This is a genomic window from Sulfitobacter sp. LC.270.F.C4 (genome assembly GCF_032922545.1).
GTDB lineage: Bacteria > Pseudomonadota > Alphaproteobacteria > Rhodobacterales > Rhodobacteraceae > Sulfitobacter > Sulfitobacter profundi.
This window is the reverse complement of record NZ_CP136692.1, coordinates 1,226,226-1,281,526: the sequence shown is the minus strand read 5'-3', so window position 1 is coordinate 1,281,526 and position 55,301 is coordinate 1,226,226. Positions and strand designations below refer to the sequence as shown.

Genomic DNA, 55,301 nt, shown 5'->3' with positions numbered 1-55,301 from the left:
CTCGGCCCGGTCCAGCGGGGCGCAGGCCCCCAGCGTCAGCAACAAGATCACGGCAGTCGTTTTGGCAAACATGGCATTTCCCCGGTGGTTCATTCAGGTATCCCCCGTTCCGCCTTGGCGCGCAAGGCGGTCGGGGCAGTTGGTCAGACGGTGATCGGCTGCATCACCTGCGGCTCCACCACATCGACGCCGGGCAGGCCATCGGTCAACGCCTGCGCCGATTGCTCCAGCGCGTCGAAGGTGCGGTAGTGGCAGGGGATAACCGTCTTGAAATTAAAATAGCGTTTCGCGGCATAGGCGGCCTGCGCCATGTCCATCGTGAAATGCCCGCCCGCGGATAGAATGCCAATGTCGGGTTTGTGATAGTCGCCCATCCAATCCATATCCGCCATGATCGCTGTGTCGCCGGAATGATAGATCGTATGCCCCTCGCCCGAGATCATGAACCCCGTCTCCATCCCGGTGTAGATCGGCCCGTTGTCGCCTTCCACGGATGAGGAATGCGAGGCCGGAACCATGGTGATCGCCACTTCGCCCGTGCGGATCGTGCCGCCTTTGTTAAAGCCCGTGGTTTGTGCGACGCCTTTGCTTTCGAGCCAGCCCATCAGTTCGACCATCCCCGCCACCGGCGCATTGGTCCGGCTTGCGATATCGGCGATGTCAGCCGTGTGGTCGAAATGGCCGTGGGTGACGAGGATTTGAGTCGCGCCTTTGATCGCCTCGGCATGGTGTTCCTCAGGCAGCATCGGGTTGTCTTTGAGCCAAGGGTCGATCAGCAGCACTTGATCTTCGATCTCGATGCGGAATGAGCCGTGGCCGAGCCAGATGATGTTCATGAGGGTCTCCTGAGTGATGTGGGTTTTACGTCAGATTTGACCCTCCGAAGCGCGGAATCAAGTAAACGCCTCCGCATGCCACCAGCCCGGAATCAAGGGCGCATGCCCGCCGGGCAGCGCCAGACCGGCCCAACGGGCTGGCGCTTCTGCAAGCCGGACGCCATCCCGCCATCGCGCAATACCCCAGCAAACATAAATTGCCCAACTGCTTCGAAGCAGGCGCCATCCCCCGGTCTGGCGCTGCCCGGCTCCGCTTCGCCCCTCTCAAACCCTTGCGAGGCCCGCCCCCAAACGGTAGAGGAGCCTCAAAGAGATGGAGATGTTCATGTCGATCGACGAAAACACCGCCGCACGGGTGGCGAAACTGGCCCGGATCAAGGTTGAACCCGAGGCGCTTCCGGCGCTGGCGGAAGAGTTCAACAACATCCTCGGCTTTATCGAGCAGCTGTCCGAGGTGGATGTCGACGGCGTCGAGCCGATGACCTCCGTGACCCCGCAACGCCTGAAGCGGCGCGAGGATGTGGTCACCGATGGCGACCAGCAGGACCGCGTGCTGGCCAATGCCCCCGATGCCCGTGAAGGGTTCTTTGCCGTGCCGAAGGTGGTGGAATAATGACCGATCTGAACAAACTGAGCCTTGCCGAAGCCCGCGATGCCCTGCGCAAGGGTGAGACCACCTCCCGCGATCTGACCGAAGCCTGCCTCAAAGCCATCGACGGCGCAGGCGCGCTGAACGCCTTTGTGCACCGCACCCCCGAGATCGCGATGGAACAAGCCGCCGAGGCTGACGCCCGCATCAAACAGGGCGACGCGCCTGCCATGTGCGGCCTGCCCATCGGCATCAAAGACCTCTTCTGCACCAAAGGCGTGCCAAGCCAAGCGGGCAGCCGCATCCTCGAAGGGTTCCTGCCCGAATATGAAAGCACCGTCAGCCAAAAGCTGAAAGACAGCGGCGCGGTCATGCTAGGCAAGCTCAACATGGACGAATTCGCCATGGGCTCGTCGAACGAGACTTCCGTCTATGGCAACGCGGTGAATCCGTGGCGCCGCGCGGGTGACACGGCGGACCTGACACCGGGCGGCTCCTCGGGCGGTTCCGCCGCCGCCGTGGCGGCTGATCTGTGCCTCGCCGCGACCGGCACCGACACCGGCGGCTCGATCCGCCAGCCTGCGGCCTTTACCGGCACCGTGGGCATCAAGCCGACCTATGGCCGCTGCTCGCGTTGGGGCATCGTCGCATTCGCCTCAAGCCTCGACCAAGCCGGGCCGATGACCAAGACCGTGCGCGACGCCGCGATCATGCTGGAAGCCATGTGCGGCCATGACGCCAAGGACAGCACCAGCGCCGATCTGGCCGTGCCGGACTTTGAGGCGGCCCTCACTGGCGACATCCGTGGCAAGAAAATCGGCATCCCGCGCGAATACCGCATGGATGGCATGCCCGAAGAGATCGACAAGCTCTGGCAAGACGGCATCGCCATGATGAAGGACGCAGGCGCCGAGATCGTCGACATTTCGCTGCCGCACACGAAATACGCCCTGCCCGCTTATTATGTCATCGCGCCTGCCGAAGCCTCCTCGAACCTCGCGCGCTATGACGGGGTGCGCTTTGGCCACCGCGCCAAGCTCGACCACGGCGACGGCATCACCGAGATGTACGAGAAAACCCGCGCCGAGGGCTTCGGCCACGAGGTGCAGCGCCGCGTCATGGTTGGCACCTATGTGCTCTCCGCAGGCTTCTACGACGCCTATTACAACCGCGCCCGCAAGGTCCGCACCCTGATCAAGAAAGACTTCGAAGACGTCTTTGCCCAAGGCATCGACAGCATCCTGACCCCAGCCACGCCTTCGGCCGCCTTTGGTCTGGGCGAGATGAAGGATGCCGATCCGGTGGCGATGTATCTCAACGACGTGTTCACCGTAACGGTGAACCTTGCCGGTCTGCCCGGTGTCGCGCTGCCGACGGGGCAAAGCGCCACAGGCTTGCCGTTGGGTCTGCAACTGATCGGGCGCCCGTGGGAAGAGGCCGAGTTGCTGTCCTCCGCCTATGCGCTGGAGAAGGCGGCCGGTTTTGTGGCCAAGCCCGAGAAATGGTGGTAAGCCGCAGGGCGGTGAATAAGAGGCGAGAGCGGGTCAGATGATCACACGGACACTTCTAGCGATGACAGCAGGCGGTCTTTTGGCAGCCTGCCAACCGGCTATCCCCGATTCCGGGAACATCAACAGCGGGCGCGGCGTCGGCTTTGGCGACAGCAATTTCGAAGCCGAGCAGCGCGCACGCGATGCGGCGCTGGCGGGCGACGGCAGCTTCACCTCTGACGTGACCGCCCAGCCGTTAGATGACGGCTCCCCCGAAGCGACGGCGGCGGAAACTGCCCGCGTTCTGGCGGCGACCCGTCCGGGCGGGGCAAGCAACGGTCTGGGCAATGACGCCACGACCAACTCGGGCGTTTCCCCGGTGAACGCCAGCCCGTCGAACCCGCCCCCCGCCGCGGTCAACGCCGTTGGCATCTCGAACGAGAACAACTTTGACGCGGTATCGGGCCAGCGCAGCATTCAAGACGACGCGGCCCGTGTGGCCGCCAACCGCGCCCAATATCAGGTGGTTCAGCCCGAAGCACTGCCAGAGCGTCGGAACGTCGGCCCGAACATCGTCGCCTATGCGCTGCAATCCAACCAATCGGTCGGTCAGCAGGTCTATAGCCGTATCGGCTTTAACAAGGCCCGCAAGTTTGAACGTGCCTGCGCGCAGTACAGCCACGCCGACCAAGCGCAGATTGCTTTCCTTGAGGCCGGTGGCCCCGAAAAGGACCGCGAGGGCATGGACCCCGATGGCGATGGCTTCGCCTGCAACTGGGATCCCACTCCCTTCCGCCGGGCTGCGCAGGGCTGATAGATGCCTGTCGCGCCTGACGTGACGGCGCATCCCTCGCCGAATTGCGGCCCGCGACGCGGCGGGCTGCGGCCCCGGCTTATCGTCCTCCACCACACGGCCATGACCAGCGCCCAATCGGCGCTGGATCGCCTCTGCGACCCCTCTGCGGCTGTCTCTGCGCATTATCTGATCTGTGGCAACGGGCGCATCCTGCAATTGGTTAAAGAAGACCAGCGCGCTTGGCACGCGGGCGTCGGCGAATGGGCGGGTCAGGACGACATCAACTCCCGCTCCATCGGGATCGAGTTGGACAACCGCGGCGATCACCCCTTCTCAGAACCACAGATGCGCGCGCTCGAAACCCTCCTGCCCGGCATCATGGAGCGTCACGGCATCCCGCCCGAAGGGATAATCGGCCACTCCTGCATGGCACCGGGCCGAAAGGTCGACCCCGGCCCCCGATTCGATTGGGCACGGCTGGCGCGGCGGGGGCTGGCCTTGTCTGCGGGCGACGGCGTTGCGCCAAAGACCTCCACAGCCGACACCTTCCGCGACGCCGCGCAAGCTGCAGGCTTCACCGCGCCCTGTGACGATGCCACGCTGCTAGAGACCGTGCGGATGCGTTTCAGGCCCCACGGGCGCGGCCCTCTCACCCCCGCAGACCTTGCCGCCCTGCCCGCCCCCATTGACGCGCCACGCGGCGGCGTCTAGGGCGGGGATGCGCGGAAGGCTGGATGGCCGCTGCGTCGACTCGCGTCGCATGACCGACGACCACTCCCGTCACACGCATGTGTGACATCCGTGGCGTCGCTTTTGCGGGGCAAAAGCGACGTAGAGGAAAGTCCGGACTCCAAGAAGAAACGGTGCCGGGTAACGCCCGGGCGGGGCAACCCGACGGAAAGCGCCACAGAAATGAAACCGCCCCTTGGTCCGGCTTGCCGGAACCCCCAAGGGGTAAGGGTGAAACGGTGGGGTAAGAGCCCACCGCGGGGCTGGCAACAGCTCTGGCACGGCAAGCCCCACCGGGAGCAATGCCAAATAGGGACCGCGCGCCGTTGATCTTCGGGTCAAAGGCGGGGCACTTCTGCCCCAGCAGGTCCGGGTTGGCAGCTATAGCTGCATCGGCAACGGTGCAGTCAGAGGAATGGTCATCGCCTGTTTTCGGACAGGTACAAAATCCGGCTTATAGGCCTTCCGCGCATATTCCTGCCCTTTCAGGTCCGAAAGGCAGGTTTTTCGACGAAACCGGCGTCTTTCGGCATCGGACGGGCAAATAGCGGTTGACTCGGGCGCGGGTCTGACTAGAACCCGAAATTCAGAATTCACGCACGCCTGCGCGGCCGTGCAGCAGGAGAAGACACATGGCGAAGCCAACCACGATCAAGATCCGCCTGAACTCGTCCGCGGGCACAGGCCATTTCTACGTGACCAAGAAGAACGCACGCACCATGACCGAGAAGATGGTCATCAAAAAGTACGACCCCGTTGCGCGCAAGCACGTCGAATACAAAGAAGGCAAGATCAAGTAAGATCGCCTGCTTTGAACGGTTTCAAAAGGCCACGCGGTTTGCGCGTGGCCTTTTGCGTTGTGGAGCCGGGTAAGGCGAGCTTAGCGCAGCTTTAACCGACCTAAGCCGCCGGGCAGCGGCAGGCCGTCAATCGCACCCCTCTCCCGCTCAGGGCGCCTGCACCACCCATTGTCGCGAAGATGGGACGCGCCGATAGCGCAGGCACCCCACCGCCCCGTCGAAATGCAGCCGCTCCCGCCCAGAGGCGACCGTTTTCTCTTGAGGCACCTCAAAAGTCGCGCAGACAGCGAGGCTCTCAGCCCCTCGCGCCACCTCATAGCCGGCGCCGGTCAGCGGATCGTGGAGGCTCTGCTCTGTGCTGCGACAGGCGCGAGAGAACGCCGCCTGCTCTGCAGTCTCGCAAATAAGCGCATCGGCGAGGTGCCGCAGGTCTGCCAGACGGGTCTGGTCACGGCTTTCGGCCCGCGCATGACCCGGCCCGCCGACCACGGCGAAACCGGCAAGGAGCGCGGCCAAGACCACAGCCACGGCACCGCCAAAGAACAGCCGGTTCACCCGGTCGCCCCCTGCCGCCCATCGCGGCGGTAATAGCCAAAGATGCCCCCGGCGATTCCCGCCACCACCAGCGCCTTCAACGCGAATTGCACTGTCAGGTCGCCACTGAGGAAGGCATAGATCACCGCTACCAGATCGCCCAACAGGACCGCAGCGGCGAAAAGCAGGGTCACGTAGGTCATCCAACTGCGAATGGCCGAGCGCGCCAGCGCCGGATCAGCGGCCAACCGCCTGTTTTCGCGGGTGGCCAGCCACAGGTACAGCGGCAACGTCACGATCAGCACCGCCATGGCCCAGCGGATGCGATAGGTCGCCCCGCCGCCCTCTGAGGAGATGAAGTGGTCGATCAAAGCATGCAGCAGCCCCACCAGATACCCCGCGCCAAAAAGCAGCGCCCCGAACATCAGCGCATAGACAAAAAAATCCCGCGCCGTGACCACGGGTCGCGGACGTGGCACCGGCGGGGCAAAAGGCACATCCGCCCAGCCTTCCAATGCGTCGCTGACCTCTTGCGCTGACCAGCCCGCTTGGCCCAACACTGCGGCGATCTCAACGCGGCTTTTGCCTGCGCTGAGCGCATCCCGCACGAATTGCGCCAAATCCCTATTGCCTGCCATGGGTTACCCCCCTCTTTTGGCTTGGAAAAATGCAGTTAAAAGCTGCTCTGAGTCCCGCGCGGCGATGCCGTCAAAGACCTGCGGTGCGTGATGGCACTGGGGATGCGAGAACACCCGCGCGCCCTGCGCTACGCCGCCTGATTTGGGGTCTGCCGCACCATAAAACAAGCGCTCCAGCCGCGCGGCGGCGATGGCCCCGGCGCACATTGCGCAGGGCTCCAACGTGACGTAGAGCGCGTGACCGATCAGCCGTTCTGAGCCAACAGCCGCACAGGCCGCACGCAGGGCCAGCATCTCGGCATGGGCGGTGGGATCGTTGCGCGCGCGGGTTTCGTTGCCTGCCGTCGCGACGATCTGCCCTTCGGGTGAGACGACAACCGCCCCCACCGGCACCTCGCCACGCGCGGCAGCGGCGCGGGCCTCGGCCAGCGCCTGACCCATATATGAGCGAAACTCCATTCCGTCACATGGCCGCAAACGCCACCCTTTCGCAAGCCCGTGAAACAGGGTAAGCGCAGTGTATGAACGCAAAAACGCCCCCCTCCGGCTCCGGCCAGCAAAACACCGACACCGATGCTGACGCCAGCACATCCAAGGGCGACCGCATCGCCAAGGTGCTGTCGCGCGCCGGTATTGCCTCGCGCCGCGAGGCCGAGCGCATGATCGAAGCGGGCCGCGTGCGCGTGAACGGAGAGCAGATCACCTCGCCCGCGCTGAACGTCACACCTGAGGATAAGATCACCGTCGACAACACCCCCGTCGGCGCGCCCGAGCCGCCGCGCATCTGGCTTTATCACAAGCCCACCGGGCTGGTGACGACAAACTCTGACGAGAAGGGCCGCGAAACGATCTTTGATGCCCTGCCCGAGGACATGCCCCGCGTGATGACCGTAGGCCGGCTTGACCTCAATTCCGAAGGGCTTTTGCTGCTGACCAACGATGGCGGCGTGAAACGCAAACTGGAACTGCCCAGCACCGGCTGGCTGCGCCGCTACCGCGCGCGGGTGAATGGCCGCCCCACGGATGAAATGCTGGAGCCTCTGCGCCGCGGCATCACCGTGGAGGGCGAAAATTTTCAGCCGATGGATGTGACGCTGGACCGCCAGCAAGGCGCGAACGCTTGGCTGACCATCGGCCTGCGCGAAGGCCGCAACCGCGAGATTCGCCGCGCGATGGAGGCCGTGGGCCTGACTGTGAACCGACTGATCCGCATCTCTTACGGCCCGTTCCAATTGGGCGAGCTGAAGATCGGCGAGGTGGAAGAACTGCGTCGCAAGGTCGTGCGCGATCAATTGGGCCTTGAGTTGGAAGACCCCAGCGGCACCGCTGTCAAAAAGCCCACGGGTCTGCGCCGCCCGCCACGCCGCAAACCCGGCGGCTTCGGGGGCGCGGGCCAGCCCGGTCTGCCCGTACAACCCGGCGAAGATGACGAACCGCCGCCCCGCCGTGGTGGCGGCAAGGCGAAGAATGCACCGCGTGGCAAGGCAACCCAAGGCAGGCCCAGTGGTAAACCGGGGGCGCGTCCCGCAGGGCGCCCCAATGCGAAGCCGGGCGGTAAACCGGGGCCAAAGCCCGGTGGCCGGGGGCCAAAACCCCGCCGCTGACCGGCGCTGCCCCAAGTTGCCCTGCGCGTTTCCGGAACGCTGCCGACCTGCGTGCGTTGAATAGAGAACGGCAGGGCAAGATCAGCGCGAAACCGCTGGCAGAAAAGGGCAATATGTTGCGAATAGTGATGTTTTTGGTGGCCTTGGCCGCGCTCGTGGTTATCATCCTCGGCGCGGCCTCGCTCTTGGGGCGCGCGGCTGACAGTGCCGGCACGGCGCTGCGCCCGATCTGGGGCGGCGAGAGGGGAAACATGATGGCGCCAACGACCTTTCAGAAAATCGCCTTTGGGGCGTTGCTGGTTTTGCTGCTTGGACTGACCAGCGGTTTTCTCGGGGGGCTTTGATCCATGGCGCAGCGCTTTGGCGGCAAATATAGCCCCGACACGGACGCCACCCCCGGCAGCACACCGCGCAAGACCCGCCGCCTGCGGGTCGATCCTGTGGGCGGGCGGGTGAACCTGATGTTCTTGCCCCCGGTCCTGCTGGCTGGAACCTCGCTTATCGGTGGCGCGGGCACGCTGGTCCTTGGCCTTGGCGGGGCGTTTTTGTTGGCTTCGGGCGTCTGGCTACTGCGCGACGGACTGCTGGCCGAGGCGGAATACCACGAACGCAAAGTTGCCCGCCGCCCGGTCCTGCCGCGCAAAATTTTGGCTGCAGTATTGGCGGGCGCTGGCGCGGCCCTTGCTGCATACAGCAATGACCCGAGCCTGATCGCAGCCCTGCTCTACGGCCTCGCGGCCACGGCCTTGCACCTTGCGGCATTTGGCATTGATCCCCTGCAGAACAAAGGCATGGAGGGGATCGACACCTTCCAGCAAGACCGCGTCGCCCGCGTGGTAGATGAGGCCGAAAAGCTGCTCTCGGGCATGAGCCAAGCGATCTTGCGTGCAGGCGACCGGCGCGCCGAAGCCCGGCTGGCCGAGTTCCAAGAAACCGCCCGCCATTTGATCCGCACCGTCGAAGAAGACCCCCGCGACCTGACCGCCGCCCGCAAATACCTTGTCGTCTATCTGCGCGGCGCGCATGATGCGACGGTGAAATTCGCCGACCTCTATGCCCGCAACCAAGACGCGCAAGCCCGCGACGACTACCTCGCTTTGCTCGACGATCTGGATCAGAACTTTGCCGCCCGCACAGCGAAGTCCCTGCTGGACGACCGCAGCGATCTGAACGTGGAAATCGACGTGCTGCGTGAACGCCTCTCCCGCGAGGGGGTCCGACTGGAACAGCCCGCCCCTGCAAATACCAAGGAAGATCAGTGATGACCGATGCCCTCCGTGAAAAAGCTGCCCAATCGCAAGGGTTGGTGGAAGAAGTGAACGCAACCGTTTTGCCCGAACCGGCGGATGCCAATGCCATCGTGCCATTGGCCAAAGCCGATGCAGCACAGAGCACGGAAATCCAAAAGCGTATGGCCGAGATTGACGTGACCGATACGCAGTCCATCGTCAGTTTCGGCTCTGCCGCGCAGGCCGAGTTGCAAGAAATCAGCCAATCCATGCTGGCCGATGTGCGCAACAAGGATGTCGGCCCCGCGGGCGATAGCCTGCGCACCATGGTCAGCGCGATCCGCGGCTTCTCGGTCTCTGAGCTGGACGTGCGGCGCAAACAAAGCTGGTGGGAAAAACTGCTGGGCCGCGCCACCCCATTCGCCAAATTCACCGCGCGCTTCGAAGAGGTGCAAGGCCAGATCGACCGGATCACCGACAACCTGCTGGCGCATGAGCATACGCTGTTGAAAGACATCAAATCGCTCGACCTGCTTTATGAAAAGACGCTGCAATTCTACGACGAACTGGCGCTTTATATCTCGGCCGGTGAGGCCAAGATCGAAGAGTTGGATCACAAGACCATCCCCGCCAAACAGACCGCGCTGGATAAGGCGAACGAAGACGATCAGGTGATGCGGGCGCAGGAACTCCGTGATCTGCGTGCCGCCCGCGATGATCTGGAGCGTCGGGTGCATGATCTGAAACTGACACGTCAGGTCACCATGCAATCCCTGCCTTCGATCCGTCTGGTGCAGGAGAACGACAAAAGCCTCGTGACCAAGATCAACTCGACCTTGGTGAACACCGTACCGCTGTGGGAAACGCAACTGGCCCAAGCCGTCACCATCCAGCGCAGCGGTGACGCGGCCAATGCGGTGCGCGAGGCGAATGACCTGACCAACGAATTGCTCACCTCCAACGCCAAGAACCTGCGTGACAGCAACAAGGTGATCCGTCAGGAAATGGAGCGCGGCGTCTTCGACATCGAAGCGGTGAAACAGGCCAACGAAGACCTGATCGGCACCATCGAAGAATCCCTGCAAATCGCCGATGAAGGCAAGGCAAAACGCGCCAATGCCGAGAAGGAGTTGCAGGAAATGGAAGGCCGTCTGCGCGACACACTGGCCGCCGCCAAGGCCCGCGAAACGGGCTTGGGCGACACCACAGGCAACGCGGTGCCAAGCTAAGACCGACGTGAGGGAACAGGTAATGCAAGAACGTCTGCGCAGAAAACTGCGCGCCGGGGGGGCGCTGGCGCTGGGCATGCTATTGCTGGCCTGCGCCGAACCCGCGCCCGTCTTGCAACAGGTCGCCAAGCCGCAGGCCCGCCCTGCGGCAAAGCCCCCCTCTCCGGCTGTGGTGGCCAAACCCACTTCACAAAAAAGCGCCATGCTGCGCAGCTATTTGCATCAGGTCGAGAAGGCGCAGTTGAGCCAGGATTTGCTGCGCCAAGACGGCGGCGGTGATGACACGCCCTTTACCAGCGAAATGCTGGTCCGCAACTTTGAGCAGATCGCCCTTTATAACGAATATGACGGCAATTTTTCCGGCCACGGTGGGGCCAGCCCGCTGCGCCGCTGGGAAGGGCCTGTTCACATGCAGATCATCTTTGGTGATAGCATCCCCCCGTCGCAACGCCGCTCTGACACCACCAACATCAAGGCTTTCGCGCGACGCCTTGCCCGGGTTACGGGGCATCCGATCTCAACGACAGGCACGCCTAATTTCATAGTGGTTGTGGCTTCTGAAGATGACCGGGTCGATGCTTTGACCCATGCTGCGGAAAAGGTCGCGGGCGTAAGCCCATCGTCGCTCCGTGCGATGCGCAACATGCGCCGCGACACCTATTGCGCCGTGGCCGCCTATGCCGCAGGCGACAACCCGAATGTCTATACCGCCGCCGTGGCGGTGATCCGCTCGGAAAACCCCGGGTTGCTGCGGCTGTCGTGCATCCACGAAGAACTGGCCCAAGGCTTGGGTCTGGCCAATGACAGCCCCGCCGCGCGCCCGTCGATCTTTAACGATGACGACGAATTCGCCTTGCTGACCAAACACGACGAACTCCTGCTCAAGATGCTCTATGACAAGCGTCTGCGCCCCGGCATGACAGCGGAGCAGGTCAACCCGATCACCCGGATCATCGCACGCGAGTTGACGGACGGGCCGGTGTAACGCAGCTTTACGACGAAAGAATAAGGACCATCCCCATGGGCATTTTCGATTTCCTCTCCGGCCAGTTCATCGACGTCATTCACTGGACCGACGACACCCGCGACACCATGGTTTGGCGGTTCGAGCGTGAGGGCCATGAGATCAAATACGGCGCCAAGCTGACGGTGCGCGAGGGGCAAGCGGCGGTCTTTGTGCATGAGGGGCAGTTGGCGGATGTCTTCACCCCCGGTCTCTATATGCTTGAGACCAACAACATGCCGATCATGACCTCGCTTCAGCATTGGGACCATGGCTTCAAAAGCCCGTTCAAGTCCGAGATCTATTTCGTCAACACCATCCGGTTCAATGATCTGAAATGGGGCACCAAGAACCCGATCATCGCCCGCGATCCTGAGTTCGGCCCCGTGCGCCTGCGCGCCTATGGCACCTACTCGGTCCGCGTGAGCGACCCAGCGAAGTTCCTGACCGAGATTGTCGGCACCGATGGTGAATTCACCATGGATGAAATCTCTTACCAAATCCGCAACATCATCGTGCAGGCCTTTTCCCGCACGCTGGCCTCCTCTGGTATCCCGGTGCTCGACATGGCCGCCAACACGCGCGAACTGGGCCAATTGGTCGGCAAGGATATCGCCGCCCAGATCGCCGAATACGGGCTGGCGATGCCCGAGCTCTACATCGAGAACATTTCCCTCCCGCCCGCGGTAGAGGCGGTGATGGACAAACGCACCTCCATGGGCGTGGTCGGAAATCTAAACGAATACATGCAGTTCCAAGCGGCTGAGGCGCTTGGCCGCGATGGCGCGGGCGGGGCGGCGATGCAAACCGGCCTTGGCGCGGGTCTGGGCATGAGCATGGCGCAGGCGGCCAGCGCACAGGCCGGCCCTTGGGGCGCGCGCCCTGCCCCCACCGCCGCGCCGGTTCCGCCGCCCCCGCCGCCGGTCGAAAAGGTCTGGCATATCGCCAAAGATGGCGCGACCTCCGGGCCCTTTTCCAAGGCCGCGATGGGCCGCAAAGTGACCGAAGGCAGCCTCGGGCGCGATGCTCTGGTCTGGACGCCGGGCCAAGATGGTTGGCAGCGGGCCGAGGATGTGGCCGAGCTGGCGCAGCTCTTTACGGTGATGCCACCGCCGCCGCCTCCGGCCTGATCCGCTGGCGCGAGGGATAACACCTTTGCGCGCAGACGGCCTGCCCCCCGTGGCCCCCTCTAGGGCTGCGGCCCCCCCATCCGCACCGCCGCGATTGACCTTGCAAAGCACCCCTGATGTCCGCCACCGATCTGCCCCCCGCCGCCCCGCTAGAAGAGCACCGTTTCCCCTGTGACACCTGCGGCTCTGACATGCGCTTTGATCCGGCGCAGTCGCTGCTGATCTGCGATCACTGCGGCAATGTGGAGCCTATCGACGGCACGGGCCGCCACGCCCATGCCATCGCCGAGCAAGATTTCCGCGCAGGCTTGCAATCCGCCCTGCCCGCTGCCGAAATGGAAGAGACCCGCGTCACCACCTGCCCCAATTGCGCGGCGCAGGTGGAATTCGAGCCCGGCAAACACGCCGCCGAATGCCCCTTCTGCGCCACGCCCGTGGTGATCGACACCGGCACCAACCGACATATCAAACCCCGCGCCGTGCTGCCCTTTGCCCTGCCCGAAGAAAGCGCCCGCGATGCCATGAAAGACTGGCTCGGCGGTCTTTGGTTCGCGCCCAATGGCCTGCAGCAATATGCCCGCAAGGGCCGCCGGATGCAGGGTATTTACGTGCCGTTCTGGACCTATGACGCGCAGACCGCCTCCAGCTATCGCGGGGAGCGGGGCACGGTCTATTACGTCACGCGCACCGTTATGCGCGATGGAAAACGGGTGCAGCAACAGGTGCCGAAAATCCGCTGGCGGGCGGCGTCGGGCCGGGTTGCGCGGTTCTTTGACGATGTGTTGGTGCTTGCCTCGCGTTCTTTGCCCAAGAAACACACCGATGCGCTGCACCCTTGGGACCTCTCGGCGCTGGAGCCCTATGCGCCGGAATACCTCGCCGGTTTCCGGGCCGAGGCTTACGGCGTCACGCTGGAGGAAGGCTTTGTTCAGGCCCGCGCCCATATGGACCGGGTGATTGAACGGGACGTGAAATTCGACATCGGCGGGGACCGCCAGCGGGTGCATGACATCAACACGCAGATCAGCGATGTGACCTTCAAACATATCCTGCTGCCGGTCTGGCTGGCCGCGTATAAATACCGCGGCAAGACCTATCGCTTTGTGGTGAATGGCCACTCCGGCAAGGTGCAGGGCGAACGGCCCTATTCCGCGATCAAAATCACTTTCGCCGTGGTGCTGGGGCTGATCGCCGCCGCCATCGTCGGCTATTTCATGGCCCAGCAATGACCCAGACCTATGACCAATTCACCGACCTCTTGCAGGCCCGCTACTCCTGTCGCGCCTTTCTCTCTGACCCACTGCCCGAGGAGACCATCACCCAGATTGTCAGCGCCGCGCGTCACGTGCCCTCATGGTGCAATGCGCAGCCATGGCAGGTGACCGTAACGCGCGGCGCGGGCACCGACGCCTTTCGCGCCGCACTGCTTGAGGCCGCAAGCGCAAATACCCCGGTGGAGCCGGACCTGCCGTGGCCCACAGGCTATTCAGGCGCCTATGCCGAGCGTCGCCGCACCTGTGGCTTCCAACTCTACGACGCGGTGGGCATCGCGAAATCCGACCGCGACGCGCGCAAGGCACAGATGCTGCGCAACTACGCGCTTTTTGACGCGCCGCATGTGGCCATCGTGACCGCCCCGAGCGAGCTTGGCCCCTATGGTGCGATGGACTGCGGCGGCTTCGTCACGGCCTTCACCCTCGCCGCGACGGCGCTTGGCGTGGCCAGCATCCCGCAGGCCGCCATCGCCGCCTATGCGCCTTTGGTGCGTGAGGTGCTTGATCTGCCCGAGGATCGGCTGGTGCTCTGCGCGATCTCATTCGGCTATGCCGATGCCAAGCATCCGGCCAATGGCTTTCGCACCGAACGGGCGGCCCCCTCAGAGATTATCGATTGGAAAGACTGACATGCGCGCATTGCTGCAACGGGTGACCGAGGCGTCGGTCACGGTCGAGGGTGACATCATCGGAGAGATCGGCCCCGGCCTGCTGATCCTTGTTTGTGCCATGCCCGAAGACACCGAAGAAACCGCCGAGAAACTCGCCCTGAAAATCTCTAAACTCCGGCTTTTCAAGGATGAAGGCGGCAAGATGAACCTGAGCCTTGCGCAAACCGGCGGCGCGGCCTTGGTGGTGAGCCAATTCACCCTCGCCGCCGATACCTCGCGCGGTAATCGCCCCGGCTTTTCCGGCGCGGCAAAGCCGGACATGGCAGAGGCGCTTTACGCGCATTTCGCCCGCAGCCTCGCCGCTCTGGACATTCCAGTTCAGATGGGACGGTTCGGCGCCGACATGTCGGTGGCGCTGGTCAATGACGGGCCGGTGACCCTCTGGCTCGACAGCGCAGCGCCTTGATATTGGGGTAGAAAGCATGGACCGGCAAGCTTGGGAGGAGGTAAGCTTGCCGGTCGGTATAACGGGTCCGGGAGGAGGAGGACCGTTAATATGCGGTGTCAGATCAACCCGGGAAGGAGGAGCGGGGTCCGGCACCTGACAATGCAGCGCGCAGGGCGCGACATTGATTGCTGAAGGTCATAAGCGCTGCGGCTTACAGACCGTCGTATTCTTCTGTCACCAGCGCTTGGGCGTGCTGCGGGATCTGGTTGCGGTCGATGCCCGCGCGCTCAAGCTGTGCGTCGCTCATGCTGTTGAGGACGGACTGCATACGCGAAATCTGCATTTGGGTGACGCCACGCGCCAGCAGGGTGCCGACTTTGCCAGCAGCGGTGCCAAGCGCACCGAATACCGGAGCGGTCGCGTCACGCAGGGAGAAACCGTGAGGGGCGGATAGGGTGTTGTCATACTTCATAGGTCTGTTCCTTCGAAAGTTCTTCCGACGCAACACGCCGGATGTCGTACCGCGCGATGCCGATGTCCGACAGTTCGCGATCACTCAGTACGTTAAGTTCTGTGAAAGTTCGGTTGTAAGCTGCGCGCCGGGCCTTGATCTGGGCCACACGACGGCGCATGCCGTCAAAGGTGTGATGAAGCCCATCGAGCGCGGAGCTCAGGGTGGTGCCACGTGAGATTGCCATCGTCATAAGCGCAACTCCTTTCAGAATGCTGCAAGTGCATTATCAATGCTGCAATGCAGAAGTAGTACGCTCTGACCCTATTTTGAACCCGCAGAATTTGCATAGGCGCTATGCCTGTCGCGAAAGGCCGGGGGCTAACTAAAAGTAAACAGCCTAAAATTTTTGCGCCGATACACAGGAAATGTGCATCGGCGCAACGCAGCGGGGCTGCAATCGGGGAATTTGGGGAATGGGGGCGATCTAGGCCGCCCTACCCGTTTGAGTCGTTTAGCTCACAGGTTCCCAAGGGCGCGTATAGACGCTGAGCACTTTCGACACGTCGTCATGCGTGGCGTCATGCATGGTGACCTGAGCCACCAACCCGCGCTTTTTGTCGTCTATCACGTCGGTCACCCGCGCAGCACAGCCCGCCTTCTCAAGGCTGCCATTATAGACCCGCGTGATCGCATCCTTGCGCAGGTCGGGCTTGAAGATCTTGCCCACGGCGGTCTTGGGCAACTCATCCATGATCTTGAGGTGCTTTGGCTGGGCAGCACGTTCGGCGACATGCTCGCGCGCAAAGGCGAGCAGTTCCTCTTCGGTGACCTTGGCGCCCTCCACCAGTTCGACGAAGGCACAGGGCACCTCGCCCGCATGGGGGTCGGGCTGGCCGATGGCGCCCGCAAAGGCGACGGCCTCATGGCCCAGCAGCGCCTCTTCGATCTCGGCGGGGTCGATGTTGTGACCGCCGCGAATGATCAGGTCTTTGGCGCGGCCCGTGATCCAGATGTAGCCATCTGCGTCAATCCGGCCCAGATCGCCAGTGCGCAGGTATTTGCCGTGGTAGAAGAGGTCTTTGTTCTTGTCTTCCTCGACATAGGTATGGCCCGCAAAGACACCGGGGTTCGACACGCAGATCTCGCCGATCTCATCCGTTTCCGCGTCAATCGGCCCGTCTGCCGTGCCCTTGATGATGCGCACATCCGAATAGGGGAATGCGATGCCGATGGAGCCGACCTTTTTGGGGCCATCCGTCGGGTTACAGGACACAAGGCAGGTCGCCTCGGTCAGGCCGTAGCCTTCGACCAGCGTGACGCCTGTGGCCTTTTCAAAGCGGCGGAAGAGTTCCAGCGGCAGCGGGGCCGAGCCGGAGAAGGCGGTCTTTACGGTGCTGACATCCGCATCGATTGGGCGCTGCATCTTGGCCGAAATCGCCGTGGGCACGGTGATGATAAAGGTGATCTTCCACCGCTCGACCAGCTTCCAGAAGTTGTCAAAGACCCCGTCCCCGCGATAGCCCTGCGGCGTCGGAAAGACCACATGCGCGCCCGAAGACACGGCGGCCATCAGGATGACGTGGCAGGCAAAGACGTGGAACAGCGGCAGCGGACACATGATATTGTCCTGCTCGCTGAACAGCAGGCGATGGCCCAGCCAACCGTTGTAGATCAGCCCGGAATACTTGTGCTGCGCGACTTTGGGCATGCCGGTGGTGCCGCCGGTGTGGAAATAGCAGGCAACGCGGTCTTCTTGCACATCCTCAAAGTTGAGCGAAGTGTTCTGTTTGGCGATTTCGGCGTTGAAGTTAAGGTATTTCGCCTGATTGTTCACCATCCCCTTGGGCCGCACCAGCGGGACGATCCAGCTTTTCGGTGGGGTCAGATAGCGGACCAGATCAACTTCGAGCACCGTATGCACCTTGGGCGCAAGACGCACCGCCTCGGCGGTCTTTTGGGCCACATCCGTTTTGGGGAAAGGCCGCAGGGTAACGACGACCGATGCGCCGACCTCGCGCAGGATCGCGCCGATTTGTTCGGCATCCAGCAGCGGATTGATCGGGCTGACGATCCCGGCCACGGCGCCGCCCAGCAGGGTAATCGTCGTCTCGTTACAGTTCGGCAGCACATAGGCCACCACGTCTTTCTCGCCCACGCCGAGGCTGCGGAACAGGTTCGCGGCCTGCGTCACACGGCCATGCAACTCTTTCCAGCTCAGCGTTTCGGCCTTGTCTTTGGGGCCTGAGAATATCTGATAGCTGACGGCGTTGTGGTTGGGGAATTTCGCGGTCGTATTGCTCAGCATTCCGTAGAGCGTCTTGGCCACGTCGCGGTCTTCCCACGGCATTTCCGCCGCGATGGCATTGCGGTCTTCGATCCCGGCGAATGTCATGGTGTCTCCTCCCCTATGCCGGTGTTCCGGCTTATTCTCCTCGCGCCAGATTGCGGTGAAACGCGCCGTTTCGCAAGCAATCGGCGGCAACAAACGCAACGTCACACTAGGGTGACGTAACGCCGGGGTTGCGTGGTTCAAGCTTGCCTTAGGCTGCGGCGACGGCCCCATCGGTGAATTGCAGCCGCGCCAGACGCGCATATAGCCCGTCGCTGGCCACCAGTTCGTCATGGGTGCCGATGGCGGCGATGCGCCCCGACTCCATCACCACGATGCGGTCTGCCTTTTTCACAGTGGCCAGACGGTGCGCCACGATCAACGTGGTGCGGTCGGCACTCAGACGGTCCACAGCAGCCTGCACAAGCCCTTCGCTTTCTGAATCCAGCGCAGAGGTCGCCTCATCCAGCAACAGAACCGGCGCGTCGCGCAGGATGGCGCGGGCGATGGCGATGCGCTGTTTCTGCCCGCCAGACAGCATCACGCCACGCTCGCCCAGATAGCTGTCATAGCCCTCGGGCAATGCGGTGATGAAATCATGCGCCGCCGCGGCGCGGGCGGCCTCCTCAACCTCTGCGTCACTGGCATCGGGCCGTCCAAAGCGGATATTCTCGGCCGCCGTGGCGGCAAAGATCACCGGGTCTTGCGGCACCAGCGCAATAGCACGGCGGAAGTGATCCCGCGCCACATCGCGCAGGTCCACACCATCCAGCGTGATCCGCCCCGACTGCGGGTCATAAAAGCGCAAGATCATCTGAATGATTGTCGTCTTCCCCGCGCCCGAGGGGCCGACAAAGGCCACCGTCTCACCCGGATTGATCTCGAGATCGATGCCATCCAACGCCGCCACATCGGGCCGGGCGGGATAGGTGAATTGCACGTTCTCAAAGGCGATTTTGCCCGCCACGGGCTGCGGCAGGGTGGTCTGCCCCTCGGGCGACGGGTCTTGCACCGTGTCCTCGGTCTGGAGCAGATCAACCAGCCGTTCCGTGGCACCCGCTGCGCGCTGCAACTCGCCCCAGATCTCGGACAGGGCGGCGACCGCGCCCGCGACCATGACCGCATAGATCACGAATTGCACCAGCGCGCCCGCGCTCATCACATCGGCGCGCACATCCCGCGCGCCGATCCACAGCACGCCCACCACGCCCGCGAAGACCAGAAAAATCACGATCATCGTCATCGCGGCGCGGGTCTTGATCCGGCGCTGCGCGGCATCGAAAGAGGCTTCGGTCATCTGCGCGAATTGGCCCCGGCTTGCGGCCTCATGGGTGAAAGCCTGCACCGTTTGCACCGCGCCCAGCGTTTCAGAGGCATTGCCCGAACTCGCCGCGATCCAGTCTTGGTTCTCTCGGCTCAGCACCCGCAGGCGGCGGCCCAGCGTCAGGATCGGGATCACCACCGCAGGCACGATCAGCAGCACAAGCCCAGTGAGCTTGGCCGAAGTCAGCAGCATCAGCCCCAAGCCCCCGACAAAGATCAACAGGTTCCGCAGTGCGATTGAGACCGAAGAGCCGATCACCGACAAGATCAGCGTGGTGTCGGTCGTGATCCGGCTCAGCACTTCGCCGGTCATGATGCGCTCATAAAACGAAGGGCTCATGCCCACCACGCGGTCAAAAACCGCGCGCCGGATATCGGCCACCACCCGTTCGCCCAACCGGGTAACCAGCGCATAGCGCAGCCCGGTGCCCACGGCGAGCAGCGCCGCGATCAGCAGGGCGGCAACGAAATAAAGGTCGAGCAATTCGCTCTCCCCGGTGCCGAAATTGTCGATCACCCGGCGCACGGCCAAGGGCAGCGTCAGTGAGATCATCGCGGTCAGCACCAGCGCTGCCCCGGCGGCGGCCATGAGCACGCGGTAAGGGGCCATGAAAGGCATCAACGCCGCCAGAGCGCCGATCCGCCGCGACTTTTCGCGTTCATCTTTGGCGGACTGTGCGGGGGCTGGGGTGCGGGCCATGGGCTTTCCTTTGTCTTTCCACATCGGTCATGGCGCGGGGGCTGGGCAGGGTCAAGCAGGACCGCCGTCATAAGGACAATCTGCCGCCCCTGATGAGCGCAGCAGGCGCAACTATCCCGCGCGGTGGCGGCGGTCAAAACAGGTCTGGGGAAAGAGTGGAGCGGGCGGCGGGAATCGAACCCGCATCATCAGCTTGGAAGGCTGAGGTCTTACCATTACACAACGCCCGCGCTACGGCCTCTCTCCTATTTTATCGCTCTGCGAGCGTCAAGTGGAGCGATCACCCTTTGGCAAGATCAATCGCATGAGCCTGCTCTTGCCAGTGGCCCGTCATCAAGGTGGCAGCCCGGGCCATCGGGCACTAGCTTAGCCTCATGGGATGAAAACGAGGCATTGGCATGGACGCCAGATCGGCTCAGGACCAAAAGCGCGAAGTCGTGTTGACCCACGGTGTTCTCAGCGAGAACCCCGAGGACCTGTTTCACGGCACCGGGCTGCGGGTCGCGCGCGCAGTTCTGTACGAAGCGGTGCTGCGCCTGTGGAGCGATGACGCCTTTGGTATGGCCGGAAACGTGGCCTTTCGCGCGTTGCTGGCGATTTTTCCGTTCCTGATCTTCACCAGTTCGCTCACCGCCTTTGTCGGCGATCGGTCGATGGCCGATGACTTGATCCACTTCCTGATCGCCATTGTCCCCCCTGCCCTGATCGAACCCATCGTGTCAGAGGTGGAAAAGGTCATGACCGTGCCGCGCGGCGATCTGCTGAGCGTGGGTATCTTGCTGACCGTCTGGTTTGCTGTGGGCGGGGTCGATGGGGTCCGCATCGGCCTGAACCGCGCCTATGGGCTGCGCGAGACGCGCTCGGTCTTCACGATCTATGCGGTGCAGGTGGCCATGGTGCTGCTGGCAAGCCTGATCCTTGTGATCGTGGGATACCTTTTGGTGCTGGCCCCGCGTGCCGGGTCTTGGCTACATATGCTGATGCCGGGGTTTGATCCGGGGTCGGTGACTGTCGGCCTTGTCCGCTTTCCGGCCTCGGCCACGATCCTGTTGGTCGCGCTTTTTGCCGCCCATGTGATCCTGCCCGCCCGGCGCACCAAGTTTAACAACATCTGGCCCGGGGTGGTGGCAACCGCCGTTGCATGGACCCTGCTGGCGATGCTCTTTTCGTCCTACCTGCGCAGCTTTGGCACCTATGCCAGCTATTACGCGGGCATGGCGGGGATCATCGCGGCGCTCTATTTCATGTATCTCGCCGCACTGGTGCTGATCTTTGGCGGTGAGTTAAACCGCGCGCTGCGCATTCGCAGACTGGCCCGCGCGATGAGCGATTAACCCTCAATCCCCTTCGCAGGGCGTGCCCGCAGCGCCCCAGACCGTCACATCATGCACCAGCGCATCAAGCGACCCTTTGGGCACCGACCGTCCCGCACCGGGGGCGAAACCCCAGTTCACGAAAGCCGAGTTTTGCAGGTGATCGACCAATGAGGCGATGTCATGCCCGTCGTTGGTTTCAGGGTCGCGCAACTGGGTGCAGACCTCTGCCGAGGTCTTGCCGAGCCACGCCAATTCCACCGGAGGCAGCCGCCATGCATCGTCGATATGCGGCGGGGCGTGGGGCACGGTATTGGCGGCGGCAGAGGTGACGTGGCAGGCGTCGCAAGGAATGCTCTCGGCCCCGATCCGGCTCTCGCCCGCGCGCACGTTCATGCCATGCACCGCCTCTGGCCCATAGCCCAATGCCTGCCACATCGGCTTCCCCTCTTCGCCCACATGGCAGTTGGTGCAGCGCGGATGCGCGGTAACGGTAAAAATCCGGTCCCACGCGGCCAGCCCCTCCGCCCGGTCTGGCGCATCCTGCGCTACTGCGGGGGCGGCCAGCATCAGCGCGGCACAGGTCAGGAGGTACTTCATGCGAAATCCACGGATTTGGAGAGGGGGAGTTCACGAATACGCTGACCCGTGGCGGCAAAGATCGCATTGGCCAGCGCAGGCGCGGCAGGTGGCACACCCGGCTCACCGATGCCGCGCAGTTTGCCGCCATTCTCTAGCCCGCGCACCTCGATCTTGGGCGTCTGGTACAGCCGCAGCCCTTCGTAGAGGTGATAGTTATCCTGCTGCGGCACCCCGTCGCGATAGGTAAGCTCGCAGTTCATCGCATGGCCCAAGCCCCAAATCACCGCCCCGGAAAGCTGCGCCTCAAAGTTCACCGGGTCCAACACGCGGCCCACTTCCGCGGCCACGAAAACGCGGTCGATCTTGAGACCCGCATCGGTCTGGCTGACCTCAACCACCTCGGCCACCGGCACGCCGAAGGACAGGCAAAACGCCAGCCCCCGGCCCCGCCCCGGCCCAAGGTCCGCGCCCCAATCCGACATCTCGCCCACGGCCTCCAACACCCCGCGGGAGGGCGCATGGGTGCAAAGCCGCAACCGTTCCTCCAACGGATCGACGCCTGCGACATGGCACATCTCATCCATGAAGCTTTCGTGCAGAAACCCATTGCTCGACGCCCCGACCGACCGCCACGAACTGACCGGCACCATCGCCGGCACCCGGTGGCCGGTGACGCGGTAATCGGGGATCGCGAAGGGCTGATCCCACGCGCCCGCCACGATGGCGATGTCGGGGCCAAAAACCGGCTGGTTCAACCGCGCCATTTGCGATTCCGCCGTCGAAGGTGCCGCGATGGCCAGATCATAGGCCGCGATCTGCCCATCCGAGACCTTGCCACGCGCCCGAGCCATAGCCAGCGGGCGGGGGAAGTCATGGGTGAAATCCTCTTCGCGCGACCAGACCATCTTGATCGGCGTGCCGGGCATTTGCATCGCCACTTCGGCGGCGCGCAGGGTATAGTCATCCTCCAACCGCCGCCCGAAACTGCCGCCTGACATCAGCACATGGATATGCACGTTCTCGGCGTCGATCCCGGTTAGCGCGGCGACATTGGCCTGCATGAAACGCGGAATCTGCGTGCCGGTCCAAATGTCGACGCGGCTTTTCTCAAGCTTCACCACGACGCTCATCGGCTCTAGCGGGGCGTGGGCGAGGTAGGGAATGCGGTACTCGGCCTCCAGCACATCGCCGTCGGCAAGGGCGGCGGGCACGTCGCCGTCATCGCGGAACCGGCTGTCTTGGCGGTCTTCGGTAAAGGAGGCCGCGACCGCTTTGAACTGCTCTGCCGTATCGCCGGTATAGGGCGACGGCCCCCAATCGCATTCCACCGCCTGCGCGGCTTGAAAGGCCCGCCAAGTATTGTCGGCAACCACCGCGACGCCGCCGGTGATCGGCAACACCGCCTTCACACCGCGCATCTTTTCGGCGTGGCCCGCATCAAACCCCATGATCTTTCCGCCCTGCGCCGGGTTGGTGCGGGTCGTAGCATGGAGCATCCCTTCCATCGCCATGTCGATGCCATAGGTCTGGGTGCCGGTGGATTTCGGCACGATATCGGTGCGCATTTGCGCCTTGCCCAAATGCCGCCAGTCGCCGGGATCGCGCAGCGCGACCTCGGTCACCGGATCAATTTCTGCTGCTGCGGCGGCAAGGTCCTGATAGGCCAAGCGCATCCCATCGGGCAGCACCACGGCGCCCGCTTCGGTCTTAAGCTGGCTCCGCTCTAGACCTGTCTGCGCCACGGCGGCGGCCAAGAGCGTTTCACGTGCCACAGCCCCGGCCATGCGCAAGCGGTCATACATATCCGGCACGGTAGAGCTGCCGCCGGTCAGTTGCAGGCCCAGCAGTTTCCCCGCCACATCCGACGCCCCGCGCCCGGTCCGCGCGAGCAGCGTCTCTGAGGTCGCGGCAATCGGCATCGCCTCAACCCCTACGACACCATTGTAATAAACCGGCGAAGGTGGCCCGGGCGTGATCTGCACCGCGTCAAGATCGACATCCAATTCTTCAGCGATCATATGCGCTTGGACGGAGTAAGCCCCCTGCCCCACATCGGCGCGCGGGGTGATCAAGGTGACACCGCCCGCATCGATCTTAACATACGGCGTGATTGCCGCCGCGCCGGGGGCAAGCCCCTCAAGCAGCGGGTTCTTCAGGTCACGTTTATAAAGATAGGTGCCAAAGGCGACGCCCCCGACGATAGCCGCAGAACCGACGATGAAACTGCGGCGGGTGATGGTGCGCAAACGCGACATGCTCAGGCCCCCCGCAAACGCGCGGCGGCGCTGTGGACCGCGGCGCGGATGCGCGGGTAGGTGCCACACCGGCAGAGGTTCCCGCTCATCGCGGCGTCGATCTGATCGTCCGTCGGCTCGGGATTCAACTCAAGAAACGAGGCTGCTTGCATGATCTGTCCGGATTGGCAGTAGCCACATTGCGCGACCTGATGCTCCACCCATGCCGCCTGCACCACATGCAGCGCTTCCGGCGTGCCCAAGCCTTCGATGGTGGTGACATTGCCGTTCACATCCGCCGCCCGCAATTGGCAAGACCGCACGGCCAGCCCATCGACGTGCACGGTGCAAGCACCGCATTGCGCGATGCCGCAGCCGTATTTCGGCCCGGTGATTCCCAACTCGTCGCGCAAGACCCACAGGAGCGGCATGTCGTCTTCCACGTCCACTTCGTGGACCGTGCCGTTAACCGTCAATTCCATCGGTGATCCTTCCGCCCTGTTGGCCTTAATGTAAACGGCGGCGCATATCGCGCAAGGCCGCGCGCGGCGGGTCGCGCAGCGTCATCTTGTCAGGGGATGGCCAGCAGGTGCCGCCCCTTGGCCTATTCGAGGTCTTGTGCCGTGAGGGCGCGGTGGATCTCGCGGCGCACCAGTTTGCGCACATTGCGGGTGATCCGTTCGCCCAAAGCGCCTTGCAACTCGGCGCGGACGATCTCTGTCACCAGATCGCGCAGCGCCTCTTCGTCAAGGAACTGGTCATCGCCCGCCACGGCTTCATCTTGCGCAGAGACGGTATAGCCGAATTCCGGTGCGGTCGCCGCCGGATCGGCGACACGCGGGCCGCTGTCGGCAAAACGGCGCACCTGTTCTTCGACCTGCGGTGTCGAGGGCTGCGGGCGGCGCGGGGCCGGTTTTTCGGCCTCTACCGTTGCCGTGTCGGCGATCGGTGCCTCTGGCGCCTCTAGCTCCGCATCGTCTTTCCACTCCATCGCCGGGGGCTCTGTACCGGAATAGTCGTTGTCGCCGGGGGCGTCGGGGTCCCAATCGTCAGAGATCTTGCCGATGGCTGTCTCCAACGCGGCCAGCTTGTCGCTGCGGCTGGCGCCCGTGGCCTTGGCCACCGCCTCGGAGACGGTCCGCGCCTTGGCCTCAACCTCCGCCGCGGCGTCTGACACGGGTTCAGAAGCGGGGGTGCCGTAGTCTTCGGCATGCAGATCACTGGGATCGTCATGCAGCATGTCATAGTCCAAAGGCGAGACCTTGGCGGGATCAACGGCGGCGGGCTGCGGGCGGTCTTTGCCATCCGAGGTGGCCACCCTGAGCGCCGGGGTCAGCACCAAACGGTCGCTCGACGCGCTTAGCGTTTTGTCGGCTGGGGGGGTGGCAGGATGGCGGGCGGAAACGAAGGGACGCTCTGTCTCGTCGGCACTGTCATCCTCTTCGGTCTGCATGGCTTGGGTAAGGCTCAGCGGCTGCGGCGTGGTCTTGGGCAGCTCGCTGGTCTCATCATCGGAATCAGGGCGTGCTGGGCTGGCAGTGGTGGCACGCAGCGACAGATGCGGGGTGAAGTCCTCCGACGTGATCTTATCCGCCGCGGTCGAGCGCATGCTTTTGAACTCTGCCCCCTCGTCCTGCTGCTGGGGGGCAGCAGCCTGAGCCTCGGCGTCAGTTACAGGACCGGGCGCCTCAACGGGGCTGGGCACCGGCGTAGGGTTGGACGTTTGCAGGGGACGTTTGTCTTCAGACACCAATCGGCGAATCGACGACAGCACGTCTTCCACCTCCGCGTTTGTGACGGGTTCGGACATATTTCTCTACCACTCTTGCCTCGCGGATAGCTTAACCGCGCGGGAGGATTCTCACAATGGGGCGGTGCAAAATGCCAAACGACCGTGCGGAATGTCAGTCTTTTTGCAACGCGCGCAGCACGCGATCCAGCGCTTGGCCCTCTTTGGAGTATTTAGCAGGGGCGTCCTTAACAAGGTTGTAATAGGCCCCCGCGTCATAGATCTGCACCGGCAGCTTTAAGTCCTGCGCGGTCAGACGCCCCGTGGCCGCCAGCACGGAATAGGCCGCCACATAAAGGTTGGCGCGGGCCGACACGCGGGTCGATTCCGCATCCAGCAGCGATTGTTCGGCATCCAGCACATCCAATGTGGTGCGCGCGCCGAGGGTGGCTTCTTCGCGGATGCCGCGGAAAGCGATACGCGCCGCACGAATCTGCCTGTCAGAGGCCTCCAACTGCGCACGCGCCGAGGCCAGCGTGGCATAGGCGTTGCCCACTTCCTGCTCTACATCATGGCGGACGACATGCAGGTTCGCGCGCTGTGCGTCACGCTGCGCCATCGAACTGCGCACGGCCGAGGACAACGCCCCGCCCTGATAGATGGTCTGCCCAACCTGCACCCCGACGCTGCCGCTGCGGGTATAGGCCTCACTGTCGAAGGTCTCGTTCAGGCCATATTGACCGTTCAACGTGATCCGAGGGGCCATGGCCGCCTCATTGGCTTCGACGCCAAGATCGGCAGCCGCCACCTGATGCTGTGCGGCGATGATCGACGGATGGGTGCGCACGGCCAAGGCCTTGGCCGAAGCGAGATCACCCCCGATATTCGGCAGGCTCGGCGGTTGGCTGAGGTTGCCGGGCGCATGGCCCACCGCGTTGCGATATTCCTCGACCGCGCGCAGCAGGGTGCCTTCGGCCCCGGCCAGCCCGCTGCGGGCATCGGCAAGCTGCGCTTCGGCCAAGGCCACATCGGTGCGGGTAACCTCGCCCACGTCGAAACGATCCCGCGCGGCGCGCAGTTCTTGGGTCAGCAGCCGCAAGTTGTTGTTGCGCAGCTCAACCGTTTCCGAGGCTTCGATCACGCCCATATAGGCCGCTACCGCGCGCAAAAGCACCTGCTGCTCTAGGTTCACCAAGGCCTGACGGGTGGCCAGCACGGTCTCTTTCGCGCCTTCGATCCGATAGGCACTTGCGCCGAAATCATAGAGCAACAGCTCACCAATCAGGCTGATCGACGCCTGGAGGCTTTCCGTCGACTGGGCCGGCAGCAGCGAAGAGCTGCGCGCGGTGCCGAAGCTTTGTGTAAGCCCCGCCGCCCACTGTAGCACAGGTTTCAGCGCCGACTTCGCCGTGGCCACATCCTCATCGGCGGCGCGCAGCAGCGCGCGGTTCTGGTTAAGCAGACCTGAATGCTCATAGGCCCCCACCAGCGCGTCGGCCAATGTTTCCGCCGAGGCCAGCCGCGGCAGGGCAGCGCCGCTCGCCAAAACAAGGCTCACCGGCACTGCGATGGCAAAACGTTTAAGGGATTTCGTGAAACTACTTGCGCTCATGGCTCAATGCCCCTGAATGGCTTTTTTAGACCTTTTAGACCGGCCCATGGGCCGATCGGGACGGGTGCCCCTACCCTGAAAGCGATGCGGCGCGCGATCCGGATCAGCGCGCCATCATCCCGCTTACAGCTGGAATTCTGCCTGACGTTCAAAGCCACGCAGCACCGGCGCACCGGCGTTAAATTCGGGCCGCCAGGACACCTGACCACCGCGTTTATAGCCCACGCGTACTTCGCCCAGACCCCGATCCATAAAGAGACAAGCAATACGCCCGCCCTCTTTCACCTGCTCCAACAAGGCTTCGGGCACGTCGCCCACCGCCCCTTGAATGATCACAACGTCATAGGGACCATGCTGCGGCGCGCCTTCGGTCAGCGGGGCGACATGCACGATCACATTGTCCGCTCCGGCCTGCGCAAGCGCCTCCTGCGCCTCGGCGGCCATCGCCTCATCTTCTTCGACGGCGACGACGGCCTCGGCCATATGGGCGATCACGGCGCTGGAGTAGCCCATGGCGCAGCCGATATCGAGCACCAGTTCGTCGTTCGTGATGTCGAGGTGATCGAGCATCTTGGCCAATGTTCGCGGATCAAGCAGCACCCGGTCCTGACCGAGATCGAGGTTCTCACCCAGATAGGCGGCCTCGCGCTGCGCGGCTGGCACGAAGTCTTCGCGCTGCACGGTCAACATCGCGTCGATGATTGGAAACTTGGTCACATCCGAAGGGCGGACCTGCGTATCTACCATGGTTACGCGGCGGGCGGCGAAATCACTCATCAGCTAAACTCATTCGTTCAGGGTGTCTGAAGAGTGATGTGCCACATTGCCGGGCCAGCGGCAACGCCCTGACCGCATTTTCACACGCATATGGGTCTTGCGGCCTTCCTCGTGATCCGTTAGCAGTGCGCCAACCACCGGTCGGCGAGTTGGCGGAGTGGTTACGCAGCGGATTGCAAATCCGTCCACACCGGTTCGATTCCGGTACTCGCCTCCACCTTATTTTTCTCGAGTTTAAGGCCTTTTAACTCCATTCGGATGAGTAAAAATCGCTCGGTTTACACCTCAGTTTACAAACCGCCACCGAAGGTAGCGTTCGTACGTGCCCGAAAAAGGTCTTCAGGGTGAACGTTAACCATGTCCCAAATCTCATCACTGCTTACTAAACCGGCGAATGGCGTGCGCTGCTGGCAAACCCAGCCAAGCAGTGGTTTCAAGGAGTTTCGGCCATGGCGGGCGTGCGATTTTTGGAAGCGGCGAACGGTTTACCCGACTGATATCTTATCACAGTTCAGGCAGGGTGCAGAGTAGCTGCTGGCGTTATCTGAGCATCAAGTGCCCCTGCCCCGCCATGGAGCCGCGGGTCAGTGAGACCTCTTTGCACTGACCTAAGGGGCGACGCATCGGGATCTCCATGGTGTTGGGGCCCAAGGTCGCCGAAACTTTTGTCCCGACCTTGGATAAATGGCTACGCAAAGCCTTCGAAGAGAAACTACAGCTGCTGGGCGCGCATTGCGACCTCCTGGGCTGTGCCGTGCCCCACCGGGGCACCTGCCGACCAGCCGCACGGGCGCAGCTTTGATTGAAGCACACTGCTTCCGAACTGACGCTATGGCGATAATCGTCCAGTCGGTCCTGCGGGAACTCCGCTGGTTCGAAGACTTCGCAAACTTCTTTGAAGCCATTCCAGAACGCAATACGGCCAGACAGATCATGGCTCCCGCGGAAGAAGTCGTTGATACTTGCCTGGGCGACAGATGATGAACGGTATTTTTCGCAACGTCGCGTGAGATCAACGGCGCTTATTCGGAGCGATTTTTGCGGAACTCGTCGAGCTTTTTGAGAACCTCGTCTGCGACCTCTGGGACCACCGCTGCGTATTTCTCGATGATGTTGGCCGCGTGTCGCAGCCCCCAACCCATCGTGACAGCGATCTCGTTTAGGCTGCAGCCTGCCCGAAGCAGTTCCGTCGCCGCTGTGCCGCGCATATCATAGAGGCGAAGTTCATCGCGAATATGCATAAGGCTGGAATCCTTGGCAGCCGCTGCATTCGCGCGCTTCTTGAGATCCCGAATAATGCCTGAGGCTCGCTCGGGTGTCAGCATGTGGCCTTCCAGCGAAACGACGAGATATTCCTGCCCGGCAGGCGTCGTTTCGATTAGAGTCGACAAAGCCGGGGTCACCGGAATACTGACAGGCTTGCCGCTTTTGGTCCTGCGGAAGAAGAGGCGCCTTCCATTAGGGGTCTTTTGCACGTGCTCATTCCTCAAAATACCGATGTCCTGAGGGGTTAGACCGCCTTCGGAAGCGGCGATAAGCACACGCTTCTCTCGGTCATTCGCAACTGCTCGTAAGGCTCGGAGTTCCTCTGGAAGCCACACGATGTCAGACCGATCCGATCGATATAGGCGCGCGATGTTCGCGTGATGGTGCACGAGTATCGAAGCGTCATCATTCATTGCCCAATTCAAAAAGCGGGTGACGACGCTTGTCGCGTAATCGTACTGTTTTGGCGAGTGGGCCCAGCGGTCCTTCCATTCGCGAATTTCCGCGACGGCCTCCTTTTCCTCGAACATCTTGATCGGATCATCGCCGAACGCCTCGTCAAACGATGTCAGGTATTTGCCGTAGTCGCTCCGTGTTCGCTCGCTTAGATTGACGAAGTGCGCGGACCGCCGGTAACGATCGATAACTGACCGGGTGATTTTCCTGCCCGCGGTTGACACAGACGGCTTATGCTGGCGCAGGATCGCCGCGTAGGCCAAGGCATATTCCGTGGATCCCTCTTCGAAACTACAGTCCGAAGACCAGAACTTTGGGCCGCCGCGAAAAGCGTAGTGGTACTTTTTTATGACACCGCCCGAAAGGCGCTTTTTTACGCGATGCACACCTTGCAGGGGCTTTGATTTACTTTTGGCCACGACGCGCCCTCCGTTGCTCGACCAAGCTGACCGGCTGGGTCTCTACCGCGGCGACGCCGGCGTCGGACAGACCTTGGACGCTGTTTAGACGAGCGCGCACATGCTGCGGGTCGAAATACCCACGACGGTGCGGAACGGGCGAAATGCCGACGTTCTTCAAATACGCTCGGAAGGATTCGTTCACGCCCGCGAAGCCCTGGGCTAAAGCGAGTTCTTCCGCGCTCAAAAGAGTAATCTCAGCAAGAAGAGATTGCACAGCAATGTCACGCCTTTGGCGACCGCTGGATGCAAGTGATGCATTCGTCGTCATAGTCAGTCCGTTATTTGGGAGCGTGGTTCGGGGAAGGCTTTGAACCAAACTGGTTATAACCAGAAAGGCGGTTCGATTTCCTCACGGCGGAAGCAATCTCTGGAAAAAAACCACAAACCGCGGAATTTTAATGATATTTTACACAAAACGGTCTGGTGTACCGCCGGGCATATATTCAGGTTGATCCGAGAGAATTGCAGTCCACCCCCACGAGAAGCGCGGCATGCCAGCGCAGAGCGCTGCGAATTCCGTTGGTAGCCCTCTGCAACGAGTTCCCGACACCGTTCAGAAACTCATAGACAGGCCTCTCAAAATGCGTGTGTGGTTTGTTTAATGCGGTGGCTCTGAGCGCAAATGCCGGCGATGCTTGCCTGCCTGTGTCTACGCGAAGATAGCTAAAGGCTTGATCCGAGGGTTCACTGCTCTTCTCGCTATGCTCGCGCACGCACTTGACAAGTGCCTGAGCGTCAATGCGAACATCCGCGTCGAATACGGAGGCGCTTCGTCTTTTTGAAAGTGCGCCTCCGCAAAGCGTCAGAAAAAGAGCGGTTTTATTCCATCTCGATGGGACGGCGAAAAACGGACAAGACCCCCTCGAGACTGTCCCGGAGGCGCTGCGCTCTTGCCCCCAGACTATTATGACCTTCCGCCTCCTTTGAGCAAGGCGAGGCGCCGTACCCGTCGGGCAAGTCATCGAGGATCAGCATTTTTAGCATTTTCTCACCCAGCGAAATGGTTGCAGATGGTGGCTGCGGAAACCGAGCCAAAGAGATTTCCATTGCCCACGCGACGGAACTGCCGAGCTCCCCGTGCAGTAGCACGAGCACTCGGGTCAGTTCTTCTCGGTAAGCAAACCAGTAGCGGTGCAACTCTGTATTGAAGTCCGGACCTGGACGTCGTTCGGCAGGCGCCAAATGGCTCTCACTCGATGGGAAAATTCGGTCGGCCGAAACGCCAAATGTAGCATTTGTAGCAAAGGGCGCTACTGATGCACTCGTAGCAGGTGTAGCATTACTTGCTACCTTGTTGGCAGTAGTACGGTGATTTGACGACATATCAGATATTCCTGGCTTCAGCGCCGGGCATTCGTGCCCGGTCAAGTCTTTCAAGCGCGCGGGCCACCCGTCTCATTCCGTGTCTCACGAGGAGGGCACGGAATGAGACGGGTGGTCCAGCACCAGCGAACCCGCATGGGTCGAACTTCATGACTGGGGCACGGCTCAGTCACAAAAGAGTGTTTGGCCAGCGTCCTTGCCATCGTCCTCTCGATGCCAAGGGTCCAAGGGGAATGTAGCAAACCCATTGGCTGGCGGCGGAAAAGCGAGCAGGTGGGGGGCCTTGGGGGGAGGAGTGCGGAACGACGCTCCCCCCAAGCCGTCGGAGACGCCACGCGGCGAGCGAGCCCCCGGCAAGGCGAACGGGGGGGTGAAGGGGCGGAGCCCCGGGGAAAGGCCTGGCCATTTCGCACCCCCCGTAGTGAGTTACCATTCCCGCGAAATCCTTTCGTGGGCTCCATCTCCCCTCCGTCACCAAAACGGAGAACGATAATGACACAATCCGCGAATAGACTGATCACCCGCGTCATGCGGCGGACGCTTGAAGAGTTGGAGAAGCTTACGCATCATCTGCTGCGAACGGGCGGCGAGCTCAGCCACATCGATCCCAATCGGACACAGCTCAACCGCGCCATCGTGGGGACAGGCAACTTTTCCCAAGACGTCCACGCCGCATACGCCAAGATCGCCGCGAAAAACCTGGCGAATGAATTGCCTGCCCTGAGGAAATCGCGTGGTAAGAAAGCAGCCGAGAAACGCGCAGGTGTAGGCCCCAAAGTCCCCTATCATCATCTCAATCAGAAGCCATGGACCGAAATACTGATAACCGCTTCACCGGATTATTTCCGGCCCAACGGCGAAGGGCCAGGCCAGTGGGACCGAGAGCGCGTAGAGGCCTTCGCCAAGCGTACACACAAGGTACTAAAGGAGAAATTTGGACGTGGCCTCGTGAGCCTGCTGCTCGAACTCGACGAAGAGACCCCGCACTTGACGGCCGCGGTACTACCGCTTGTTGCAAAACGCTCGAAAAGACGCGGCCGCCAAGAAGAAGTGAACCACCGCGCTCATCGGGAATTCTTTATCCCAGACGTGCCGGATGAAGATCTTCTTGATGCTTCCGGAGCCCCTCTGAAAGGCCAGGATCGACGAACCAAGCGCCTCGAGCTTCAAGAAGACCTTGTCAAAGGATATGAGACCTTCCAAGACAGCATGGCTCGGCGTTTCAAGGGCCTGGGTTTGGTTCGCGGCGAAAGACACGCAGAGCGACAACGTTTGGACCGTTTCCTTGGCGAACGCCCTGAACCCACGCCTGTACACCGCGGCACCCAGGAATGGCGTCAGGAACAAGGGGCGGAACTGGACCAGCAAAAAGCCGCAACCCAACAACTGCGGACCGAGCTTCGCGCAGCAAAGGCTGCAACCCGGCGCGCGGAGCAAAGCCAGGCGGCAGCGGCAAAAGCCGAGGCCAAGGCAGTGCAGCACGCCGAGGCTGCCAAGACAAGACTGGCCGAAGCCGCGGCATTGAAGACCGGGTTCGAGGCCGTGATGGCCGAGGAACTCCTATACGCCCCTGGCCAAACTGAAGACATGGACGGCGTCAAGGCAGCTAAAGTGCTGCCGCATGAGAAGGGGCAGGATCTTCTTAAAGCCATTCGGCCTGCTGTCGCGGGGGTCACCATCTTTGCGAAGCGGGTTGCTGAACTTACGGGTGGGTTGCAAAGCAGAATTTTGGCGACCTTTGCAGCCCGTGATGCGGCGGCCACGCGACGTGATGAAGATATTCTGCTCCGAGAGGCTGCCGTGCGCGACGCTGAGACGCGGGTGCTCACTGCCGCTGCCGGTGTCGAGCACGAGCGAGCCGAACTGGAGCAACGTGAACCCAAGGAACTCACCATGTCGGACATTGCACGCCAGGTTGCCTCAGGCCTCTGGCGTGCCCCGAGCGAAGCGGAGCAATCTGAGCGGTTGCGCGAATTACCCGACGTGTTTGTCGCAACAGCCCTGCGCTCAAAAGAGGAATGCGCCGCCCAAGACGACCGCCTCGCGAAGCTCACGAACCGTAAGCGTCCGGTGTCGCCGCGGTTTTAGGCTTTTTCGGGCTGCCAATTCCAGGGCATGAGTTCGTCGATGCGATTGATCTTGTGATCTGGTAAACGTTGGAGGACCCATGTGAGCCATGCCTCGGGATCGACGCTGTTCAGCTTACAGGTTTCCATGAGCGTATAGGCGATTGCGGCGGCGCTTCCGCCCCCAATAGACCCCATGAACAAGTAGTTTTTTCTTCCCAATGCAACGGGTCGCATTGTCCTCTCGCAAGTGTTGTTGTCCAGCTCGAGGTGCCCGTCGGTCAGGTAGCTGCGGGCTTTGGGCATGCGGTTCAGGGCATACCGAATGGCTTCGGCCAGCTTGGTTTTGCCAGAGATCTTGCGCAGCTGAGCCTGCAGCCAAAGCTCCAGGTTGTCGAAGACAGGCTTGGCCTTGGCCTGCCGCAGGGCGACGCGCTCTTCCGGCGTTTTCCTTCGGGCCTCCTTCTCGACAGCGTAAAGCTGTGCAATCTGCTTGATTGCCTGTTGGGCAATGGGAGAGCCAGTGCGCTCGGCCTCGTCGACGAACTTGCGGCGCACATGGACCATGCAAGCCTGTTCGTCAGCTTTGTCCTTGCCAAACAGACCATTGAAGCCGGCGAAGCCATCAGCATGTACCGTGCCGGTATACCCGGTAAGGTGATTGACGGGGTGCTCGCCCTTCCGATCGACGCTGAACTGATACCAAGCGCAGGGCGGCGCTACTCCGCACCACGGTCGTTCATCCCGAACATAACTCCAGAGCCGGGCGGTTTTGGTCTTTGTCGTGTTTGCGCGCACCTGCAGTTTAACGGGGGTATCGTCCGCAAACAGGGCTGGCCCAGCCCGGACCAACTTGCCAATGTGTTCCGCCAAGGGTTCCAGCAGAGCTGTGGTACGCCCGACCCAGTCGCTTAGTGTGGAGCGATGTAGATCGACCCCTTCGCGAGCGTATATCTTGGACTGCCGCTCAAGCGGCAGATGATTGCAAAATTTGCCGACCAGCATGTGCGACACAAGGCCGGGTCCGGGTCGCCCACGTTCGATCAGGCGGGACGGCAACGGGGCCTGGGCGAAGGCTTCACAGCAGGTGCAGGCCATACGCGGACGGATAAATCGGCGCACCATGAAGCGGCCGGGGATATAATCCAGCTCTTCGGTCACGTCCTCGCCCACTTGGCGCAGGGCACCGCCGCAGTCGTGGCATGCCTCGCCCGGCGACAGAACCTCATCTTCCCGATCCAGGTGGTTGGGTAGTGGCTTGCGGCTGTGCTGGCGCTTGTTGGTTGGGGTCTCTTCATCAATGGGCGGCTGCTCGGTGTGGTGATCCTCTGCGGCCTGCGCGATCTCTTCGTCTTCCAGCAAATCGAGAGCCAGTTGATCCATACCCTCTGACTTCGAACCGAAGCGCGCCTTGCGGTGACCATGAAGCTCTGCCTTCAGCTTCTCGATCTGGTAGGCCTGAGACTGGATATGCTGGAGCATTTGCGCGCTGACAGAGCGCAGCTCGTCAGGATCTTTTGGCAAGGATTTGAAGGCGTCCAGCATGGTGTAATCCATACCAGACCGCCCTATGGGAGGGAATGCAAAACAGCGCCAAACCCTATGTTTTGCTGAGTTTTACCCTATCCAGCAACCAGCGGTCGCCAAGTCTTCTGCGGCGTCCGCCAGTCGATCCCTTCGAGCAGCATCGACAGCTGTGAGGGGCTCAGGCTGACCTTGCCCTCTTTGGCTGCGGGCCAGACAAAACGACCCCGTTCCAAGCGTTTGGTAAACAGGCAGGCTCCCTGGCTATCCCACCAGATGATCTTCAAAAGGTCACCCCGGCGACCCCGGAAGACGAACATGTGACCGGAATACGGATCTGCGGCCAAAACCTGTTCGGCCTGTGCCGCCAGCGTGTTGAAGCCACGCCGCATGTCCGTCACGCCGGCAGCCAGCCATACCCGCGTGTTGCTCGGCACCGGGATCATTGCGTCAGTCCCTCGACCATCGCCACAATCGCCGACAGCGCGGTTGGTCCCTCCACCAGAATGCGCCGACCATTTGACAACGTGATATCCACGCGCTGCGCGGTGGCGGGACCTGTTGGGGAAGAGCGCGGAATGTGTGGCGCTGGCGCTGACGTCACGCCCGAGACCTCAATTGGGAGAAACACTGCCTCCTCGGGCTCGGGCAACTCCGCGGTTTGACCTTCCGATGTAAACCGTGGATCGCGAAGCCACGTATGGATCAGGTTGGTGTTCATTGCGTAGCGACGCGCAACCTGCGCAACAGAAACCCCGGTCACCCGCGCCTGCGCGCAGATCGACCGCTTTTCATCATCCGACCAGACCCGCTTCTTCTGACCCTTCTTACCCGCCATCGCTCACCTCAAGATGTACACCATCGATAGTGGACATCTACCAGACACTTTATCGCGCGGTCAGAGCAGGGACACCGGACGGATACCACGAACCGGAGCCTGCGGCAGCACTATTGCGCAACCGAGAGCGCATCATCACTGCTTGACGACGCGCCCGCGGACTTCGTTCGGGGCATCCGCCTTCTGGAGAAAGAGGCAGCGCGGCGTGGTGTAGACCTCGCGACCGGACGCCATGATCCATCAGCGGGCACGGATCCAGCAAGGGCAGCCTTGCACATTGATCAGGACGATCGTCCGTTTCAAGTGCTCAGGCGTGCAACGCGTGAGCGCCAGCTCGTTCGCGCTTAATCCGAAAGCAATCGGAGAAATGACAATCGGGCCAGGGTGCATACCACCCCGACCCTATCATAACTGCCCGCCGGTCCCCTGATTACATGGACTGCGCTTGAGCGCCGTCATCCATAGCTGCGTTGAACGGCAACTCCAAAGTAGTATCACCATCACCCTCATCCTCCTGCCCCGATGGAGCCTTCGCCTTGGCTCCTTTCGGCCGGGACGCCTTTCCGGTGACCCCCAGTTGATCAATTACCCTCTGACTTTCTTCAAGGCGAGCTTCAGTCCGAAGCAGCGTCCGTTCATGAGCGGCCGCATTAGCACGCTCCGTTGCAAGCTCCTGGACCACACGATCGAGTTCAAACGTAAGCGAAGCAACATCACTCGCCGTCTTCGACAACTCCTCCACCTGCTGTTGGGCTTCGTCCAATTTCGCCCGCGAAATGGACAGCTCCGCCTTCACTGTGTCCAAACCGGCGGCGACTTTCTTACGGTCATTTTCCGCAGTCTTGACAGCCGTCTCGAGGTCAGCATTCCGCTCAGCCGACGTCTTCACTTCCCACTTAGCGTCTCGAAGCTGTTTATGAAGCATACTCTCCCGCTCTTCGAGCCGGGCCTGCGCAGTCGACAGCTTGACCTCCGTTTCGGCCAGTTTTGCTTTGACCTCATCGAATTCGGCCTGCGTTGCCCCGTTTATATCAGCGACCGCCTTAAGCTCCGACAGCGCATGGTCCCGTTCCCCTTCCATTTGACAAAGCGCATCGAAGTTACCTTCGGCTTCGGCTTTAGCTTCCATCAACTTCCTTGAAAGGTCCTCTCGATGCGCATCAAACGAAGCGTCGGCCGCTTGAAAGGCAGCATGCCAAAGGCGCGCGAACCCCTCCGAGACTGCTGCAGGTGCATCAGGTATCGCAGCACGGGCCCTATGCTCCTCGCGTACGGCCTCGACGATCCTTGGCAATTTACCCTTAAGGCCACTGTTCGATACACCAGCCAGCGTTGTCACCTGCCTTGTTGTCGGCGGCTTTCCCTGTTTCAAGAAATAATCGACTACTGCCGCAATTCTCTCCTCGGGCAAGGCGCTCATATCCACTGTAAGGTCTTGGATTGCGGCGTTCGGGTGTTGGTCAGTCATTCTTGCAAATTCTCCATTTGAGTAAGAGCCGGACGAATATCGTCGTGCTTGTAGCGGCGAGGGCTACTCGTTAGCGGGTAGCATTAAGGAGATGGGGTCATTTCCAGTCAGGGAAAAACGAGCAATCAATAAATCTGCACCTGAGCGTGTTTTCTTTTCCATTTATTGCGAAGGAGAGAGGCTCGGCCTCTCGGAGTGATTTCGTAGACCTTCCGAACACCCGGACGCGCACAATATAGCGCCCCTGCAGACCACTGTGTATCCGCATGCTGAAGCTTGACTGAAACTGACGCCACATGATCGAATATTGGATGATATCTCGGCATCACCAACATCGACACGTCCCAGCTTCTTGAGATTTCTTCAAGCACCTTCAACCAAGCGTTCCTGGACTTGGACCATTCAACAATTCGAAGCCTGTCGCGGCGACCCTCCTCTTGTTCAATCGCCTCTTCTATGGGTTGTAGTTTTTCCGAGCATTTCAGCATGTCCCGAAATTCACGTACTGCAGCCTCAGCAGTGTTTTCCGCAATATAAGGCAATCGAAACATAGGGTACTTCTTATTCACATGAAGGCGCATCAGTAGATTTGCCTGCACCCGATAGCCTGAAGAAAACTGAAAATCCGCCGGTGCCACCCTCGCAAACTGCGGTTTTTCTTTTTCGGCCTTTGACATAGCGATAGCGTCAGAGAAGCTCCGAGCAGTTCGGAAGACCAGAGTGGTCGAGTTTTCAATTCGGATCTCTTGGAAAAGACCCTCGCATTGCGTTAGTTCTTCTACGGCCTTTGCGAGCCAGCGATTGTCACGCACACCGTCAGTACCAATAAACTCTGTCAGAAAAGCGCACCGAATTTTAACTGACTTGTTCTTGGCAGCATCCTGCACGAACTTTTCCGCATCGCTATAGCCCGCACTGATTGCGTACAGTATCAGGCCATAGAGAAGGCGCATGGTTCGCGGGGACAGCGGGCAGTGCAACGCAACGTAGTTCAACAGTTTTTCGGGCAGGTTCGCAGCATTGGGCAAGGTATTAGAGAACGCGTATGGCTTTGTATTTTTGGCGGTCAAGACTATCTCCTAATTGAAAGTTGGGCTTAGAACAGAGAAATGGTTCCGTTCTTACTGCGCTCAAAACTCTTTTCCCCCCGTCTGCGCAGATAAGCCTCCCGTCCCTGCAGATAAGCCTCCCGTTTCCGCACACATGCCTCCCGCTTTTTCCACCAACAAGTCCGCTTAAACGGCGCGGACGTAAGCTATTTAAGGCCTATGATCCGCCAAAACCTGCTGCAAAATCCGCCGCACCACTACGGCTGGAGCGACAAGCCACTGAAAAGTTTTGCTAAATACAGTACTGAATATGAAGAATAGTTAGAAGATTATAGAACCCAATAGAAAGTCAAACTCTGCAGGTTAAAAGTCAGCACTGTTGTCGCTCGAATATGATGTAGACCGTGCTCTTGACGAGAACGACATCCTTGTCGCTTTTCTGTTTCATGGCGTGGCAGTGACCTTCTTTTGCCTCAATGCACGGTAACAACACATGATTTCCCCCTCAGTGTCCGAGCGGTCCCATAGGACGGCTCGTCTCACGTCACCGAACATTGTTCACAGGGAACAAACATCGTTCCGATTCTTGTGCACATTGCAACCTGCTTCAGGGATACCCTGCAGGAAACGGCTCTGGCAGAGAAACGACGCACCCATCCCTTCATGCCCAAGGCCGCAAACGGCCCCAAACCGGACGTTTGGTACACCGACAGATGCCGCACCGCAGTTCACCGAAGCAGACTTTCGTCGCAACTCACAGTATTGACTGGCAGGTCGAGGTCTGTGGTGTGGACGAAGCTGCACCTTAGGTAGCATGGTCTTTGGGACAAAAATTGAGGCTGCCCGACGCACGACATTGATGTCTCCATATTCTCGGGCGATGATAATGGCGTTCTAAATTCAAAAGGCCTGAAAAATGTCCACGAAAATTCACCCCGAATTGCTCCGCATGGTGGAGAGCGAGATGGCATTGTGGGTGCGGGCCAGAATTGGCGATTTGCCAGATGAAGCTAAGTTCCGTGCAAACAATGCTTTGAGTGCGTTGTATTGGGCGGGCGGCATTTCAACGCTCCACTCATCGTTGGATAGACGATACAGATTCAGCGTTCCGGCCACGTTCTGCCTGACACATGCTCTCGAAGAGGCGGTGGTGGCATTCGTCGGCTGCGCATCCGTCGGCCAATACGCAGACCTTACAGATCAATTCAACATCGGTAATCACAGTTACAAGTCGGCGCTAAGCTGGGTCTTAACGGAGGTGACTAATCGAGTTAGTAAGGACTACAAGCTCGCACTGGCATATTCTAAAGACAAAGACCGGATCATTGTCCGATTTAACGATGAAGGCAAAGCCAGTTATGCACCTGCTTCCTTGAAAATTCTTAATATGAACGATGCTGATGGCGAACTGGTTTATTCATTCGCGCAAGAAATCTATGCAATGTATTCTGAAGAAGCCGCCGCTCTAAGGTATCTTCACGATATGGCAAACGGGCGGAATGTACTGATGTATGCGACCGATAATAGCTACATGGCCGGTCCCGATGACATGAAGTATAATTTACGCGAGCTGTCCAAGACAACGCTCGGGGTGCTTTGGGCCACCATTGATCTCTGGGAAAACAAAGAAGACCGGCTTCAGCTGGTTGAGATCTTTCTTCAAACAGCTGTGGAGTTGGCAAAGAACGCCAGTCGCTTGCGGAACAAAGAAGCGCAAGAACACAGGAAAGCGAAGGTTGCGGCTGCCAGTCAGGGAAGCTGAAAACTTGGACTCCTCGTGAGGGCCGCTTCCTGCGGGTCGCTGCCGCTCACGATCGAAGCGAACGGCCCATTCTGGACATTAGCACCGTAAGCGCCCGATTGTTACCGCCTGCCGCGTGAACTCATACTCTCTTAAGTACTGTCGTTATTGTCGTCGTTACTGACGTCGTATGAGATGGGACGAGCTATGCGTCATGAAGTGATTGTGGGCGTTGAGCGAAGGCGCCGTTGGCGCGAAGAGGAGAAGTTATCGATCCTCGGAAAAGTTGGCTTAAATGGCGCGACGGTCAGTGATGTTGCGCGATGTCATGACATTACACGCCAGCATATCTACCAGTGGCGCCAGGAACTTCGGCGTAAAGGGGTTTTGCCGCGGACTTCGGAGACGGTTTTTCTGCCGCTGCCTTCGCCTTCTTGCGAGGAGCCCGGGCAGTCAAGAGATCGGCAAGACTTGGAGATCGAAGTCGTGCTTGGAAATGGTCGCAAGCTGCGCTGTGCCAGTGATCTCCCATTAGAGCGCGTCCAGCAGCTCATTCGGGCGGTAGAAGCAGCATGATCGGGCCCGGCACCGGCGTTCGTGTGTATCTGGCATGCGGCGTGACGGACATGCGCAAAGGGATCGCAGGTTTGTCCGCTATGGCTCAAGATGTATTGCGCCAGAAGCCCACAGGCGGTGCTGTGTTTGCCTTCCGGGGTCGGCGCGGGGACCGGGTGAAGCTTCTGTACTGGGACGGTCAGGGGTTTTGTCTCTATTATAAAGTTCTCGAACGCGGCCGATTTCCTTGGCCGAGCGCGGAAGACGGTGCCTTGCGTTTGACCTCTGCGCAGCTTGCAATGCTCTGGGAAGGCATTGATTGGCGGCGTCCGGCTTGGGGCGCTCCGCCTGCGCGCGTGGGGTGATTATAGCTTCTGATCTGCTATATTTATATGGTGTTTGCGCCTGAATTTTGGTAATCAGCCGCATGTCCAACCCAGCCAAAAGCTTGCCTAATGATCCTGCCGAATTGAAGGCGATGATCGCGGTATTGCAGGCTGAAAATGCTCAGATCGCGGCGGAAAACGCCAAGATGTCAGCCACGCTGCGGGCCCATGATCAATTGGTGCAGGCGCTGCGCCTGCGGATCGCCAAGTTGCAAAAGCTGGCGTTTGGTAAGTCGTCGGAGAAGGTCGAGCGCGAGATTGAGCAACTGGAACTGGCGCTGGAAGACCTGCTGGTTGCAGTGGCTGAGAAGGACGACACCCCTATCGACGAAGGACTGAACGAGCCAGTTCCAGAGGGGGCGTCAGCCCCTGTTTTGCGCCGCCGCCCGCGTGTGTCTGATGCGACCCTGCGGGAACGCCGTGAGCTTGACCCAGGTGCATGCTGTCCAGACTGTGGGGGCGATCTGCGCGTGGTGGGTGAGGATGTCAGCGAACTGCTCGATATGATCGCAGCCCAGATGAAGGTGATCCAAATCGCTCGGATCAAGAAATCCTGTCGGCGCTGCGAGCGGATGGTGCAAGAACCTGCGCCCAGCCGTCCGATCCCAGGCAGCATGGCCGGGCCGAACCTCCTGGCGCATGTGCTGGTCTCGAAGTTCGACGACCATCTGCCTCTTTACCGCCAGCATGAAATCTTCGAGCGGATGGGGGCCGACATTCCCGAAAGCACCCTCGTAGGTTGGTGCGGCCGCGCCATGAAGACACTATCGCCGCTGATCGAGCGGATCGATGCGGACATCCTGAGCAGCGACCTTCTACACGCGGACGATACCCCAATCCGGGTATTGGACCGTTCCCGAAGAGACAAAGGATTGGGGAAAGGCGTGAAGCAAGGCCGGATCTGGGCCTATGTGCGTGACCAGCGCCCGTGGGCGGGAGCCGCGCCACCTGGCGCTGTCTATCGGTTCGCACCCAACTGGAAAGAAGAGCACGTTCTAAGCCATCTGGCCGATGCCCGCGGCATTCTGCAAGCGGACGGCTACAAAGGCTATGCCAAGCTCTACGAGCCCAAATCCGATGGCCCGCCGCGTTTGCGCGAAGCGGCCTGTTGGGCGCACCTACGACGAGACTTCCACGACTTTTGGACCTCAACCAAGTCCGAGATTGCGCGTGAGGCGCTCGACCAGATCGGTAAGTTCTACGATATTGAGCGCGACATCAACGGCCAGGCCGCAGAGGCCCGCCTTGCGGCCCGTCAAAGGCTGAGCCAACCAAGGGTGGAGGCCTTTTTTGATTGGTCCGAACAGCAACTCCTGCGCATTCCCGGCAAGAGCGATCTGGCCAAGGCCTTCCGCTATGGCCTCAGTCGAAGGGATGCCTTCAGCCTGTTCCTGTCCGATGGTCGGGTAGCCATCGACAACAACCCAGCAGAGCGGGCTCTGCGCCCTATTGGTATTGGGCGAAAGAACTGGCTCTTCGCGGGGGCCGACACAGGTGCGGAAACTTTGGCTCGCGCCATGACCATCATCGAAACAGCCAAGCTAAACGGCCTCGATCCACAGGCCTATCTCGCGGACGTTCTCGACCGCATCCACGACCACAAAATCAACAAGCTGGATGAGCTGCTGCCGTGGAACTGGAAGACGTTGCCACGAGAAGCCAACAGTCAAGCCGCGTAAACTGCGGTACCAATGGCGCGGTTACTTAGCACCCGTTGCAGCAAACGTCCGAACCCGATGCCTCTTTCCCTTATCATCTGGCGAACGACGTCATGCGGGTGTCAGCCAAACTTCAGAGGTTGGATGCCTTTCTCCCGCGCACAAATTTCCCCGAGAGAGCTGCTTTCGCCCGCCTGACGACCCAATCCACTATTATGATGCCGGTGATCAGGGCGAATACCACAACCATCCCAACAAAGAACAAATGTTGGCTCATAGCGCCGGCTTCAAAACCAACGCGTGCTATTGGGTGCTCAAAAGCTGCGAGACAGTCGGCGACTTCCTCGACTTCGCATGGTAGCTCTCGCTCGAGGTAAACCTTGCCTTTGATATCGACGACGCACATCGCACACGACCGAAGCGACACATCTAATCCAACAAAATATTCCATCTTCTGTCTCCCTTGTTCACAGCTATGCTGTGATCCTATCGGGAGCTCGACCAAAGTGCAGGGTCAGCCCAATTACGCATGCTCTCCGCCCATCTCTGACATCAAAAATAGTTTAGTCTGAGTTTGGTGGCGAAAAAATTGAACCCGCATAGCCAGTCGTCATCGACACGCAGAATTACGAATACCGCTACCTGTGTGCGGAGCTGACCAACAAACGTATGGTTCCGATCCACGCGCGCATCAAAGCCTCTAACCTCAAGCAATTTGGCCCTCTGGAACGCCACGGCGGAGAGGAGTTCTTGATTGTTTTAGATGGTGCCGTCGAAGTTCATACCGAATTTTATGCCCCGATTACCCTGCAACGCGGCGAAAGCATTTACCTTGATAGCACGATGGGCCATGCCTACATTAGTGCGGGCACTAAGGACGCCGAGGTTTGTTGTGTGTGTACGGACCCAATGCGCTTGGACGAAGACGATGAGCGAGACCGAAAGAGTATTTAACGGCACATGGGTGCATCTGGTTAAGCTATATAACCGTCCAGAGCATGAAACTACGAGCGAAAGCCGAAGGATCAAGTAATCTTGACAATACGCAAAAAGCGCGCCTTAACCTTAATTTCTGCACGGCAACGGTTCTCATCAAAATGAGTCAAACTCGGATGTTGCCACCGGAGAAGTAAACGACTGCAGGGGCCGCATAGCTTGCCAGTAGTTAAGCGAGCACTGATGGGATCTGTATCAAATCCAACTTTAAGAACGGTACAAGCTATGTGCATGATGCCAGTTCACGAATCCCAAACGACTCGGAAACCTTGATGCGTGGTTGCGGTGTCCGGTGAGTTGCCACTACGGGCAGCGATCCGATACCGGAAGCAATAGCTCTTATGGCAGAGGTGCGACCCCCCCTTGAGCAGGCGATAGCCGCGACGCAACCCTTGATGCGCACGTGCCTCCCGTCGAAGGGAGCGTACGGTAAAAGGCTCGGCAGTCCATTCCCAGACATTGCCTACCATGTTGTATAGCCCGTAGCCGTTTGGCGCGTAGGATCGCGCAGGCGCGGTGAACAGGTGTTCGTCAAGTCCGAGATTTTCGAAGGGGAACCGGCCCTGCCAGATATTGCAGGGAAAATGTGTGGCATCGTTAGGCTCAGCGTCGCCCCAGGGGAACAACACGTCCCCAAGACCTCCGCGAGCTGCATGTTCCCATTCGGCTTCAGTTGGAAGCCGGCCGCCGGCCCATTTTGCATAGGCCTGCGCGTCGTTCCACGAAACATGAACCACAGGGTGGTCAGCAAGGTCGTGCAAGACATCCCGACCGCCGCCATCTATGTAGCGCCAATTGGCATCATCCACGCGACGCCACCATTCCAGCGCAGGTACGCCGTTGGTCCCCCCGACCTTGCCCGCGACTTGGGTGTGGAATACAAAGCTCCAGCCTATGCGCTCGGCTTCGGTCATGAAGCCTGAATCCGTGACAAAAGCGGCGAACTCCGCGTTTGTGACCGCTGTTGATGCCATTCGGAACGGCGCAACCCGCTTGGTCCTTAAAGGGCCTTCGCCGTCATCGGGAATGTGCGGTTTGCGCGTCCCCACCAGCGCCCTGCGCCCAGGAATTTTAACTGCACCCGCATCAGCGCGCGGGGCGCGCGCCTGCGCGATCACCATGGCGGGCGGCACCGGCCCGGTATCGGCTAACGGGCAACAGCAGTTTGCGAGAGTGGTTTTAGGTGACTGGCTCATGCGATGGTAATCAGGGTTCGTTTGTCGCGTCGCGCGGCGCGTTCTATCGCATAGGTCCAAACAGCGATGATGCTCCACGTGCCATAAAACATCACACCGCAAATCAGAACAAGATGTCCTGGCACAGGCCCGATCGAGGCCCGCTCGAACAATTGATCCGCACTTACCAGCGGTGTTGGATGGATTGATAGCTTGCCACAATAGGCCAGTACTTGAATTGCGAAGACCCAAGCGTAATTCTTGCGCAACCGACGACCAATTGCACGGATAAAACTAATATGGAATTGCGGTCGCTCGTAGTCATCGGCCAGAAGTTGCTCCCAGTCCCCGTTTCGGCAACCCCCGGGGCCGCGTAGCAGCGGCGCGTAGAAATCTGTTTCCATCAACCGCGCCCGCGCCCGCCAGACATTGAAATAGCGATAACGGCGCGCTTCCTGCATCAGAAACACGCCGACCAGCAAACCCACCAAGATCAGAGGCAGTACAGTCGCATTTAGGCTGCCGAAGGTGACCGTGAGGGAAACGCCCGTCACAACGACAGCCCAGTTGGTGGTGGTGTCCAAGCGGGTTCTCCAGACCGTGCTGCGATAGACTTCGCCCCGGTAGAGGTGTGCGAGCGCGCCCATTTCTGCCGGTGTGAAATCAGCGTGGCTTGATTTGGCGACGGGTAAGACCGGTGTGGTGGAGTGCGGAATGAATTCCGACGTGTTAATATTCATGAAGAATTCCTCCTTTGCCTTGCGAAAAGTGATCGGCATAGGTGGCGACCAATCAGCCCCCGTCTCAGCCAGAGTTCAATCCGGGGAGCGTGCCGCGATTAGGGAGACCAGCTTTTGCCGGTCCCTGTCAAATTTGCGGATACCTTCCGCCAGTTTCTCTGTCGCCATGGCGTCTTCATTCATCTCCCAACGGAAACGGGCCTCGGACATTGCGATGAGTCCGACGCCGCTGGCCCTTTCTGGCGCCAACACCCGAGGCAAATCTTCCATGTCGCTGCCAAGTTCACTAAGCAAGTCCGGCGCGATCGTCAGGTTGTCGCATCCTGCCAGCGCTTTGATTTGTCCGGTGTTACGGAAGGACGCACCCATGACGGCTGTCTTGATGCCATTTGACTTGTAGTAATCATAGATCCTACGCACCGATTGCACACCAGGATCCTCGTCCGGCGGATACCCTGTCACACCGGCCTCATTCTTGTGCCAATCGGTGATCCGCCCGACGAAAGGCGAAATCAGAAAGACGTTCGCCTCGGCGCAAGCCACTGCTTGAGCCAGGCAAAAAAGAAGCGTCAAATTACAGTCAATTCCCTCGTCATGAAGTATTTTCGCCGCGCGAATTCCCTCCCATGTCGCGGCGAGCTTGATAAGGATACGATCCTTGCTAATGCCACGGGCCCCATAGTCGGCTGTAATCGCCCGCGCCCGCGTCACAGAGGCCTCTGTATCAAAAGATAGATGTGCGTCCACTTCGGTCGAGACGCGGCCGGGCACCAAGCTGCAAAGCTGAGAGCCAACAGCAACGGTCAGCGCATCGGCCAGTTGTAATGCATCCTTGCCCGCCTTGCGCCCGGCTTCAATTTCGGTCGTGATCAGCGCTTCCGAAGCCGGGTCTTCCAATGCCATTAACACCAGGGACGGGTTTGTGGTGCAGTCCACTGGTTGGTATTTGCGAACCGCCCCAACATCCCCAGTGTCTGCCACAACGTCAGTCATTTTTCGTAACTGGTCCAGCACGCTTGCCATCATCGCTCTCCGGTCGGAGGCAGGTCCTCCGCATTGCGTTATTGTTGAAACTCTTGATGCCAGCTGTGCGCCCATCGAGTGCCCGCACACTGCCCGGAGAGCCCCAGCCTGTGAGGTGGCCGGCTTCGCCATCAATCTGGCGTTGCCCCCTCAGATCGGCGTAGGTTTGGGCTTTTCATGCGCGGGAACCGCGTGCGGATCTTTCAAGAATCCGCTCAACCGCTTTCGATAATCGGCGGCCAGTTCGGAGCGCCCCGAGCTTTCAAGCCGATCAAGATATAGTTCGGGATCAGAATACAAGACTGGCCCGCGCGAAAGGTTTTGTTGCATCTTGTCGGGTTCGGACGTAGGGCGGCCGGCGTACTCGAACCACCAATCGGCCAGGTTCGCCTTGAGGGGTGCCGCAAGTTCGGGCCGATCCGGCATCAGGTCCCTGGTCATGTTCGGATCATTGCGCAGGTCATAAAGCGCCTCGGGGTCTGCCTTGTAGGTGCCTGGATGCAGCGTGCGTATATAAAGCAAATCGCCCCTGCGCACGGCACGCTGAAAGGTGTGAACCCCTTGGCTGAGGATTAGGTGATCGCGCCCGTCGAAATCCTCGCCACGCAAGACCGGCGCAAAGGATTTGCCGTGCCAACCCTCGGGGGTGGGCAGGCCCAACATATCGCAAAGCGTCGGACCCAAATCGAGATGATAGAACAGACCGTCGTGGAAACGTTTTTCCTCTGGCAAACGATCTGTAACCCCGGGCCAATGTACGATCAGCGGCACTCGTGTGGTCGCCGGATGAGCATATGCGTGTTCGCCGTAAATGCCATGTTCGCCAAAGGCTTCGCCATGGTCTGCGGTGAACACGATCGCTGTATCCTGATCGATCTCCAACTCCCTGAGCTTATGAAGGATCCGACCGATGTGATGGTCGATATAGGAAATTGCCCCATCATAGCCGTTGATCAGTTGCTCAAAATCGGCACGGTTGGTGATCGCATGGGGCGTAATTTCAGGGTTCGGCGAAGGGTCGCCGTACGCCCCGTGAAGGTCCCTGGCCGTCGCCGCGCCGTACAAATCCTGATGTTGCGCAATCGTGCCTTCGTCAGGCCATTCAGGCGCAGGACCACTTGCGGACGCGCGGTCAAGCGTTTCCTTATCGATCTGATAGTCCCGATGCGCATCCCAGAAGTTCAGCATCAAAAACCACTTGTCATCCTTGCCACGCCGGTCCAGCCACTCAAGCGCTGTGTTGGTCACGTCGGCGGCATCCTCATCGATGCCCAAAGACAGGCTCGGCCGCAAGAATTCCATGAAATTTCCGTGGAACCAGTAGGCTTGGTGCCGCTCTGCAAAACAGGTCATTCCCACCGTGTGGTAGCCACCTGTATTGGCAAGGTGGAATCCGAAAAAAGGCGCGTTGCTACGTTGACTGCGTGACTCAGTTAGATACATATCACCATCGTTAGCTTGATGCCCAACCACACCCGTTGAGACGCCGAACCGCTGTGTGGTGAATGCACCCCGAGATGGCATGCAGGGCGTGTCAGAACTGTGGTATTCGTCAAATCGCACCCCCCTGTCAGCAATAGACTGAATATTCGGGGTCAATTTCCGAGCATATCCATAAGGTGAGGTATGGTCTGGCCGCAGAGAATCTACGTCTATGTAAATGATGCGCATGAGGCCCCTCGTTTTAGTAGATGCGAAAAATTTCCTCGAACAAATACCACCAAAATCACCCACAATCAAACATAAAAGATCATCTTTTGAGGAATCTAATCGACAAAAGAGATCGAGCTTGGGGAGGTGCAATGTGTCAAAATGGCTGGTTTAGGGCGCAAGCACGACATCCACATTAAGATCAGCGAGAACAGCAGCCATTTCTGGAGGAAGGGGGGCGTCAGTGATTAGGACGTCGATACTGTCAAACCCCATTACCCGCACCGCAGAAGATTTCCCAACCTTAGAACTGTCGAGCATTAGCACGCGAGAATGCGCCTGCATTGCAAGGGTTTTCTTGATTTCCGCATCTTCAAAAGAGTAATCGAACAAGCCGTCCTCGGTAATCCCCGCCACCGCCAGGAAAGCGATCTCGAACCTGAAATCCCGAAGATAGGCAACGGTCTGAGCACCGACAGTCGACGGATCGGCCCCGGCGATCCTCCCACAAGGTGCGTAAATCTGCATCTGGTTCTTTGCGAGCACTCTTTGGATCGGAAGCGACGCACATACAATGTGGACCGTGCTATCAGAGATTAGCGACGCCAGTTCAAAACAGGTTGTGCCAACGTCGATTGCAACGGTCGACCGCGGTTCGATAAGCCGGACAGCGCTGGCTGCAATGCGCTTTTTTTCCGACCGATTTCGGGTCGCGCGATTTTCGACACTGGGCTCGATCATCTCGGACGCCTTGCTGCGCAGATCGTCGTTGGAGTGCGCCCCGCCATGCGTCCGCACGACGTGCCCTTCAGCCCCCAACTTATCCATGTCCCGACGGATCGTCATTTCGGATACACCCAGCCGCTCGGCAATATCGCTTACGGACGCGTGACCATTGTTCTCGACTTCCGCCAGAATGGCTTCAAGCCGCACAGTGGCAGGGATGCGTTTGGCGGTCATTTGGGCAACTCAGTTTGATTTTCGGTCAGCATACATGGTTCTATCAAAAACGAACAAAAAATGTCAACGAGATTGATACGTGTCCCCCTACGCAAGCTCACTCTGGCGGTCGCATATGAACCCATGGTGCCACGAGCTCGTAAGCCCTCGACGCCCGCAACACCAGCCCATCGGCATGACGCGCACCGACGATTTGGAGCCCGATAGGCAAACCGCCCTTAGACAGCCCCGCCGGAACGCTCGCCGCCGGATTGTGAAACAAGTTGAACGGAGAACTGAACGGCGCCCATTCCATCCAATCCCATTCGTGTTCGGGGTAATTTTCGGGCAGAAGCCGTCCGTTGGTGACTGGCAAACAAGCGACAGTAGGGGTCAGCAACAGGTCATGTTGGCCGAACCATGCGACCAGACGCTGGTAAATCGGAAACGCCTTTACCTTATCGAACAGGAACTCACCCGAGGTCTGCTCCAGCGCGCCGCGTGCGCATGCGACAAGGGCGGGATCAAGTACGTCCAGATGATCGCCAAGTCGATGGTTCACGATGGCGGACATGATTGCCTGCCAATTGCGCTTGGCGATTTCCATGGAACCGGATAAATTGAGGTTTGCAGACACCACTTCGGCACCGAGATCGCTAAAGCGCTGCGCGGCAGCTTCGCAAGCGGCCAGAACCTCTGCGTCGACGTTCTCCACGAAACCAAGGTCCGCGCTCCAACCAACCCGCAGTCCTGTTAGCGGCTTATCGAGGTCTTCCAGATATTTGGGTGACGGGCATTCCAGCGAATATAGGTCCCGATTATCAGGGCCCGAACAGACTTCCATCATGAGCGCAGCATCGGTCACTGTCCGGGACAGGGGGCCGTAGTGGGTGTGCTGGTTGGTATTGGGGAGCATGAGCGGGATGCGGCCGTGCGAGGGCTTCAACCCGTATATCCCACAAAAAGATGCGGGTATCCGGATCGACCCGGCCCCGTCGGTTCCCGTCGCCAACGGGGCCATTCCCGCCGCGACCGCAACTGCAGAACCACCGGAACTACCCCCGGGATTGCGGGATTTATCCCACGGATTATGTGTCATGCCGTGCAAGTCAGAATAGGTTAGACCGATCCACGCCATGTCAGGCGTTGTGGTCTTGCCCAGCGGGATCGCACCTGCAGCTTCCATCCGCTCAATGATCGGTGAAAACCCAGTGGCCACGTGGTCTTTGTTTGGAAGCGACCCGACGGTGGTCACCTGACCCTTGTAGTCGTCTGAATCCTTGATCGCATAGGGCACCCCGTGCAGCGGCCCCCAGAACTCGCCTCGCATCTGCGCCTCTTCGGCCTTCCGGGCCTTGGCGCGGGCAACATCGAACATCGGCAGGCAAAAGGCATTCAGCTCGCTATCCAGCAGTTCGATGCGCGCAATGCAGGCTTCTGTCACTTCTACCGGCGATAGCGTCTTGTCCCGCACCCGCAATCCGATTTCCGAGGCGTCCAACCAATGCAGTTCTGTTGCTGTCATCGGCTCAGATCCTTTGGCCAGTCAACGCGTCGAACAGATGCACCGCGTCCAGACGCAAGGAGACCGGGATTTCCTGTCCGGGGCGCAGGTTCAGTCGCTCTTGCTGGGTGATTTGGACAACCTGTCCACCGATTGTGCCGGTCAGGATGGTTTCATTGCCAGTCGGCTCGACAACGTCAACTTTCATGACCGTCATTCCAGCGCCCTGGACGAGGTCGAAATGCTCTGGCCGGATGCCGTATTTCGCAGCACGCCCATCAGAATTGTAGGCCCAGTCAGGCAGGGGCAAGGCGCTGCCATCGCTGAGTTTGAAGACCGACCCATCAATTGTGCCTTCCAGAAGATTGATTGATGGGGAGCCGATAAATGTCGCGACGAATTCATTAACCGGGGCATCGTACAATTCCAACGGAGACCCAATCTGCTCGATATGACCGCCGCGCATGACCACGATACGATCGGCCATTGTCATCGCCTCGATTTGATCATGCGTAACATACACAGAGGTCGCCCCAAGCCGTTGGTGCAAAGATTTGATTTCGGTCCGCATTCGCACACGCAGCTTGGCGTCAAGATTCGAGAGCGGCTCGTCAAAAAGGAACACTTTGGGGCTGCGAACAATCGCCCGACCCATGGCGACCCGCTGACGTTGTCCACCGGACAGTTCACGCGGGAACCGGTCCAGATAGTCAGTCAGGTTCAACGTCGCGGCCGCTTCGCGAATACGAGCGTCCATTTCGGCTGCTGGCACCTTTGCCAGCTTGAGAGCAAAACCCATATTCTGCGCGACGGTCATATGCGGGTAAAGCGCATAGCTTTGGAACACCATAGCGATATCCCGGTCGCGGGGGGCAATATCATTGATCACGTTGCTGTCAATGCGAACAGTCCCGCCGGAGACATCCTCCAGCCCTGCTATCATCCGAAGCAAGGTAGATTTTCCACAGCCCGAGGGGCCGACAAGCGCCACGAATTCGCCGTCTTGAATATTGATATCGATACCATGGATCACCTCGACAGAACCATAGTTCTTCTTGAGGTTTTCTACTGAAACATTGGCCATTGAGTTATCCTTTTACTGCGCCGGCCGTCAGGCCTTTGACAAGGTATTTTTGCAGAAGGAGCACCAACGCGAGGGTCGGAGCGAGACCGATTAGGCAAATAGCCATCATGACGGTAAAGAAGACGAATTGGTCGGATACCAATCCAGCCAGGACCACTGGCAAGGTCATGAATTCGGGCTTCGAAGCTATGATCAGTGGGATCAACAGTTCGTGCCAGGAGATGATAAATATGATCACGCCACACGCCGCCAACGCCGGAGTTGAAAGCGGCACTACTATGCGGACGTATGCCCCGAAGCGGGAGCAGCCATCAAGCCGCGCAGATTCCTCAAGCTCTTTAGGAAAAGCTTGGAAATATGGTACCAAAATGATGATGGCGTAGGGCAGCAAAAGCCCCACTTCTGCAATGATGATCCCGGGCAGGGTATTGAGCAACCCGATGTTTCGCATCACAACGAACAGCGGCAGCATCAAGACGATCAAAGGCACCATGCGGCTAATCACCGTCAAATTCATCAGATAGGTAGTCCAGCTGAGTCTGAGCCGCGTAACTGTCAGCGCTGTCAGCGTCGCCAGCGAAAGCGTAAGTACCGTTACGCTTGTGGCGACCACCATCGAGTTGAGAAAGGCGTTGCGGAACCATGTGACCGAGTTCGGCAGATAGTCGATCCCCTGAAAGGACTTGCCCTTGTTTTCCCCGCCCGACAGGATTAGCCGGAAATTATCCAACGTATATTCCGAAGGCAACAGCGCCCAGACATCAGCATGAAGTGTTCGTTCGGATTGCAATGCGCCAAGGACCACAGGCACCAGCGGGAGGATCAAAAAGCAGATCACCAGCACGTTAGCGAGGTACATGAAGATGCGGTAACGCCACGTCATTCTCTTCATAATCAGTACTCCACTTTCTTGTAGACGTAGCGGACATAGGCGATGGCCACGACACCGACGATCAGCGCCAGAACATAAGCCGATGCGGCGCCCACCCCGATGTCAAAGGGCGGATTGAACGAGGTCTTGTAGGTATACCAGGCGGCAACCCAGGTATCGTTGCCGGGCCCCCCCTGTGTGATCGCGAAAATTTCGTCGAAGATCATGAAGGCAAAGGTAGTCCGCAGGATCAAAGTCACAGCAATGATCGGGCGCAGCAGCGGTAGGGTGATATAGCGAAATTTTTCCCATACTGTCGCGCGGTCAAGCTCGGCAGCCTCATAAAGATGATCAGGAATACCCTGGAGCGCCGCATGATAAAGCAGGATATTGAAAGGAACGGTGCGCCAGACATAGGCAATGATGATCGCCATAAAGGCGGTTGAAGGATTGCCAAGCCAGATCACCTGCTCCTCAATAAAGCCAAGCTGATAGAGCAGGCGGTTCAGATAGCCGAACTGGGTGTTGAAGATGAATGCCCACAGGAAACCGTTAACGATTGGCGGAACCGCCCAAGGCACAAGGATCAGAAACTTGGTGACCTTGGACAATTTTACCCGGTGCTCGTTGATCACAAGCGCGATGGCGAGGCCGATCACCACCTCAAGGACAACCGAGATAACGACAAACAGCACAGTGTTCTTTAGTGACTTCCAGAACACCGGATCACTGAAAAGCTCGGCGTAGTTTGCCCAACCGGTAAAGGAATATTCACCTGTCCGCAGCTCGCGCACGCCAACTTCGTGGAAGGAAAGGTATCCCGCGAAAAAGATCGGGTAAGCAAGAATGAGAACGAAACATATCAGCGTCGGAACATTCATTCCCAATGCCAACCAGGAGGGGGCTAACTCCCCCCAGCGACGCTTCGTTACGGTAGCCGTACCGGTTGCAGTTTCTGCCTGTCCTATCATAAGAAATGTCCAATATTTCTTCAATTTTCTGGGGTGGCTGAGCGCATTATCCGCTGGCCTCTGAATTGATACCGGCATCAAGCCGGTATCAATTTTCGCACGCCACATTTAACGTTTTGCAGCGATCGCGGCGGCAGAGATGTTGTCACAGGCGACATCGACCGAGATCTCGCCCTTCAGACAGGCTGTCAGCTCGAGGTTCAGTTGTTCGTTCCACTTGCTATACCAAGGCTCAGCCACAGCAGGCACAACTTTTTCGTAATTTACGCCATTTGCAAAAATCCCGTTCAGCACATCTACATCAACTCTGTCTGACCAAGCTTCTCGCACTTCATCACTCTGGGCGACTGAGGTGAAGCCGGGATAAAGCATGGAGCTTTTGGCCAGGCTCAACGCTTGTTTATAGGTGCCGTCCTTAGTTCTGCCGCCAAGGTATTGCAGCATCTTCCACGCCCATTCTCGGTCGCGTGTTGCATCGGACATCATATAATACCAAGTGGCCACGAGGGTCGCCCCATCCCCTGGCAGCCCATGGATCTTGCCCTTGCCTGCAATCGGCGACTGGGCGGGATCGTTCATCTGGTTCATAAAGTAGTTGTGGAACGTGCCGAGATAGAGATGCTTGCCAGTGTTGAAGACCTTTACGGCAGGCAGGAACTTCAGATTCAGCGAATCCGGATCAGCGATCTCGTGCTTGATGAACGTGTCCTGGAAGTATTGGAGCGCTTCACGGGCGATTGAGCCAGGACCCAGTTCAGGATTCATATCTTCGTCAAAAATCCGGCCGCCGCGGTTGCAGACTTGACTGAACCAAGTGCCCGGCAGCGTTTCCAGCGCCGGACCACCCACCCAAAGCAAGGGGTAGTTTGCGACACCATCGGCCTTCGCTTTCAAACATTGCTCGGTTAATTCGTCCCACGTCTGGAACGGCTTCCTTTCAAAACCGGCCTTGGTCAAAAGCTCGTCGTTATAGGCAAAAGCCCAAGCGATTGAGAGATATGGCAAGCCCCAGAGCTTACCATCGACCGTGGCGGTCGAGCGAGCGAGCGGGGTCATATCAGCGATATAGTCTTCGACGCCTGGCAGACCGTCCAGTGGAGCCGCAATCCCCTGATCGATATAGCTCGCCATAGTTGAGAGTATTGAGACGAATACATCTATGTCTTCTCCCGCAGCAAACATAGTGGTCAACTTGGCAATCTGCGGCTCGATATTGGGCTCAATGATCTTCTCTACCGAAACCCCCCAATCCTCTTCGAACTTAGCAGCGATCTCTTCGTAAATGTTGCCGTACTGCCAGACCACCAGATTAACCTGATCGACATCCGATTCGGGTCGTGCGGCAAAGGCGTCCTGAGCAAAAGTCATTTTCGGCAGCATGCCTGCCCCCGAAGCGCCGAAGGCGGCCAGCGCCTTCAAGAAATTACGCCGCGCCATAAGCACGTCGTTAAGCGATGTTTTCACTTTCGTCATTTCTTTACTCCCTGTGAACGCCGCCCATGACGACGGAAACTTGATTGGTGTATGTACCGAGTAGCACAAAATAATACAAATTAAAACATAA

The 55,301-nt window shown here is 59.8% G+C and carries 56 protein-coding genes, 2 tRNA genes and 1 other RNA gene (1 of these 59 only partly in view); 25 read left to right on the top strand and 34 right to left on the bottom strand.

The window, feature by feature from the left end:
• A protein-coding gene (locus R1T45_RS10160; RefSeq protein WP_165935557.1) for a hypothetical protein crosses the window boundary here: on the bottom strand, positions 1–72 show its beginning. 87 nt of this gene lie to the left of the window's left edge; the window shows 72 of its 159 coding nt (coding positions 1–72); its start codon is at positions 70–72; the stop codon falls past the left edge of the window.
• A gap of 71 nt (positions 73–143) precedes the next feature.
• Positions 144–836 (bottom strand): metal-dependent hydrolase, encoded by a 693-nt coding sequence (locus tag R1T45_RS10155; RefSeq protein ID WP_317390752.1) that lies wholly within the window; start codon positions 834–836, stop codon positions 144–146.
• 325 nt (positions 837–1,161) lie between these two features.
• On the opposite strand from R1T45_RS10155, the gene gatC reads away from it, so the two are divergent.
• The 6 genes from gatC to rpmG all read left to right on the top strand — a co-directional run bounded on the left by gatC (position 1,162) and on the right by rpmG (position 5,240).
• A complete protein-coding gene (gene gatC, locus R1T45_RS10150) occupies positions 1,162–1,449 on the top strand; it encodes an Asp-tRNA(Asn)/Glu-tRNA(Gln) amidotransferase subunit GatC (RefSeq protein ID WP_067627510.1) in 288 nt (95 codons plus the stop codon).
• Positions 1,449–2,936 carry an Asp-tRNA(Asn)/Glu-tRNA(Gln) amidotransferase subunit GatA gene (gene gatA / locus R1T45_RS10145; protein WP_317390751.1) on the top strand — a complete coding sequence of 496 codons (1,488 nt, stop codon included), beginning with the start codon at positions 1,449–1,451 and terminating at the stop codon, positions 2,934–2,936. Before gatC ends, gatA begins: the two co-directional genes overlap by 1 nt.
• A gap of 37 nt (positions 2,937–2,973) precedes the next feature.
• Positions 2,974–3,729: a hypothetical protein gene (locus tag R1T45_RS10140; protein ID WP_260009896.1), complete on the top strand. Its 756-nt coding sequence runs from the start codon at positions 2,974–2,976 to the stop codon at positions 3,727–3,729.
• A gap of 3 nt (positions 3,730–3,732) precedes the next feature.
• The gene (locus tag R1T45_RS10135; protein ID WP_317390750.1) at positions 3,733–4,422 is read left to right on the top strand and encodes an N-acetylmuramoyl-L-alanine amidase; all 690 of its coding nucleotides are present in this window, start codon (positions 3,733–3,735) and stop codon (positions 4,420–4,422) included.
• An 11-nt stretch (positions 4,423–4,433) separates the two neighbouring features.
• Positions 4,434–4,913: RNase P RNA component class A (rnpB, locus tag R1T45_RS10130), an RNA gene on the top strand.
• Between the two features lie 159 nt (positions 4,914–5,072).
• Complete coding sequence (rpmG, locus tag R1T45_RS10125; RefSeq protein ID WP_007119221.1) at positions 5,073–5,240, top strand: 50S ribosomal protein L33; 168 nt, start codon at positions 5,073–5,075, stop codon at positions 5,238–5,240.
• Between the two features lie 147 nt (positions 5,241–5,387).
• Here the strand turns inward: rpmG and R1T45_RS10120 are convergent, their stop codons facing one another.
• Genes R1T45_RS10120 through R1T45_RS10110 form a run of 3 tightly spaced genes read right to left on the bottom strand, consistent with a single transcriptional unit; the run spans position 5,388 to position 6,871 of the window.
• Positions 5,388–5,795, bottom strand: coding sequence for a hypothetical protein (locus R1T45_RS10120; RefSeq protein ID WP_317390749.1), 408 nt, complete (start codon positions 5,793–5,795; stop codon positions 5,388–5,390).
• The gene (locus tag R1T45_RS10115; RefSeq protein WP_132444415.1) at positions 5,792–6,412 is read right to left on the bottom strand and encodes a DUF5671 domain-containing protein; all 621 of its coding nucleotides are present in this window, start codon (positions 6,410–6,412) and stop codon (positions 5,792–5,794) included. Before R1T45_RS10115 ends, R1T45_RS10120 begins: the two co-directional genes overlap by 4 nt.
• 3 nt (positions 6,413–6,415) lie before the next feature.
• Positions 6,416–6,871 carry a nucleoside deaminase gene (locus R1T45_RS10110; RefSeq protein WP_120351572.1) on the bottom strand — a complete coding sequence of 152 codons (456 nt, stop codon included), beginning with the start codon at positions 6,869–6,871 and terminating at the stop codon, positions 6,416–6,418.
• 62 nt (positions 6,872–6,933) lie between these two features.
• Here R1T45_RS10110 and R1T45_RS10105 point away from each other — a divergent pair, with 62 nt between their 5' ends.
• From R1T45_RS10105 to dtd, 9 genes are all read left to right on the top strand, one after another.
• The gene (locus tag R1T45_RS10105) at positions 6,934–8,016 is read left to right on the top strand and encodes a pseudouridine synthase (protein ID WP_317390748.1); all 1,083 of its coding nucleotides are present in this window, start codon (positions 6,934–6,936) and stop codon (positions 8,014–8,016) included.
• Positions 8,017–8,072: 56 nt separating this feature from the next.
• Positions 8,073–8,360 carry a hypothetical protein gene (locus R1T45_RS10100; protein WP_236629051.1) on the top strand — a complete coding sequence of 96 codons (288 nt, stop codon included), beginning with the start codon at positions 8,073–8,075 and terminating at the stop codon, positions 8,358–8,360.
• A 3-nt stretch (positions 8,361–8,363) separates the two neighbouring features.
• Positions 8,364–9,278, top strand: coding sequence for a 5-bromo-4-chloroindolyl phosphate hydrolysis family protein (locus R1T45_RS10095; RefSeq protein WP_317390747.1), 915 nt, complete (start codon positions 8,364–8,366; stop codon positions 9,276–9,278).
• Positions 9,278–10,474: a toxic anion resistance protein gene (locus tag R1T45_RS10090; RefSeq protein WP_317390746.1), complete on the top strand. Its 1,197-nt coding sequence runs from the start codon at positions 9,278–9,280 to the stop codon at positions 10,472–10,474. Before R1T45_RS10095 ends, R1T45_RS10090 begins: the two co-directional genes overlap by 1 nt.
• A 22-nt stretch (positions 10,475–10,496) precedes the next feature.
• Positions 10,497–11,459 (top strand): DUF2927 domain-containing protein, encoded by a 963-nt coding sequence (locus tag R1T45_RS10085; protein WP_317390745.1) that lies wholly within the window; start codon positions 10,497–10,499, stop codon positions 11,457–11,459.
• A 35-nt stretch (positions 11,460–11,494) separates the two neighbouring features.
• The gene (locus tag R1T45_RS10080; protein WP_317390744.1) at positions 11,495–12,607 is read left to right on the top strand and encodes an SPFH domain-containing protein; all 1,113 of its coding nucleotides are present in this window, start codon (positions 11,495–11,497) and stop codon (positions 12,605–12,607) included.
• A gap of 116 nt (positions 12,608–12,723) precedes the next feature.
• Complete coding sequence (locus R1T45_RS10075; RefSeq protein ID WP_132444412.1) at positions 12,724–13,836, top strand: TFIIB-type zinc finger domain-containing protein; 1,113 nt, start codon at positions 12,724–12,726, stop codon at positions 13,834–13,836.
• Entirely contained in the window at positions 13,833–14,510 is a 678-nt protein-coding gene (locus R1T45_RS10070) for a nitroreductase (protein ID WP_067935444.1), read from the top strand. The genes R1T45_RS10075 and R1T45_RS10070 overlap by 4 nt, the downstream gene beginning before the upstream one ends.
• Position 14,511: 1 nt before the next feature.
• On the top strand, positions 14,512–14,958 hold the full coding sequence (gene dtd, locus R1T45_RS10065) for a D-aminoacyl-tRNA deacylase (RefSeq protein WP_132444411.1): 447 nt from the start codon (positions 14,512–14,514) through the stop codon (positions 14,956–14,958).
• A gap of 193 nt (positions 14,959–15,151) precedes the next feature.
• Here dtd and R1T45_RS10060 read toward each other — a convergent pair whose 3' ends face one another.
• The 5 genes from R1T45_RS10060 to R1T45_RS10040 all read right to left on the bottom strand — a co-directional run bounded on the left by R1T45_RS10060 (position 15,152) and on the right by R1T45_RS10040 (position 19,976).
• Positions 15,152–15,412, bottom strand: a complete 261-nt coding sequence (locus tag R1T45_RS10060; RefSeq protein ID WP_120351580.1) for a hypothetical protein — start codon at positions 15,410–15,412, stop codon at positions 15,152–15,154.
• On the bottom strand, positions 15,402–15,644 hold the full coding sequence (locus tag R1T45_RS10055; RefSeq protein ID WP_240791579.1) for a DUF1127 domain-containing protein: 243 nt from the start codon (positions 15,642–15,644) through the stop codon (positions 15,402–15,404). The genes R1T45_RS10060 and R1T45_RS10055 overlap by 11 nt, the downstream gene beginning before the upstream one ends.
• A gap of 261 nt (positions 15,645–15,905) precedes the next feature.
• Positions 15,906–17,786 (bottom strand): acyl-CoA synthetase, encoded by a 1,881-nt coding sequence (locus tag R1T45_RS10050; protein ID WP_120351581.1) that lies wholly within the window; start codon positions 17,784–17,786, stop codon positions 15,906–15,908.
• 148 nt (positions 17,787–17,934) lie between these two features.
• Complete coding sequence (locus tag R1T45_RS10045) at positions 17,935–19,746, bottom strand: ABC transporter transmembrane domain-containing protein (RefSeq protein ID WP_317390743.1); 1,812 nt, start codon at positions 19,744–19,746, stop codon at positions 17,935–17,937.
• Positions 19,747–19,902: 156 nt separating this feature from the next.
• Positions 19,903–19,976 (bottom strand) — tRNA-Gly (locus R1T45_RS10040).
• Between the two features lie 168 nt (positions 19,977–20,144).
• Here R1T45_RS10040 and R1T45_RS10035 point away from each other — a divergent pair.
• Positions 20,145–21,080, top strand: a complete 936-nt coding sequence (locus R1T45_RS10035) for a YihY/virulence factor BrkB family protein (protein WP_260009924.1) — start codon at positions 20,145–20,147, stop codon at positions 21,078–21,080.
• Positions 21,081–21,083: 3 nt separating this feature from the next.
• On the opposite strand, the gene R1T45_RS10030 is transcribed toward R1T45_RS10035, so the two are convergent.
• The 6 genes from R1T45_RS10030 to R1T45_RS10005 all read right to left on the bottom strand — a co-directional run bounded on the left by R1T45_RS10030 (position 21,084) and on the right by R1T45_RS10005 (position 27,993).
• A complete protein-coding gene (locus R1T45_RS10030; protein WP_317390742.1) occupies positions 21,084–21,659 on the bottom strand; it encodes a hypothetical protein in 576 nt (191 codons plus the stop codon).
• Positions 21,656–23,896 carry a xanthine dehydrogenase family protein molybdopterin-binding subunit gene (locus R1T45_RS10025; protein ID WP_317390741.1) on the bottom strand — a complete coding sequence of 747 codons (2,241 nt, stop codon included), beginning with the start codon at positions 23,894–23,896 and terminating at the stop codon, positions 21,656–21,658. Before R1T45_RS10025 ends, R1T45_RS10030 begins: the two co-directional genes overlap by 4 nt.
• 2 nt (positions 23,897–23,898) lie before the next feature.
• Positions 23,899–24,357 (bottom strand): (2Fe-2S)-binding protein, encoded by a 459-nt coding sequence (locus R1T45_RS10020; protein WP_067935422.1) that lies wholly within the window; start codon positions 24,355–24,357, stop codon positions 23,899–23,901.
• A gap of 122 nt (positions 24,358–24,479) precedes the next feature.
• The gene (locus tag R1T45_RS10015) at positions 24,480–25,685 is read right to left on the bottom strand and encodes a hypothetical protein (protein WP_317390740.1); all 1,206 of its coding nucleotides are present in this window, start codon (positions 25,683–25,685) and stop codon (positions 24,480–24,482) included.
• Positions 25,686–25,779: 94 nt separating this feature from the next.
• Entirely contained in the window at positions 25,780–27,216 is a 1,437-nt protein-coding gene (locus R1T45_RS10010) for a TolC family outer membrane protein (protein ID WP_317390739.1), read from the bottom strand.
• A gap of 123 nt (positions 27,217–27,339) precedes the next feature.
• Positions 27,340–27,993: a protein-L-isoaspartate O-methyltransferase family protein gene (locus R1T45_RS10005; protein WP_067935417.1), complete on the bottom strand. Its 654-nt coding sequence runs from the start codon at positions 27,991–27,993 to the stop codon at positions 27,340–27,342.
• Positions 27,994–28,136: 143 nt separating this feature from the next.
• Here R1T45_RS10005 and R1T45_RS10000 point away from each other — a divergent pair.
• The 3 genes from R1T45_RS10000 to R1T45_RS21005 all read left to right on the top strand — a co-directional run bounded on the left by R1T45_RS10000 (position 28,137) and on the right by R1T45_RS21005 (position 28,974).
• Positions 28,137–28,210 (top strand) — tRNA-Cys (locus R1T45_RS10000).
• 187 nt (positions 28,211–28,397) lie between these two features.
• Positions 28,398–28,490, top strand: a complete 93-nt coding sequence (locus tag R1T45_RS21010; RefSeq protein ID WP_411041395.1) for a hypothetical protein — start codon at positions 28,398–28,400, stop codon at positions 28,488–28,490.
• 187 nt (positions 28,491–28,677) lie between these two features.
• Positions 28,678–28,974, top strand: a complete 297-nt coding sequence (locus R1T45_RS21005) for a DUF6946 family protein (protein WP_411041392.1) — start codon at positions 28,678–28,680, stop codon at positions 28,972–28,974.
• Positions 28,975–29,015: 41 nt separating this feature from the next.
• On the opposite strand, the gene R1T45_RS09995 is transcribed toward R1T45_RS21005, so the two are convergent.
• Both R1T45_RS09995 and R1T45_RS09990 read right to left on the bottom strand, forming a co-directional pair.
• Positions 29,016–30,134: a tyrosine-type recombinase/integrase gene (locus R1T45_RS09995; protein ID WP_317390738.1), complete on the bottom strand. Its 1,119-nt coding sequence runs from the start codon at positions 30,132–30,134 to the stop codon at positions 29,016–29,018.
• Positions 30,121–30,444, bottom strand: a complete 324-nt coding sequence (locus R1T45_RS09990; protein ID WP_317390737.1) for a hypothetical protein — start codon at positions 30,442–30,444, stop codon at positions 30,121–30,123. The genes R1T45_RS09995 and R1T45_RS09990 overlap by 14 nt, the downstream gene beginning before the upstream one ends.
• A gap of 1,547 nt (positions 30,445–31,991) precedes the next feature.
• Here R1T45_RS09990 and R1T45_RS09985 point away from each other — a divergent pair.
• Positions 31,992–33,587: a plasmid recombination protein gene (locus tag R1T45_RS09985; protein ID WP_317390736.1), complete on the top strand. Its 1,596-nt coding sequence runs from the start codon at positions 31,992–31,994 to the stop codon at positions 33,585–33,587.
• Here the strand turns inward: R1T45_RS09985 and tnpC (R1T45_RS09980) are convergent.
• The 5 genes from tnpC (R1T45_RS09980) to R1T45_RS09960 all read right to left on the bottom strand — a co-directional run bounded on the left by tnpC (R1T45_RS09980) (position 33,584) and on the right by R1T45_RS09960 (position 38,465).
• Positions 33,584–35,122 (bottom strand): IS66 family transposase, encoded by a 1,539-nt coding sequence (gene tnpC, locus R1T45_RS09980; RefSeq protein WP_411041352.1) that lies wholly within the window; start codon positions 35,120–35,122, stop codon positions 33,584–33,586. The two genes, R1T45_RS09985 and tnpC (R1T45_RS09980), sit on opposite strands and share 4 nt — an antisense overlap.
• Before the next feature lie 65 nt (positions 35,123–35,187).
• The gene (gene tnpB / locus R1T45_RS09975) at positions 35,188–35,535 is read right to left on the bottom strand and encodes an IS66 family insertion sequence element accessory protein TnpB (protein WP_317388855.1); all 348 of its coding nucleotides are present in this window, start codon (positions 35,533–35,535) and stop codon (positions 35,188–35,190) included.
• The gene (gene tnpA, locus R1T45_RS09970; protein ID WP_243262504.1) at positions 35,532–35,927 is read right to left on the bottom strand and encodes an IS66-like element accessory protein TnpA; all 396 of its coding nucleotides are present in this window, start codon (positions 35,925–35,927) and stop codon (positions 35,532–35,534) included. Before tnpA ends, tnpB (R1T45_RS09975) begins: the two co-directional genes overlap by 4 nt.
• 430 nt (positions 35,928–36,357) lie before the next feature.
• Positions 36,358–37,395: a DNA-binding protein gene (locus R1T45_RS09965; protein WP_317390735.1), complete on the bottom strand. Its 1,038-nt coding sequence runs from the start codon at positions 37,393–37,395 to the stop codon at positions 36,358–36,360.
• Positions 37,396–37,520: 125 nt separating this feature from the next.
• The gene (locus R1T45_RS09960; protein WP_317390734.1) at positions 37,521–38,465 is read right to left on the bottom strand and encodes a hypothetical protein; all 945 of its coding nucleotides are present in this window, start codon (positions 38,463–38,465) and stop codon (positions 37,521–37,523) included.
• A gap of 895 nt (positions 38,466–39,360) precedes the next feature.
• Here R1T45_RS09960 and R1T45_RS09955 point away from each other — a divergent pair.
• The 4 genes from R1T45_RS09955 to tnpC (R1T45_RS09940) all read left to right on the top strand — a co-directional run bounded on the left by R1T45_RS09955 (position 39,361) and on the right by tnpC (R1T45_RS09940) (position 42,805).
• On the top strand, positions 39,361–40,206 hold the full coding sequence (locus R1T45_RS09955) for a hypothetical protein (protein WP_317390733.1): 846 nt from the start codon (positions 39,361–39,363) through the stop codon (positions 40,204–40,206).
• A 186-nt stretch (positions 40,207–40,392) separates the two neighbouring features.
• Entirely contained in the window at positions 40,393–40,761 is a 369-nt protein-coding gene (locus tag R1T45_RS09950; RefSeq protein ID WP_317389751.1) for a transposase, read from the top strand.
• Positions 40,758–41,105 carry an IS66 family insertion sequence element accessory protein TnpB gene (gene tnpB, locus R1T45_RS09945; RefSeq protein WP_209274002.1) on the top strand — a complete coding sequence of 116 codons (348 nt, stop codon included), beginning with the start codon at positions 40,758–40,760 and terminating at the stop codon, positions 41,103–41,105. The genes R1T45_RS09950 and tnpB (R1T45_RS09945) overlap by 4 nt, the downstream gene beginning before the upstream one ends.
• A gap of 62 nt (positions 41,106–41,167) precedes the next feature.
• A complete protein-coding gene (gene tnpC, locus R1T45_RS09940) occupies positions 41,168–42,805 on the top strand; it encodes an IS66 family transposase (protein WP_317389750.1) in 1,638 nt (545 codons plus the stop codon).
• Between the two features lie 112 nt (positions 42,806–42,917).
• On the opposite strand, the gene R1T45_RS09935 is transcribed toward tnpC (R1T45_RS09940), so the two are convergent.
• Positions 42,918–43,235, bottom strand: coding sequence for a hypothetical protein (locus R1T45_RS09935; protein ID WP_317390732.1), 318 nt, complete (start codon positions 43,233–43,235; stop codon positions 42,918–42,920).
• 218 nt (positions 43,236–43,453) lie between these two features.
• Between R1T45_RS09935 and R1T45_RS09930 the strand changes: the two genes are divergently transcribed.
• Positions 43,454–43,738, top strand: coding sequence for a cupin domain-containing protein (locus tag R1T45_RS09930; protein WP_317390731.1), 285 nt, complete (start codon positions 43,454–43,456; stop codon positions 43,736–43,738).
• Between the two features lie 284 nt (positions 43,739–44,022).
• Here the strand turns inward: R1T45_RS09930 and R1T45_RS09925 are convergent, their stop codons facing one another.
• From R1T45_RS09925 to R1T45_RS09880, 10 genes are all read right to left on the bottom strand, one after another.
• Positions 44,023–44,901, bottom strand: a complete 879-nt coding sequence (locus R1T45_RS09925; protein WP_317390730.1) for a formylglycine-generating enzyme family protein — start codon at positions 44,899–44,901, stop codon at positions 44,023–44,025.
• Positions 44,902–44,972: 71 nt separating this feature from the next.
• A complete protein-coding gene (locus R1T45_RS09920; protein ID WP_317390729.1) occupies positions 44,973–45,695 on the bottom strand; it encodes a DUF2270 domain-containing protein in 723 nt (240 codons plus the stop codon).
• 75 nt (positions 45,696–45,770) lie between these two features.
• The gene (tal, locus tag R1T45_RS09915) at positions 45,771–46,718 is read right to left on the bottom strand and encodes a transaldolase (RefSeq protein WP_317390728.1); all 948 of its coding nucleotides are present in this window, start codon (positions 46,716–46,718) and stop codon (positions 45,771–45,773) included.
• A gap of 150 nt (positions 46,719–46,868) precedes the next feature.
• Positions 46,869–48,389, bottom strand: coding sequence for a sulfatase (locus R1T45_RS09910; protein ID WP_317390727.1), 1,521 nt, complete (start codon positions 48,387–48,389; stop codon positions 46,869–46,871).
• 150 nt (positions 48,390–48,539) lie between these two features.
• On the bottom strand, positions 48,540–49,328 hold the full coding sequence (locus R1T45_RS09905) for a DeoR/GlpR family DNA-binding transcription regulator (RefSeq protein WP_317390726.1): 789 nt from the start codon (positions 49,326–49,328) through the stop codon (positions 48,540–48,542).
• 97 nt (positions 49,329–49,425) lie between these two features.
• Positions 49,426–50,832, bottom strand: a complete 1,407-nt coding sequence (locus tag R1T45_RS09900; RefSeq protein WP_317390725.1) for an amidase — start codon at positions 50,830–50,832, stop codon at positions 49,426–49,428.
• Positions 50,833–50,836: 4 nt separating this feature from the next.
• Positions 50,837–51,895 carry a sn-glycerol-3-phosphate ABC transporter ATP-binding protein UgpC gene (locus tag R1T45_RS09895; RefSeq protein ID WP_317390724.1) on the bottom strand — a complete coding sequence of 353 codons (1,059 nt, stop codon included), beginning with the start codon at positions 51,893–51,895 and terminating at the stop codon, positions 50,837–50,839.
• 4 nt (positions 51,896–51,899) lie between these two features.
• Positions 51,900–52,787 carry a carbohydrate ABC transporter permease gene (locus R1T45_RS09890; RefSeq protein WP_317390723.1) on the bottom strand — a complete coding sequence of 296 codons (888 nt, stop codon included), beginning with the start codon at positions 52,785–52,787 and terminating at the stop codon, positions 51,900–51,902.
• 2 nt (positions 52,788–52,789) lie between these two features.
• Positions 52,790–53,845 (bottom strand): sugar ABC transporter permease, encoded by a 1,056-nt coding sequence (locus tag R1T45_RS09885; protein ID WP_317390722.1) that lies wholly within the window; start codon positions 53,843–53,845, stop codon positions 52,790–52,792.
• Positions 53,846–55,210, bottom strand: a complete 1,365-nt coding sequence (locus R1T45_RS09880) for an ABC transporter substrate-binding protein (RefSeq protein WP_317390721.1) — start codon at positions 55,208–55,210, stop codon at positions 53,846–53,848.
• Positions 55,211–55,301: the final 91 nt, after the last annotated feature.

Excerpts from the sequence above, each read along its gene's own strand:
- tnpC (WP_317389750.1), top strand. The coding sequence starts at position 41,168 with ATGTCCAACCCAGCCAAAAGCTTGCCTAATGATCCTGCCGAATTGAAG.
- gatC (WP_067627510.1), top strand. The coding sequence starts at position 1,162 with ATGTCGATCGACGAAAACACCGCCGCACGGGTGGCGAAACTGGCCCGG.
- R1T45_RS10010 (WP_317390739.1), bottom strand. The coding sequence starts at position 27,216 with ATGAGCGCAAGTAGTTTCACGAAATCCCTTAAACGTTTTGCCATCGCA.
- R1T45_RS10110 (WP_120351572.1), bottom strand. The coding sequence starts at position 6,871 with ATGGAGTTTCGCTCATATATGGGTCAGGCGCTGGCCGAGGCCCGCGCC.
- R1T45_RS10155 (WP_317390752.1), bottom strand. The coding sequence starts at position 836 with ATGAACATCATCTGGCTCGGCCACGGCTCATTCCGCATCGAGATCGAA.
- R1T45_RS09895 (WP_317390724.1), bottom strand. The coding sequence starts at position 51,895 with ATGGCCAATGTTTCAGTAGAAAACCTCAAGAAGAACTATGGTTCTGTC.
- R1T45_RS10140 (WP_260009896.1), top strand. The coding sequence starts at position 2,974 with ATGATCACACGGACACTTCTAGCGATGACAGCAGGCGGTCTTTTGGCA.
- tnpA (WP_243262504.1), bottom strand. The coding sequence starts at position 35,927 with ATGGCGGGTAAGAAGGGTCAGAAGAAGCGGGTCTGGTCGGATGATGAA.
- tnpB (WP_317388855.1), bottom strand. The coding sequence starts at position 35,535 with ATGATCCCGGTGCCGAGCAACACGCGGGTATGGCTGGCTGCCGGCGTG.
- tal (WP_317390728.1), bottom strand. The coding sequence starts at position 46,718 with ATGGCAAGCGTGCTGGACCAGTTACGAAAAATGACTGACGTTGTGGCA.
- R1T45_RS10045 (WP_317390743.1), bottom strand. The coding sequence starts at position 19,746 with ATGGCCCGCACCCCAGCCCCCGCACAGTCCGCCAAAGATGAACGCGAA.
- R1T45_RS10105 (WP_317390748.1), top strand. The coding sequence starts at position 6,934 with ATGAACGCAAAAACGCCCCCCTCCGGCTCCGGCCAGCAAAACACCGAC.
- R1T45_RS09880 (WP_317390721.1), bottom strand. The coding sequence starts at position 55,210 with ATGACGAAAGTGAAAACATCGCTTAACGACGTGCTTATGGCGCGGCGT.
- tnpB (WP_209274002.1), top strand. The coding sequence starts at position 40,758 with ATGATCGGGCCCGGCACCGGCGTTCGTGTGTATCTGGCATGCGGCGTG.
- R1T45_RS10090 (WP_317390746.1), top strand. The coding sequence starts at position 9,278 with ATGACCGATGCCCTCCGTGAAAAAGCTGCCCAATCGCAAGGGTTGGTG.
- R1T45_RS09910 (WP_317390727.1), bottom strand. The coding sequence starts at position 48,389 with ATGCGCATCATTTACATAGACGTAGATTCTCTGCGGCCAGACCATACC.
- R1T45_RS10115 (WP_132444415.1), bottom strand. The coding sequence starts at position 6,412 with ATGGCAGGCAATAGGGATTTGGCGCAATTCGTGCGGGATGCGCTCAGC.
- R1T45_RS10005 (WP_067935417.1), bottom strand. The coding sequence starts at position 27,993 with ATGAGTGATTTCGCCGCCCGCCGCGTAACCATGGTAGATACGCAGGTC.
- R1T45_RS09985 (WP_317390736.1), top strand. The coding sequence starts at position 31,992 with ATGACACAATCCGCGAATAGACTGATCACCCGCGTCATGCGGCGGACG.
- R1T45_RS09990 (WP_317390737.1), bottom strand. The coding sequence starts at position 30,444 with ATGACGACGAATGCATCACTTGCATCCAGCGGTCGCCAAAGGCGTGAC.
- R1T45_RS10050 (WP_120351581.1), bottom strand. The coding sequence starts at position 17,786 with ATGACATTCGCCGGGATCGAAGACCGCAATGCCATCGCGGCGGAAATG.
- R1T45_RS09925 (WP_317390730.1), bottom strand. The coding sequence starts at position 44,901 with ATGGTGATCGCGCAGGCGCGCGCCCCGCGCGCTGATGCGGGTGCAGTT.
- R1T45_RS09900 (WP_317390725.1), bottom strand. The coding sequence starts at position 50,832 with ATGACAGCAACAGAACTGCATTGGTTGGACGCCTCGGAAATCGGATTG.
- R1T45_RS10025 (WP_317390741.1), bottom strand. The coding sequence starts at position 23,896 with ATGTCGCGTTTGCGCACCATCACCCGCCGCAGTTTCATCGTCGGTTCT.
- R1T45_RS10095 (WP_317390747.1), top strand. The coding sequence starts at position 8,364 with ATGGCGCAGCGCTTTGGCGGCAAATATAGCCCCGACACGGACGCCACC.
- R1T45_RS10035 (WP_260009924.1), top strand. The coding sequence starts at position 20,145 with ATGGACGCCAGATCGGCTCAGGACCAAAAGCGCGAAGTCGTGTTGACC.
- R1T45_RS10060 (WP_120351580.1), bottom strand. The coding sequence starts at position 15,412 with ATGAAGTATGACAACACCCTATCCGCCCCTCACGGTTTCTCCCTGCGT.
- R1T45_RS09885 (WP_317390722.1), bottom strand. The coding sequence starts at position 53,845 with ATGTGGCGTGCGAAAATTGATACCGGCTTGATGCCGGTATCAATTCAG.
- R1T45_RS09955 (WP_317390733.1), top strand. The coding sequence starts at position 39,361 with ATGTCCACGAAAATTCACCCCGAATTGCTCCGCATGGTGGAGAGCGAG.
- R1T45_RS09905 (WP_317390726.1), bottom strand. The coding sequence starts at position 49,328 with ATGACCGCCAAACGCATCCCTGCCACTGTGCGGCTTGAAGCCATTCTG.
- R1T45_RS10055 (WP_240791579.1), bottom strand. The coding sequence starts at position 15,644 with ATGACGATGGCAATCTCACGTGGCACCACCCTGAGCTCCGCGCTCGAT.
- rpmG (WP_007119221.1), top strand. The coding sequence starts at position 5,073 with ATGGCGAAGCCAACCACGATCAAGATCCGCCTGAACTCGTCCGCGGGC.
- R1T45_RS10135 (WP_317390750.1), top strand. The coding sequence starts at position 3,733 with ATGCCTGTCGCGCCTGACGTGACGGCGCATCCCTCGCCGAATTGCGGC.
- R1T45_RS09920 (WP_317390729.1), bottom strand. The coding sequence starts at position 45,695 with ATGAATATTAACACGTCGGAATTCATTCCGCACTCCACCACACCGGTC.
- R1T45_RS10070 (WP_067935444.1), top strand. The coding sequence starts at position 13,833 with ATGACCCAGACCTATGACCAATTCACCGACCTCTTGCAGGCCCGCTAC.
- R1T45_RS10030 (WP_317390742.1), bottom strand. The coding sequence starts at position 21,659 with ATGAAGTACCTCCTGACCTGTGCCGCGCTGATGCTGGCCGCCCCCGCA.
- R1T45_RS10015 (WP_317390740.1), bottom strand. The coding sequence starts at position 25,685 with ATGTCCGAACCCGTCACAAACGCGGAGGTGGAAGACGTGCTGTCGTCG.
- R1T45_RS09935 (WP_317390732.1), bottom strand. The coding sequence starts at position 43,235 with ATGGAATATTTTGTTGGATTAGATGTGTCGCTTCGGTCGTGTGCGATG.
- tnpC (WP_411041352.1), bottom strand. The coding sequence starts at position 35,122 with ATGGATTACACCATGCTGGACGCCTTCAAATCCTTGCCAAAAGATCCT.
- R1T45_RS10075 (WP_132444412.1), top strand. The coding sequence starts at position 12,724 with ATGTCCGCCACCGATCTGCCCCCCGCCGCCCCGCTAGAAGAGCACCGT.
- R1T45_RS10020 (WP_067935422.1), bottom strand. The coding sequence starts at position 24,357 with ATGGAATTGACGGTTAACGGCACGGTCCACGAAGTGGACGTGGAAGAC.
- R1T45_RS10080 (WP_317390744.1), top strand. The coding sequence starts at position 11,495 with ATGGGCATTTTCGATTTCCTCTCCGGCCAGTTCATCGACGTCATTCAC.
- gatA (WP_317390751.1), top strand. The coding sequence starts at position 1,449 with ATGACCGATCTGAACAAACTGAGCCTTGCCGAAGCCCGCGATGCCCTG.
- R1T45_RS09965 (WP_317390735.1), bottom strand. The coding sequence starts at position 37,395 with ATGACTGACCAACACCCGAACGCCGCAATCCAAGACCTTACAGTGGAT.
- R1T45_RS10085 (WP_317390745.1), top strand. The coding sequence starts at position 10,497 with ATGCAAGAACGTCTGCGCAGAAAACTGCGCGCCGGGGGGGCGCTGGCG.
- dtd (WP_132444411.1), top strand. The coding sequence starts at position 14,512 with ATGCGCGCATTGCTGCAACGGGTGACCGAGGCGTCGGTCACGGTCGAG.
- R1T45_RS09950 (WP_317389751.1), top strand. The coding sequence starts at position 40,393 with ATGCGTCATGAAGTGATTGTGGGCGTTGAGCGAAGGCGCCGTTGGCGC.
- R1T45_RS21005 (WP_411041392.1), top strand. The coding sequence starts at position 28,678 with ATGGCTACGCAAAGCCTTCGAAGAGAAACTACAGCTGCTGGGCGCGCA.
- R1T45_RS09930 (WP_317390731.1), top strand. The coding sequence starts at position 43,454 with ATGGTTCCGATCCACGCGCGCATCAAAGCCTCTAACCTCAAGCAATTT.
- R1T45_RS09890 (WP_317390723.1), bottom strand. The coding sequence starts at position 52,787 with ATGAAGAGAATGACGTGGCGTTACCGCATCTTCATGTACCTCGCTAAC.